A 53,178-nucleotide genomic window follows, 5' to 3' on the forward strand; every position below is an offset into this window, starting at 1 on the left:
GCTGCGGGGGCTTCGTGGTGGTGCTGTTACTTGCTGTCGTCCGACTTCGCGGCGGCGTCGTCCTCGACCTCGGCAGCTGCCTCGGTCTTGGTCTCTGCCTCGACCGGAGCCGACTCCTCGGTGGTCTCGGTCGACTCGACCGGGGCCTCCTCGGTGGTGTCCTCGGCGACGGGCGCAGCAGCGGCCGGAGCAGCGTTGCGCTGCACCGGGGCCGGCGTGCTCGAGAGCGGCTCGAGGACGAGCTCGATCGACGCGAGGGGCGCGTTGTCGCCCTTGCGGAAACCGAGCTTGGTGATGCGGGTGTAGCCGCCCTGGCGGTCGGCCACCTGGGGCGCGATCTCCGTGAACAGCGTGTGCACCACGGTCTTGTCGCGCAGGGCCGCGATGACGCGACGGCGTGCGTGCAGGTCCCCACGCTTCGCGAACGTGATGAGACGCTCGGCGACCGGACGCAGGCGCTTGGCCTTGGTCTCGGTGGTGGTGATGCGGCCGTGCGTGAACAGGGCGTTGGCGAGGTTGCTCAGGAGCAGGCGCTCGTGGGCGGGACCGCCACCGAGGCGGGGGCCCTTGGTGGGCTTCGGCATGTCAGTTCTCCAGTGGTGAAAGAGTGGTGCGCGCCGTGACGACGCGCGTGCGCATCAGCGCGAGGTCAGTTGCTGGACTCGTCCTCGTCGTACCCGCTGTAGAAGTGGGCGCCGTCGAATCCGGGGACGGTGTCCTTGAGGGACAGGCCGAGCTCGGTGAGCTTGTCCTTGACCTCGTCCACCGACTTCTGACCGAAGTTGCGGATGTTCATGAGCTGCGTCTCCGACAGGGCGACGAGCTCGGACACCGTGTTGATGCCCTCCCGCTTCAGGCAGTTGTAGCTGCGGACCGACAGGTCGAGGTCCTCGATCGGGGTCTGCAGCTCGTTCGAGAGCACGGCGTCGACCGGCGCGGGGCCGATCTCGATGCCCTCGGCCGCCGTGTTGAGCTCACGAGCCAGACCGAACAGCTCGACGAGCGTCCGACCGGCCGACGCGATGGCGTCGCGCGGCGTGATGGCCGGCTTCGACTCGACGTCGACGACCAGACGGTCGAAGTCCGTGCGCTCACCGGCACGCGTCGCCTCGACGCGGTAGGTGACCTTGAGCACGGGCGAGTAGATCGAGTCGATCGGGATCTGCCCGGCCTCGCTGAACTCCGAGCGGTTCTGGGTCGCCGAGACGTAGCCGCGGCCACGCTCGATCGTCAGTTCGAGCTCGAAGCGCGCGGTGTCGTTCAGGGTCGCGATGACGAGGTCCGGGTTGTGGATCTCGACGCCGGCCGGCGCGGAGATGTCCGCGGCGGTGACCTGACCGGCACCCTGCTTGCGCAGGTACGCCGTGATGGGCTCGTCGTGCTCGCTGGAGACGACCAGGCTCTTGATGTTGAGGATGATCTCGGTGACGTCTTCCTTGACACCGGGGACGGTGCTGAACTCGTGGAGGACGCCGTCGATGCGGATGCTGGTGACAGCCGCGCCGGGGATCGAGGAGAGGAGCGTGCGGCGCAGCGAGTTCCCGAGGGTGTAGCCGAAGCCCGGCTCGAGCGGCTCGATGACGAAGCGCGAGCGGTGCTCGGAGATCGACTCCTCGGTGAGGGTGGGGCGCTGTGCAATGAGCACTGTGGGATTCCTTTCGGCGGAGTGTCCGCTATATGACACTCGGCGGTACGACGGGGCCGGCCGGGCCCCGACGGGTCTGTTGAGTTGTGATCACGCGTACTTCAGGTACGCGATCGAACGACCAGGAATGGCCGGCCCCGCTCGCTCCCACCGGACGGGAGCACCTCTCAGGAGAGGTGTCCCGTCAGGGAACGAGCGGGGAACGGCCGGCTGCTCCTCGCGTCAGACGCGGCGACGCTTGGGCGGGCGGCACCCGTTGTGCGCCTGCGGCGTGACGTCGTTGATCGAACCGACCTCGAGGCCGGCGGCCTGCAGGGAACGGATCGCGGTCTCGCGACCCGAACCCGGGCCCTTCACGAAGACGTCGACCTTCTTGACGCCGTGCTCCTGCGCCTGACGCGCAGCGGACTCGGCGGCGAGCTGCGCCGCGAACGGCGTGGACTTGCGCGAGCCCTTGAAGCCGACGGCACCCGAGGACGCCCAGCTCAGGACGGCACCCGACGGGTCGGTGATGCTGACGATCGTGTTGTTGAACGTGCTCTTGATGTGGGCCTGGCCCACGGCGACGTTCTTCTTCTCCTTGCGGCGCGGCTTGCGCGCGGCAGTCTTGGGGGTAGCCATGATGATCTCCTATCGGGCCTTCTTCTTGCCTGCCACGGTGCGCTTCGGTCCCTTGCGGGTACGCGCGTTGGTCTTCGTGCGCTGACCGCGCACCGGGAGACCACGACGGTGCCGAAGGCCCTCGTAGCTGCCGATCTCGACCTTGCGGCGGATGTCGGCTGCGACCTCGCGACGGAGATCACCCTCGACCTTGTAGTTGCCCTCGATGTAGTCACGAAGGGCGACCAACTGGTCGTCGGTGAGGTCCTTGACGCGGATGTCACCGGAGATACCGGTGTCCGCGAGCGTCTTGACCGCGCGGGTGCGGCCGACGCCGTAGATGTACGTGAGTGCGATCTCCACGCGCTTCTCGCGCGGGATGTCGACGCCTGCTAGACGTGCCATGTGCTGGCTGCTCCTGTTGTCGATGGAGGTGTGGCGCAGTACCGGTGCTCGGGCCTCCGCCCCGAGGTGTCCCCCGATGGCCGGCGCGGACGCTGGTCACGGGTTCTGGTACTGCGTGTTCGATGTTGAGTTGTGCTCCTGCGCAGGCCGTCCAGGGGACGTTCCCGCCTCAGGCAGCTCCGGGGACTAGCCCTGGCGCTGCTTGTGACGCGGGTTGCTCTTGCAGATCACCATGACGCGGCCCTTGCGGCGGATGACACGGCAGTGCTCGCAGATGGGCTTGACGCTGGGGTTGACCTTCATTGCTGGTTCCTCGTGCTCGCTGGCTTCGTGCTCGGCGGGTTCGCCGAGTCGTTCCTTTCCAGCTCGCGGATCACTTGTAGCGGTAGACGATCCGGCCGCGGGTCAGGTCGTACGGGCTCAGCTCCACGATCACGCGGTCCTCGGGGAGGATGCGGATGTAGTGCTGGCGCATCTTCCCGGAGATGTGCGCGAGGACCTTGTGCCCATTGGTCAGCTCAACGCGGAACATCGCGTTGGGCAGAGCTTCGAGCACCGAGCCTTCGATCTCGATGACGCCGTCTTTCTTGGCCATAGCCTCACTGTCGCTTGGTTGGATTACCGGTGTGATCCCCGAGCCGGTCTGCGGGTCGGGCGCCACGCCCGACAGGCATGGCACACCAAAGATCGATCTTATGTGACAGCCGCCGGTTTGCCAAGTGCGATCGCCGCGCCCCCAGTGCTGGGGCTTCCTGAACGCCCCTCCAGCGTTCCACAGTGGTTTGGCGGCGCGCTCCGGGGGACGAGCAGGGCGACGGCCCTACGGTGACATCGCAGCCTGCTGATCGGAGACCCCTGTGCCAGCCACCCGCCCCGAGCGGCCCTTCGCCCGCCACGGCCGACTCGCGCGCCGACGCGGATGGACCACGCTGGTGTCGGTCGTCGCCTCCGCCCTCGCCGTCGTGCTCGTCAGCGGCACGAGCGTCGCCGCGATCGCCGGCGCGCAGCTCGCCGCCGCCCCGCACACCGTCCAGCTCAGCAAGGACGACCAGGCCACCGCGAAGACTGCGGACATCACCGCGATCAAGGGCGGCGCGAACATCCTGCTCATCGGCAGCGACACCCGCGTCGGGCAGTTCGACTCGGACGAGGACGTCCAGGGAGCCCGGAACGACGTCACGATCCTGATCCACGTCTCGCAGGACCACCAGCAGCTGACCGCGGTGAGCTTCCCCCGCGACCTGATGGTCCCGATCCCGGCGTGCACGAACCCGCAGACGGGCACCGCCTACCCCGCGTCGTCGTCCGCGCAGTTCAACACGGCGCTCGGCAACGGTGGCGTCTCGTGCGTGGTCGACACGGTGGAGAACCTCACCGGGCTCAGCGTGCCCTACGCCGGCCTCATCACGTTCGACGGCGTCATCGAGATGTCCAACGCGCTCGGCGGTGTCGACGTCTGTGTCGCGAAGCCCATCGACGACGACTTCACCGGCCTGCACCTGGCAGCCGGGTCGCACAACCTTGCCGGCTCTGACGCGCTGGCGTTCCTCCGCACGCGTCACGGCGTCGGCGACGGCAGCGACCTCGCGCGCATCAGCTCGCAGCAGGTCTTCCTGTCGGCGCTGCTGCGCAAGGTGACCTCGGGCGACACGCTCTCGAACCCCGTCACGCTCTACAAGCTCGCCGGTGCCGCGCTCAGCAACATGACGCTCTCCGACGGGCTGGCGCAGACCCGCACCCTCGTCGGGCTCGCCAGCGCGCTGCGGGGCATGAGCACCTCGAACATGCTCTTCGTCCAGTACCCGGTGGTCGACGACCCGGCGGACCAGGCCCGGGTCATCGTCGCGCAGGACGCCGCACACGCCCTCAACGTCGCCCTGCAGACAGACGAGAAGACCACGCTCAGCGACTCGAAGACCGGACGCGCCTCGGAAGAGGCAGCCGGCACCGGCGGGACGACGGGCACCAGCGACGGCAGCGCGGCGCCCGGCACGCCGTCCGCCGCGTCGTCGGCCCCGGCCACCGCAGCACCGGCGACGCCGGCGACGGCTCTGCCGTCGACCATCACCGGTCAGAGCGCAGCCGAGCAGACCTGCTCCGTCGGCAACTGACGCCGACGGGGCGGGCCCGCCCCGAGCCTCCTGGCCGGTCCGGAACCACCTGACCGGTCTGGAGGCCCGTCCTACGGGATCGGGACCGGCGTCACACCCAGCGGGGCCAGGCCGGACGCCCCACCGTCTGCGGCCGTCAGCACCCAGACGCCGTCGGCGTGCACCGCGACGCTGTGCTCCCAGTGGGCTGCGTCCGTGCCGTCGAGGGTCCGCACGGTCCAGTCGTCGTCGTCCGTCGAGCTGTCGATCGTGCCGGCGGTGACCATCGGCTCGATGGCGACCACCAGGCCGGGGCGCACCGCCGGACCGGCGCCACGGATGCGGTAGTTGAAGACCGGCGGGTCCTCGTGCATGGACCGGCCGATGCCGTGGCCCGTGAAGTCCTCGACGATCCCCCAGGTGCCGGTCCCGTCGATGGCGTCCTCGACCGCGTCGCCGACCTCGTTGAGGTTCCGGGCGCGCGCGAGGGCCGCGATGCCGTGCCAGAGCGACCGCTCCGTCACGTCGACGAGCCGTTGGCGGGCCGCGGTGATCGTCGCGTCCCCGCCGGGCACGACGGTCGAGAAGGCGCTGTCGCCGTTCCAGCCGTCCACCTCGGCGCCGGCGTCGACCGACACCAGGTCCCCGGGCTGCAGGACCCGGTCCCCCGGGATCCCGTGCACGACCTCGTCGTTCACCGAGACGCAGAGCGTGTGCCGGTAGCCCGGCACGAGCTGGAAGTTCGGGATGCCGCCGCCGTCACGGATGGTCTGCTCGGCGATGGCGTCGAGTTCACCCGTGGTGATGCCGGGGCGGATCGCGGCGCGGACGGCGACGAGTGCGGCCTCGGTCAGCAGACCGGGCCGCACCATCGCCCGGAGTTCGTCCGGCGTCTTGTAGATCGACGGCTTGCGGAGACGGACCACGCGGGTCAGACGCCGGCGGTCAGCCCGCGGGACGCGAGCGCGGACTGGATCCGGTCGCCGACCTCGTCGATGCCACCGAGTCCGTCGACGTCGACGACGAGCCCGCGCTGCTGGTAGGCGTCGACGATCGGCGCGGTCTGCTCGAGGTAGACCTGCTGGCGACGACGGATCGTCTCCTCGTTGTCGTCGCTGCGTCCCTGCTGCTCAGCACGCTTGAGCAGGCGACCGACGAGCGCGTCCTGGTCGGCGACCAGCCGGACGACCGCGTCGATGCCGGCGCCCTGGTCGGACAGCAGCCCGTCGAGGTACTCGACCTGACCGACGGTCCGCGGGTACCCGTCGAGCAGGAAGCCGCGCTCGGCGTCGGGCTCCTGCAGGCGGGACTTGACCAGCTCGTTCGTCAGCGAGTCCGGGACGTAGTCGCCCGCGTCCATGATCGCCTTCGCCTGGAGCCCGAGCGGCGTGCCCTCGGTCACGTTCTTGCGGAAGATGTCCCCTGTCGAGACCGCGGGGATGCCGAAGGACTCGGCGATGCGGCCGGCCTGGGTGCCCTTCCCCGCTCCGGGAGGTCCGACGATGATGAGACGTGCGCTCAACGGAGAAGCCCTTCGTAGTGACGTTGCTGCAGCTGCGAGTCGATCTGCTTCACGGTCTCGAGACCGACACCCACGATGATGAGGATGCTCGCGCCACCGAACGGGAAGTTCTGGTTCGCGCCGAACAGCGCCAGTGCTGCCAGCGGGATGAGCGCGATGAGACCGAGGTAGAGCGAGCCGGGCAACGTCACCCGGGTCAGGACGTAGTCGAGGTACTCGGCCGTCGGACGACCGGCACGGATACCCGGGATGAACCCGCCGTACTTCTTCATGTTGTCGGCGACCTCTTCGGGGTTGAAGGTGATCGCGACGTAGAAGTACGTGAAGCCGACGATGAGCAGGAAGTACAGGACCATGTAGAACCAGTTGTCACCCGAGGTCAGGTTGCTCTGGATCCAGGTCACCCACGCGGCTGGCGCGGAGCCGTCCGAGGGCTGGTTGAACTGCGCGACCAGGGCCGGCAGGTACAGCAGCGACGAGGCGAAGATGACGGGCACGACGCCGGCCATGTTCACCTTGATGGGGATGTACGTGTTGTTGCCGCCGTAGGTCCGACGGCCGACCATGCGCTTGGCGTACTGCACCGGGATCCGCCGCTGCGACTGCTCGACGAAGACGACGGCCATCATGATGACCAGGCCGACCAGGATGACGAACAGGAAGAGCTCGAAGGACTGCGACTGCTCGATGGCCCAGAGCGCCGAGGGGAACTGCGCTGCGATGGACGTGAAGATGAGCAGGGACATGCCGTTGCCGATGCCGCGCTCGGTGACGAGCTCGCCCATCCACATGATGAGACCGGTGCCGGCGGTCAGGGTGACGACCATGAGCATGATCGCGTACCAGCTGTCGTTCGAGATGATCGACGAGCAGGAAGCGCTGGCGTTCGTGCCGAAGAGCTGGCCGGAACGGGCGACGGTGATCAGCGTCGTGGACTGCAGCACACCGAGCGCGATGGTGAGGTAGCGCGTGTACTGGGTCAGCTTGGCCTGACCGGTCTGGCCTTCTTTGTAGAGGGCGTCGAAGTGCGGGATGACCACGCGCAGGAGCTGCACGATGATCGACGACGTGATGTACGGCATGATCCCGAGCGCGAACACGGAGAGCTTCAGCAGCGCTCCACCCGAGAACAGGTTGATCAGGTCGTAGAGACCGCCCGAGGACGAAGCGCTCGCGAGGCAGGTCTGCACCGCGGCGTAGTCGACGTACGGTGCCGGGATGTAGGACCCCAGGCGGAACAGCGCGATGATCGCGAGGGTGAAGCCGATCTTCTTCCGAAGATCGGGGGTGCGCATGATGCGCGCGACCGCTCTGAACACGAGAACTCCGAACTTCTGGGGACCGGTCTTGCCGATCGTGCCGGGCGGAACCGCCCGTGGCCGGAAGCGCCGACCGCGTGGCCCGGGTCCGCTGGAACGGTGATCCGGGCCTCCATCAAGGAAACCGTAACGGCGGCCCGTGCGCAATGCACGGGCCGCCGACGGGACTACTCGGTGACGGTGCCGCCCGCAGCCACGATCTTGTCCTGGGCGGAGCCCGAGACCTTGTCGACCGTGACGGTGAGCTTCACGCTGATGTCACCCTGACCGAGAACCTTGACCTTCTCGTTCTTGCGGACGGCGCCCTTGGCGACCAGGTCCGCAACGGTGACGTCGCCACCGTTCGGGTACAGCTCCGCGAGCTTGTCCAGGTTCACGACCTGGTACTCGACGCGGAACGGGTTCTTGAACCCGCGGAGCTTCGGGGTGCGCATGTGCAGCGGCATCTGCCCACCCTCGAAGCCGACGCGGACCTGGTAACGGGCCTTCGTGCCCTTGGTACCGCGGCCCGCGGTCTTGCCCTTCGAGCCTTCACCGCGACCCACACGGGTGCGGTCCTTCTTCGAGCCAGCGGCCGGACGAAGGTGGTGCACCTTCAGGATCTGGACGCGCTCGTTCTTCTCGTCGCTCATGCGTCGACCTCCTCGACCTTCACGAGGTGCGCCACCGTTGCGACGTACCCGCGGTTCTGGGCGTTGTCCTCACGCAGGACCGTACGGCCGATGCGCTTGAGACCCAGGCTGCGGAGCGTGTCGCGCTGGTACTGCTTCTCGCTGATGACGGACTTCGTCTGCGTGATCTTCAGCATGGCCATCAGGCACCTGCCTTCTCGGTCGCTGCGGCATGTGCTGCCGCCTCGGCCTTCAGGAGGCGAGCCGGCACGACGTGGTCGATGTCGAGGCCACGACGTGCGGCGACGGCGCGGGGCTCCTCGAGCTGCTTGAGGGCCTCGACCGTGGCGTGCACGATGTTGATGGTGTTGGACGACCCGAGGGACTTGCTCAGGACGTCGTGGATGCCGGCGCACTCGAGCACGGCGCGGACCGGACCACCGGCGATGACACCGGTACCGGCAGCGGCCGGGCGCAGCAGGACGACACCGGCGGCGGCTTCACCCTGCACCGGGTGCGGGATGGTGTTGCCGACGCGCGGGACGCGGAAGAAGTTCTTCTTCGCCTCTTCGACGCCCTTGGAGATCGCCGTGGGGACCTCCTTGGCCTTGCCGTAGCCGACACCGACCAGCCCGTTGCCGTCACCGACGACGACGAGTGCGGTGAAGCTGAAGCGACGACCACCCTTGACGACCTTCGAGACGCGGTTGATCGTCACGACGCGCTCGAGGAACTGGCTGTCGCCACCGCGCTTGTCGCGGTCGCGGCCCTGCTGACGGTCACGTCCGCCACCACGACGGCCACGGTTGTCGGCCGAGTCGCGGTTGTTCGACGCGGAGCCCGCAGCGGTCTCGACCGGACGCTCGGCGACGGGGGCAGCAGCCTCCGCCTTGGCGTCGGTGGCCTCGGCCTTGGGGGTCTCCTCGGTGCTGGTCTCCTCGGCGCTGGTGGCCTCGGTGGTCTCAGCGCTGGTGGCCTCGGTCGTCTCCTCGACGGCCGGGGTCTCCTCGGCGTTGCTGTTGTTCGCGATGTCGCTCACAGGTTCAGCCCTCCTTCACGGGCACCATCGGCGATCGCGGCGACGCGACCGGCGTACTTGCTACCACCGCGGTCGAACACGACGGCTTCGACACCGGCGGCCTTGGCACGCTCGGCGAGGAGCTCGCCGACACGACGTGCCTTGGCGGTCTTGTCGCCGTCGAACGAACGGAGGTCGGCCTCCATCGTCGAGGCGCTCGCCAGGGTGTGGCCCTTGGCGTCGTCGATGACCTGCACGAACACGTGACGTGCCGAGCGGGTGACGGCGAGACGGGGACGTGCCTCGGTGCCGGTGATCTTCTTGCGGAGACGGTTGTGGCGGCGGGCCTTGGCGGCCGCCTTGCTCTTGCCTCGGGTACGAGTTCCGATAGCCATGATCACTTACCTGACTTTCCGGCCTTGCGGCGCACGTTCTCGCCCGCGTAACGGACACCCTTGCCCTTGTAGGGCTCGGGCTTCCGCAGCTTGCGGATGTTCGCAGCGACCTCGCCGACGGCCTGCTTGTCGATGCCGTTGACGGTGACCTTGTTGTTGCCCTCGACGGCGAAGCTGATGCCCGCCGGCGGCTCGACCGTGATCGAGTGGGAGTAACCGAGCGCGAACTCGAGGTTCGCGCCCTTCGCCTGCACGCGGTAACCGGTACCGACGACCTCGAGGCCCTTGGAGTAGCCCTGGGTGACGCCGATGATCTGGTTCGCGATGAGCGTGCGGGTCAGGCCGTGCAGCGACCGCGACGAGCGCTCGTCGTCCGGACGGGTGACGAGGACCTGGTTCTCCTCGACGCTGGCCTGGATGGGCTCCGCGATGACGAGCGCGAGCTCGCCCTTCGGGCCCTTGACCGCGACGTTGGGGCCGTCGACCGAGACGGTCACGCCGGCGGGGATGTCAATGGGGAGACGTCCGATTCGAGACATGTTCGATCACCAAACGTAGGCGAGGACTTCCCCACCCACGCCCTTCTGCTCGGCTTCGCGGTCGGTCAGGAGCCCCGAGGAGGTCGAGAGGATCGCCACGCCGAGGCCACCGAGGACCTGGGGGATCTCCGTCGACTTCGCGTAGACCCGGAGGCCGGGCTTCGACACGCGCTTGATGCCGGCGATCGAACGCTCGCGCTCGGGGCCGTACTTCAACTCGATGGTGAGGGTCTTGCCCACGCGGGCGTCCTCGACCTTCCACTCGCTGATGTAGCCCTCGCGCTTGAGGATGTCAGCGATGGTGGTCTTGAGCTTGCTGCTCGGAAGCGACACGGCGTCGTGGTGCGCCGAGTTCGCGTTCCGCAATCTGGTCAGCATGTCTGCGACCGGATCGGTCATCGTCATGATGTGAATCCGTTCTCCGCCTGGTTTCGACACCCGTTCCACGAGTGCCGACCTGAGCGATCGAGTGACTCCGGGGCGATTCCCTGGAGTCGGGGTGTTCGTGCGTGCGGGCCGGAGGACTTGGAAGTCCTCCGGCCCGCACCGCCCGAAGTAGTTTAGACCGTCTGCTCGGCCGAGCGGAACGGGAAGCCCAGCTGCTTGAGCAGCGCGCGTCCCTCTTCGTCCGTCTTCGCGGAGGTCACGACGGTGATGTCGAACCCGCGGACACGGTCGATGCGGTCCTGGTCGATCTCGTGGAACATGCTCTGCTCCGAGAGACCGAACGTGTAGTTGCCGTTGCCGTCGAACTGGCGGTCGCTGAGACCACGGAAGTCGCGGATACGGGGCAGCGCCAGCGACAGCAGCCGGTCCAGGAACTCCCACGCACGGTCGCCACGCAGGGTGACGTGTGCGCCGATGGCCTGGCCCTCACGCAGCTTGAACTGCGCGATGGACTTGCGGGCCATCGTGACCTGGGGCTTCTGACCCGTGATCGCGGTCAGGTCCTTGATGGCCCCGTCCATGATCTTCGAGTCGCGAGCGGCTTCACCGACACCGGTGTTGACGACGACCTTGACCAGGCCGGGGACCTGGTTGACGTTGCCGTAGCCGAACTGCTCGGTCAGCGCCGTCTTGATCTCGTCCTTGTACTTCTGCTTCAGGCGCGGCTGGACGTTCTCCGTCGTCGCGGCAGTCGTGTCAGTCATCAGAGCTTCTCACCAGACTTCTTGGCGTAGCGGACGCGGACGGTCTTCTTGACGCCGTCCTTCTCCACCTCTTCGGTGCGGAAGCCGACGCGGGTCGGCTTCTTCGTCTTGGGGTCGACGATCGCGACGTTCGAGACGTGGATCGAAGCCTCGTGCTTCTCGATGCCACCGGTCTTCGAGCCGCGCTGGGTCTGCCCGACGCGGACGTGCTTCGTGACGAAGTTCACGCCCTCGACGACGACGCGGTTCTTGTCCTTGAGGACCTCGATGACCTTGCCCTGCTTGCCACGGTCGCCGCCACGCTCCTGCGTCGCGCCCGTGATGACCTGGACGAGGTCACCCTTCTTGATGTTCGCCATGGCTTACAGCACCTCCGGCGCGAGCGAGATGATCTTCATGAACTTCTTGTCGCGAAGTTCACGACCGACCGGCCCGAAGATGCGCGTTCCGCGCGGGTCGCCGTCGGCCTTGAGGATCACTGCCGCGTTCTCGTCGAACTTGATGTAGGAGCCGTCGTTGCGACGGGTCTCCTTCTTGGTGCGAACGATGACCGCCTTGACGACGTCACCCTTCTTCACGTTGCCGCCGGGGATGGCGTCCTTCACCGTGGCGACGATGACGTCACCGAGTCCGGCGTAGCGACGACCCGAGCCACCGAGAACGCGGATGGTCAAGATCTCCTTGGCACCCGTGTTGTCGGCGACCTTCAGGCGGGATTCCTGCTGAATCACTGCTGTCTCCTATTTCCGCAAGCGGGCCGTCAGGCCTACTTGGCCTTCTCGAGGATCTCGACCAGGCGCCAGCGCTTGGAGGCGCTGAGGGGACGGGTCTCGCTGATCACGACGAGGTCGCCGATGCCGGCCGAACCAGCCTCGTCGTGCGCCTTCACCTTGGAGGTGCGGCGGATGACCTTGCCGTAGAGGGCGTGCTTCACGCGGTCCTCGACCTCGACGACGATGGTCTTGTCCATCTTGTCGCTGGTCACGTAGCCGCGGCGCGTCTTGCGGTAGCCGCGGGTGAGGGCGGCGGAGTCCTTCTCTTCGTTCGCCATCAGTTCTCCTCGGCGGTCTCGGCCTCGGTCGTCGCAGCGGGCTTGTCAGCCTTCTTCGTCGACTTCTTGGCCTTGGTTGCGGTCTCGACGGGCGCAGGAGTGGCACGGATGCCGAGCTCGCGCTCACGCAGGACGGTGTAGATCCGGGCGATGTCGCGCTTGACGGCACGAAGTCGACCGTGGCTCTCCAGCTGGCCGGTGGCCGACTGGAAACGGAGGTTGAAGAGTTCCTCCTTGGCCTTCTTCAGCTCGTCAGCGAGACGCTCGTTCTCGAACGTGTCGAGCTCAGTCGGACGGAGCTCCTTGGAACCGATCGCCATTATGCGTCGCCCTCCTCGCGCTTGATGATGCGTGCCTTGAGGGGCAGCTTGTGAATTGCACGGGTCAACGCCTCACGGGCGATTTCCTCGCTGACGCCGGAGAGCTCGAAGAGCACGCGACCCGGCTTGACGTTCGCGATCCACCACTCGGGCGAACCCTTACCGGAACCCATGCGGGTCTCGGCGGGCTTCTTGGTGAGCGGGCGGTCCGGGTAGATGTTGATCCACACCTTGCCGCCACGCTTGATGTGACGCGTCATCGCGATACGAGCGGACTCGATCTGACGGTTGGTCACGTAGGCGGGGGTCAGGGCCTGGATGCCGTAGTCACCGAAGGAGACCTTGGTGCCACCGGTGGCCTGACCCGAGCGCTTCGGGTGGTGCTGCTTGCGGTGCTTGACTCGACGGGGGATAAGCATGGTTACGCCTCAACTCCTGCGCCGGCCGGCGCGTCCTGCGGAGCCTGCTGCTCACGGCCGCCGCGGTCGCCACCACGACGGTCACCGCGGTCGCCACGGTCGTTGCGGTCGCCACGCGGGCCACCACGACGCTCGGGGCGGGACGAACGCTGGTTCGCCTGCTCGCGAGCGAGCTCCTTGTTGGTGATGTCGCCCTTGTAGATCCAGACCTTCACGCCGATGCGGCCGAAGGTGGTGCGCGCCTCGTAGAAGCCGTAGTCGATGTTCGCGCGGAGGGTGTGCAGCGGCACACGGCCTTCGCGGTAGAACTCCGAGCGCGACATCTCGGCGCCGCCGAGACGACCAGCGACCTGGATGCGGACACCCTTGGCGCCGGCGCGCTGTGCACCCTGCAGGCCCTTGCGCATGGCGCGACGGAACGCGACACGAGCGGAGAGCTGCTCGGCGATGCCCTGCGCGACGAGCTGGGCCTCGGTCTCGGGGTTCTTGACCTCGAGGATGTTGAGCTGGATCTGCTTCTTGGTGAGCTTCTCGAGCTCACCGCGGATGCGCTCGGCCTCGGCGCCGCGGCGACCGATGACGATGCCCGGACGCGCCGTGTGGATGTCCACGCGGACACGGTCACGGGTGCGCTCGAGCTCGATGCGGGCGACGCCGGCACGGTCGAGGGTCTTCTTCAGGTACTGACGCACCTTGATGTCCTCGGCGACGTAGTCGGCGTAGCGCTGGCCGGCCTTCGTGCTGTCGGTGAACCAGTGCGAGACGTGGTCCGTCGTGATCCCGAGACGGAAGCCGTACGGGTTGACCTTCTGGCCCATTACTTGCTCGCCTTCTTGCTCGTCGCGGCAGCCTCAGCCTCGTCCGGGGTCGCGAGGACCACCGTGATGTGGCTGGTGCGCTTGTTGATCCGGAAGGCACGGCCCTGGGCGCGCGGCTGGAACCGCTTGAGGGTCGTTCCTTCGTCGACGAAGACGCGGCTCACGTAGAGGTCGCGCTCGTCCAGGAAGCTGTTCGTCGAGTCCGCCTTGACACGTGCGTTGGCGATCGCCGAGGCGACCAGCTTGTACACGGGCTCCGAAGCGCCCTGGGGGGCGAACTTCAGGATGGCGAGCGCCTCGTGGGCCTGCTTGCCGCGGATCAGCTCGATGACGCGACGGGCCTTCTGAGGCGTGACGCGGATGTGTCGCACGCGTGCGATCGACTCCACCATTTCGTTCCTCCTCTGCGTCGCCGCCTTAGCGGCGACGGCCCTTCTTGTCGTCCTTCACGTGACCGCGGAAGGTCCGGGTCGGCGCGAACTCGCCGAGCTTGTGACCGACCATCGACTCGGTGACGAACACCGGGATGTGCTTGCGTCCGTCGTGCACCGCGATGGTGTGACCGAGCATGTTCGGCACGATCATCGAGCGGCGCGACCACGTGCGGATCACGTTCTTCGTGCTGGCCTCGTTCTGCGTGACGACCTTGCGAAGCAGGTGCTCGTCGACGAAGGGGCCCTTCTTCAGACTGCGTGGCATCTTCTGAACTCCTACTTGCGCTTCTTGCCGGCGTTACGGCGACGGACGATGAGCTTGTCGCTCGGCTTGTTCGGCTTGCGCGTCCGACCCTCGGCCTGGCCCCAGGGGCTGACCGGGTGACGGCCACCGGACGTCTTGCCCTCACCACCACCGTGCGGGTGGTCGACCGGGTTCATGGCGACACCACGCACGGTCGGGCGGACGCCCTTCCAGCGCATGCGGCCGGCCTTGCCCCAGTTGATGTTCGACTGCTCGGCGTTGCCGACCTCGCCGATCGTGGCGCGGCAGCGTGCGTCGACGTTGCGGACCTCGCCCGACGGCAGACGGAGCTGCGCGTAGGGGCCGTCCTTGGCGACGAGACGCACCGAGGCGCCGGCCGAACGAGCGAGCTTGGCGCCGCCACCGGGGCGGAGCTCGATCGCGTGCACGACCGTACCCACGGGGATGTTGCGCAGCGGCAGGTTGTTGCCGGGCTTGATGTCGGCCCCGGCGCCCTGCTCGACGACGTCGCCCTGCTTGAGCTTGTTCGGCGCGATGATGTAGCGCTTCGTGCCGTCCACGTAGTGCAGCAGCGCGATGCGCGCGGTGCGGTTCGGGTCGTACTCGATGTGCGCGACCTTGGCGTCCACGCCGTCCTTGTCGTGACGACGGAAGTCGATCACGCGGTACTGGCGCTTGTGGCCACCACCGATGTGACGGGTGGTGATGCGGCCCGAGCTGTTGCGGCCACCGGTCTTCGGCAGCGGACGAAGCAGGGACTTCTCCGGGGTCGAGCGGGTGATCTCGGCGAAGTCGGCGACCGAGGAGCCACGACGACCCGGGGTCGTCGGCTTGTAGTTACGAATAGCCATGATTTATCCCTCTGGTCCTCAGCCGACAGCCGTGAAGATGTCGATCGAACCGGACTTGAGCGTCACGATGGCACGCTTGGTGTCCTTGCGCTTGCCCAGACCGAACTTGGTGCGGCGGGTCTTGCCCGGACGGTTCAGCGTGTTGATGCCGGCGACCTTGACGTTGAAGATCTTCTCGATCGCGAGCTTGATCTCGGTCTTGTTCGCGCGGGGGTCCACGATGAACGTGTACTTGCCCTGGTCGATGAGGCCGTAGCTCTTCTCCGACACGACCGGCGAGATGATGATGTCGCGCGGGTCCTTGTTGAAGCCGCTCATGCGGTGATCTCCTTCGCGGTCTTCGACGCGATGAAGGCGTCGAGGGCGCTCTTGCTGAAGACGATGGCGTCCGACACGAGGACGTCGTAGGCGTTCAGCTGGCCGTACGAGAGCGCGTGGACGTTCGGCAGGTTGCGGATCGACTTGAGCGTCAGCTCGTCGTCCGACTCGAGCACGACGAGCACGTTCTTGACGGGCGCGACCTTCTCGATGAGCGTGCGGGCGGTCTTGGTCGACGGCACCTCGGCCGCGACGAAGCCCTCCACAGCGGAGATGCGGCCACCGCGGGCGCGGTCCGAGAGCGAGCCGAGCAGGGCTGCGGCGATCATCTTCTTCGGGGTGCGCTGCGAGTAGTCGCGGGGGGTCGGTCCGTGGACGACGCCACCGCCGGTGTGCTCGGGCGCACGGACGGAACCCTGACGGGCGCGGCCGGTGCCCTTCTGCTTGAACGGCTTGCGACCGGCACCGCGGACCTCGCCGCGGTTCTTGGTCTTGTGCGTGCCCTGGCGCGACGCGGCGCGCTGCGCCGTGACGACCTGGTGGATGAGCGCGACGTTGGTCACGACGTCGAAGAGCTCACCGGGGAGCTCGACGGTGCCGGACACGGCACCTGATGCGTCGAGGACGTCGATCGTGGTTGCTGTCGTGGTGGCCATGATCACTTGCCCTTCACAGCGGTGCGGACGAAGACGGAGCGACCGCGCGCACCGGGGACGGCGCCCTTGACGAGCAGCAGACCCTTCTCGGCGTCGACGGCGTGCACCGTGAGGTTGAGGACGGTGACACGCTCGCCACCCATGCGACCGGCCATGCGCATGCCCTTGAAGACACGCGACGGGGTCGAGGAAGCACCGATCGAGCCGGGCTTGCGGTGGTTGCGGTGCGCACCGTGCGATGCGGAGACGCCGGCGAAGCCGTGGCGCTTCATGACACCCGCGAAGCCCTTGCCCTTGCTCGTGCCGACGACGTCGACCTTCGCGCCGGCCTCGAACGTGGCGTCCACGGTGAGCTCCTGGCCCAGCGTGTACTCGCCTGCGTCCGACGTGCGGATCTCGGTGAGGGTGCGGCGCGGGGTGACCCCGGCGGCCTCGAAGTGGCCAGCGGCCGGCTTGTTCACCTTGCGGGGGTCGATCTGGCCCGCGGCGATCTGGATCGCCTCGTAGCCGTCGCGCTCGACGTTGCGGATCTGGGTGACCACGTTCGGGCCGACCTCGATCACGGTGACGGGGATGAACTTGTTGTTCTCGTCCCACACCTGGGTCATCCCGAGCTTCTTGCCGAGGAGGCCCTTCACGGACTTGGTTGAGTTCGCCATCAGTCCAGCCCCCTTACAGCTTGATCTCGATGTTGACGTCGGCCGGGAGGTCGAGACGCATGAGCGAGTCGACGGCCTTCGGCGTCGGGTCGACGATGTCGATGACCCGCTTGTGCGTGCGCTTCTCGAAGTGCTCGCGCGAGTCCTTGTACTTGTGAGGGGAACGGATCACTGCGATCACGTTCTTCTCGGTGGGGAGCGGCACCGGGCCGACCACGGTCGCACCGGCACGGGTCACCGTGTCGACGATCTTCCGGGCCGACGTGTCGATGACCTCGTGGTCGTACGACTTGAGCCGGATGCGGATCTTCTGTCCCGCCATGTGTTCTCTGTCCTCTCTGCGCCGCGCACCCTCAGGCCGCCTGACACCGCCGGGTTCCGCCCTGTGCGGACCTGGCTGTTTACGTGGATCACCGGACGCATCCGCTGGGGATGACCGCTGTTCTCCTGTCAACCGCGTGGGCGGTCATGCCGTGGTGCACATGACGGCCCGCGTGGACGTGTCGCATCCACACGCCGGCTGGCCGACGTGCTGGTGGAGCGAGCGTGTTCTGCTGCCTGCGGCCCAACCCAGCTCTGCTGGACAGAGGGGTTGTGCACTGCCAGAGCAGTGATCCGTGCGGGCGCGAACGCCCGAGGAATTTCCGAACCGGACAAGTCTCCCATAGCGGCTCGGTCCGTGCAACCCGGGCGTGTCGCGACGGTCCGGGCGTGTCGCGGACCGGCCACTCCCCCGGTCTGATGCGGATCCGCCAGCCTGGAGGCCCGGCTCGGCTCCGTCACGCGCGGTGCCTCCGACGCTCGGTCGGGACACCACGCGGGTCGGTGTGGCTCAGTCCTCGTCGGGGACGACGGGCGGCACGAACCACGGCGGGAACACCGCGACGCGGGGTGCGTGGCCGCCGTGCTCGGACAGGATGTCCTTCACCGCGTGGCGGGTGCGGTCGTTCGGCACGCCGATGACGGCGACCGACGAGAACGGCACGCTGGGTCCGGCGAGCAGCTCGAGTCCGTGCATCTCCGGGTCGGTCATGTCGGTGCGCCGCAGCAGGTTCGCCGCGGCCTCCGGGCCCACGGCGAAGCGCACGTCGTCGTCGTCCGCGTCCGTGTCGGCGAGGATGACCGAGGCGCCGAACGCGGCGGTGGGGACCACCAGCACCACGTAGTCGATGCCCCGCGCCTGACGGGCGGCATCCGACCAGCGGGTCGTGTCCTCGGCGCCTCGGCGGACCTCGTCCCACCGGGCGCCGTCGGGCGAGAGCGAGAACGGCACGTGGTTCGACACCGGAGAGCCGTCCGGCGCGGTCGCCGCTGCCCGACGTGCCCGGAGTTCGGGCGCACTGATGTCGTACGACGGCGTGATCCGGTCGGCCGCGGCGATCGCCTGGTCGGCGACGATGGCGTCGAAGTTGTCGATGTGCGTGACGTGGTGCGCGCGCAGGGTGCCGAACACCCGTGTCGCGGGCAGCTCGGGCTGGGCGACGCGCAGGGCGGTGGCCTTCGCACGGGCGGGAGACCCGCCGGGGGTCGACCGGAGCGACGTGCTGACACGCGTCCGTCGGGGCGCGGGGGCCTTGGGGACCTCTGGCACGTCACGCTGGCGCGGTGCGCAGATGTCGCAGAGTTCGGTGGGGAATCCGTGGATGCACTCGTCGGTCACGACTGGTGTGGGTCCTTCCGTGCCGCGTGGGGGTGGAACGGCACGAGGGTCAACGCTACGTCATCCCGGCGCCCGTGCGGCACCGATCCCCTCATTGGCGGTAGAGCAGCGCCCGGACCTCGGACTCCGCGGCGTGGAGTCGGGCCGGGTCGATCGTCTCGCCGTGGTCGTACGCGTCGAGCAGTCGCGGGTCGATGTAGCTCGCCCGCGCGACGGTCGGGGTGTTGCCGAGGACCCCGCTCGCGGCCTTCACCGCGTGCGACACCGCCTGCTTGCGCTTGGTCGCCGTGGGCTGCACACCGGTCTTGGCCAGGTCGATCGCCGCGGCGACGGTGCCGTGCAGCGTCCGGAAGTCCTTCGCGGTGAAGTCGTCGCCCGCACGCTCCTTGACGTAGGCGTTGATGTCCTCGGCCGACAGCGGCTCCCAGTCCGCACCGCGGCCCTGACGGTACGACAGCAGCCGGGCGTTCGGACCCCGCCGCTTCATCCCGACGATCACCTTCGCCAGGTCCGGGTCGTGGATCGACGAGGACCACTCCTGGTGGCTCTTGCCCGGGAACGCGAGCTCGATGTCGTCGCCGGACACCTTCGCGTGTGCACACAGGAGCGTCGAGAGGCCCCGGCTGCCGTGCTCGGTGGCGTACCGCTCGGACCCGACGCGGAGCGATCCCTGGTCGAGCATCCGGAACGCTGCGGCCAGCGACCGCTGCTGGTCGGGCTCGGGTCGGCGCAGGTCCTGCGTGACCATGCGTCGCGCACCCGGCAACGACTCGGCCAACGCCAGGGCACGGTCGTACTTGATCTTGTCCATCCGCTCGCGCCACGAGGGGTGGTACATGTACTGGCGCCGCCCGGCACCGTCGATCCCCGTCGCCAGGATGTGCCCGTTCTCGTACGGGGAGATCCAGACGTCGTCCCACGCCGGCGGGATGACGAACTCCTCGAGGCGCTGCCGGATCGCGGGGTCGGTGACCGTGGCGCCGTCGGGGTCGCGGAAGGAGAACCCACGACCACTGCGGACGCGGTGGTAGCCGCGGCCGTCGGTCTTGGATCTGCGGAGTCGTGTCACTCGTCGAGCCAACACGACCCGGGCTGGGCGTGACCACGGGCGGCGACCTCAGCCGGCGGTCACTCCTTGCCGATGTGCTTGTCGACGTTGGCGGCAGCGTCGTCGATCTGCTCGTCGTAGCGGCCGCCCGTGACCTTCTTGATGCCGTCGGCCAGGCCGTGGATGATCTTGTCCGACACGTCCTCGACCTTGTCGCTCTTCAGTGCCTCTTCGATCTTGTCCTTGTTCGCGTCGACGAACGCCTTCGCCTTCTCGGTGACGTCCTCTGCCTTCGCGGACACGTTCTTCTGGATGTCGTCGAACCCGGCCATGATGCCTCCTCGTCGACGGCCGGACGTTCCGACCCTCTGCAGCACATGCTGCTCGCCCGCCGCGGCCCTGTCCGCCGAGCGCAGGCGAACACTCGGGGAACGGAGGCGCCCAGGGCGACTCGGGCCGTCCGGAACGGTGCGGGGGCCGTCCGGGGAGGCTGCGGGCGCCGCCCGGGAACGCGACAGCGGGGCCGGACCCGAAGGTCCGACCCCGCTGCGACTGGTGGTGCGAGTTACTTGATGATCGACTCGACCGTACCGGCGCCGACCGTACGTCCACCCTCACGGATGGCGAAACGGAGGCCCTCTTCCATGGCGATGGGCTGGATCAGCTCAACGGTCATGGAGACGGTGTCGCCGGGCATGACCATCTCGGTGCCCTCAGGCAGCGTGATGACGCCGGTGACGTCCGTGGTGCGGAAGTAGAACTGCGGGCGGTAGTTCGCGTAGAACGGGTTGTGACGGCCGCCCTCTTCCTTGTTCAGGATGTACGCGTTCGCCTTGAACTCGGTGTGCGGCGTGACCGAACCCGGCTTCACGACGACCTGGCCGCGCTCGACGTCCTCGCGCTTGAGGCCACGGATGAGCAGACCGGTGTTGTCACCGGCGACTGCCTTGTCCAGCAGCTTGCGGAACATCTCGATACCCGTGACCGTGGTCTTCTGGGTCGCCTTGATGCCGACGATCTCGACCTCGGAGTTGAGGTCCAGCTCGCCGCGCTCGACACGGCCGGTGACGACGGTTCCACGACCGGTGATCGTGAAGACGTCCTCGATCGGCATGAGGAAGGGCTGGTCCGTGGCACGCACGGGGTCCGGCACGAACTCGTCGACCTGGGCCATGAGGTCCTGGACCGACTTGACCCACTTCTCGTCGCCCTCGAGCGCCTTGAGCGCCGAGACCTGCACGACGGGGGCGTCCTCGTCGAACTCCTGCGAGCCGAGGAGCTCGCGGACCTCGAGCTCGACGAGCTCCAGGATCTCCTCGTCGTCCACCATGTCGGACTTGTTCAGCGCGACGACGATGTAGGGCACGCCGACCTGGCGAGCGAGCAGCACGTGCTCACGCGTCTGGGGCATGGGACCGTCGGTGGCGGCGACCACGAGGATCGCGCCGTCCATCTGGGCCGCACCGGTGATCATGTTCTTCACGTAGTCGGCGTGACCAGGAGCGTCGACGTGCGCGTAGTGGCGCTTCTCGGTCTGGTACTCGACGTGGGAGATGTTGATCGTGATGCCGCGCTGGCGCTCTTCGGGAGCGTTGTCGATCTGAGCGAAGTCACGGGCCTCGTTGAGGTCCGGGTACTGGTCGTGCAGAACCTTGGTGATCGCCGCCGTGAGCGTGGTCTTGCCGTGGTCGACGTGACCGATGGTTCCGATGTTGACGTGCGGCTTGGTGCGCTCGAACTTGGCCTTGGCCACTGTGGGTCCTCCTCAGGACTCGGATGCGGCACCCCCGGGGGCATCCCGGTCGGGATGCGAGCGAGTGGTCCGCGGTGTGTGTGTCTTTACTGTACTTGGTGGCGAGGGGCCCGTCGCCGGGCACCCTCGCCTGTGGAGAACACGCTCGAGAGCGTTATTCTCCCTTGGCCTTCGCGACGATCTCCTCGGCGACGTTCGACGGGACCTGGTTGTAGGTCTCGAAGGTCATCGAGTAGACGGCACGACCGGAGGTCTTCGAACGAAGGTCCCCGACGTAGCCGAACATCTCGGACAGCGGCACGCTCGCGCGGACCACCTTGACGCCCGAGGCGTCCTCCATCGCAGCGATGTTGCCACGACGGGAGCTGAGGTCACCGATCACGTCGCCCATGTACTCCTCGGGCGTGCGCACCTCGACGGCCATGATCGGCTCGAGGATGACCGGACCGGCCTTGCGGGCCGCTTCCTTGTACGCGATCGAGCCGGCGATCTTGAACGCCATCTCGGACGAGTCGACGTCGTGCGCCGCGCCGTCCTTGAGGGTGGCCTTCACGCCGACCGTCGGGTACCCGGCCAGGATGCCGACCTGCATGGCGTCCTGGATGCCGGCGTCGACCGACGGGATGTACTCGCGCGGGACGCGACCACCGGTGACGGCGTTGACGAACTCGTAGACCTTCTCGGAGGTGACCTCCATCGGCTCGAGCGCGATCTGCACCTTCGCGAACTGACCGGAACCACCGGTCTGCTTCTTGTGGGTGTAGTCGTAGCGCTCGACGACCTTGGTCAACGTCTCGCGGTAGGCCACCTGGGGCTTGCCGACGTTCGCCTCGACGTGGAACTCACGCTTCATGCGGTCGACCAGGATGTCGAGGTGGAGCTCGCCCATGCCCTTGATCGTGGTCTGACCGGTCTCGGCGTTGAGCTCGACGCGGAACGTCGGGTCCTCTTCGGCGAGCTTCTGGATGGCCGTGGAGAGCTTCTCCTGGTCAGCCTTGGTCTTCGGCTCGATCGCGACCTCGATGACCGGCTCCGGGAACGTCATCGACTCGAGGACGACCTGGTCCTGCGGGTCGCAGAGCGTGTCGCCGGTGGTCGTGTCCTTGAGGCCGATGACCGCGTAGATGTGACCGGCGGTGACGGCGTCGACCGGGTTCTCCTTGTTGGAGTGCATCTGGAAGATCTTGCCGATGCGCTCCTTCTTGCCCTTGGTCGAGTTGATGACCTGGGCGCCGGACTCGATGTGGCCGGAGTACACGCGGACGTAGGTCAGACGGCCGAAGAACGGGTGCACGGCGACCTTGAAGGCCAGCGCGGAGAAGGGCTCGGAGGCCTCCGGCTTGCGGATGATCTCCTTCTCTTCGTCCTTGACGTCGTGACCGATCATCGGCGGGACGTCGAGCGGCGACGGCAGGTAGTCGATGACCGCGTCGAGCATCGGCTGCACGCCACGGTTCTTGAACGCCGAACCACACAGGACCGGGTAGATCTCGCTGTTCACCGTGAGGGCACGGATCGCGGCCTTGATCTCGGCGACCGAGAAGTCGGTGTCACCCTCGAGGAAGCGCTCCATGAGCTCGTCGTTCGCCTCGGCCACGCGCTCGATGAGCTTCTCGCGGTACTCGGCGGCACGGTCTGCCAGGTCAGCCGGGATCTCTTCGATCTCGTACTTGGCGCCCATCTGGACGTCACCCTTGGCGTCGCCGCGCCACGTGAGTGCACGCATCTCGACCAGGTCGACGACACCCTCGAACGAGGACTCCGCGCCGATCGGGAGCTGCAGCACGAGGGGCTCGGCGCCCAGGCGGTTCACAATGGTGTCGACGGTGAAGTAGAAGTCCGCACCGAGCTTGTCCATCTTGTTGACGAAGCAGATGCGCGGGACGTTGTACTTGTCCGCCTGACGCCACACGGTCTCGGACTGCGGCTCGACACCTTCCTTGCCGTCGAACACGGCAACGGCACCGTCGAGGACGCGGAGCGAGCGCTCCACCTCGACCGTGAAGTCGACGTGACCCGGGGTGTCGATGATGTTGATCTGGTTGTTGTCCCAGAAGCAGGTCGTCGCGGCCGACGTGATGGTGATGCCGCGTTCCTGCTCCTGCGCCATCCAGTCCATCGTGGCTGCGCCGTCGTGGACTTCACCGATCTTGTGCGTGATGCCCGTGTAGAACAGGATGCGCTCGGTGGTCGTGGTCTTGCCGGCATCGATGTGCGCCATGATGCCGATGTTGCGGACCTTGTTCAGGTCGGTGAGCACGTCCTGTGCCACAGGGTTCCTCCGGAAGAGTTGTAGGAGAGGTTGGCGTCCGTCCGGGCGCCGGGGGTTCTTGACCGCCGGCGCCCGAACGGTGCCTGGACTACCAGCGGTAGTGCGCGAAGGCCTTGTTCGACTCGGCCATCTTGTGGGTGTCTTCACGACGCTTGACAGCGGCGCCGAGACCGTTCGACGCGTCGAGGATCTCGTTCATGAGACGCTCGGTCATCGTCTTCTCGCGGCGGGCCTTGGCGTACGAGGTCAGCCAGCGCAGGGCCAGCGTGTTCGCACGGTGCGGCTTGACCTCGACCGGGACCTGGTAGGTCGAGCCACCGACGCGGCGGCTGCGGACCTCGAGGGTCGGACGGACGTTGTCGAGCGCCTTCTTGAGGGTGACGACGGCATCCTGCTGGTTCTTGGCGGAAACGCCTTCGAGTGCGTCGTAGACGATGCGCTCGGCGAGGCCCTTCTTGCCGTCCAGGAGGATCTTGTTGACGAGCTGGCTGACGATCGGTGCGCCGTAGACGGGGTCTGCGACGACGGGGCGCTTGGGGGCCGGTCCCTTACGAGGCATCTGACTAACCCTTCTTCGCGCCGTAGCGGCTACGCGCCTGCTTGCGGTTCTTGACGGCCTGCGTGTCGAGGGCGCCACGGATGATCTTGTAGCGCACGCCGGGGAGGTCCTTCACACGACCGCCGCGGACGAGCACCATCGAGTGCTCCTGCAGGTTGTGGCCCTCACCGGGGATGTAGGCCGTGACCTCGGTGCCGTTGGAGAGCTTGACACGAGCGACCTTGCGCAGTGCCGAGTTCGGCTTCTTCGGGGTGGTGGTGTAGACGCGGGTGCACACACCACGCTGCTGGGGGTTCGCCTTCAGTGCCGGGGCCTTGGTCTTGACGACCTTGGGGCTCCGACCCTTGCGAACCAGCTGCTGAATAGTAGGCAACTGTTCTCCTGGTTCTCGCTCGTGTTCTCTGGCCGACGCGGTCCGCCGGCATCCTCGCCCACACAGACGGCCGCCGGTTCGGCGGACGGTGATCTGGGGGCGGACTGTCCGGATCCAGGTCGTCGACCTGCCGGACTTCGGGGCGCGCCCGAGGGCGCACACCCGGAAGAGCCTACCGGTGGCACCCCGCGAAATCAATCCCGGGCACCCGCGCACGGCGCGTGTCCGCTGGGAGCTGACACGGGCCTCCCGTCCGGTGTGGGACGGACCCGAGGCGGACCGGACCCGGACTCAGGAACCCGAGTCGGAGGAGCCGTTGCCGACCGCGGAGACGAACGTGGCGCCGCTGTCGCTGAAGCCGGTGACGTACCCGCTCGCGTTCACGTTGATCGGACCGGCCGTCGCGGTCCCCGAGCCCGCGGGGCCGGTGAAGTCGGCGGTGTACGTCGCCGAGCCGTACGAGGACGTCGTCACCAGCCACCCCTTCGTCTCCCACCCGGCAACCGACACGGTGGGCCGCGCATCGAGCGTCCACTTCTGGTTGGTGTAGGTGTTCGCCGGGTTCTCGCCGTAGGCGTAGAAGCTGCAGCCGTCCGGAGTGGTCGAGGTGGAGGCGATGCAGCCGTCCACCCACGCCTCGACCGCCTGCGTCGCTGCCTGCTGGCCCGCCTCCGTCAGCGCCGTCGTCAGCGTGACCGGGCTGGAAGCGGTGTCCCCGAAGCCGCGGACCGTGGCGGTCTGGGCATCGGCGGTGAACCACGTGCCGCCGTCGACCCCGACCTCGTACGAACCGGGGAGGGCCTTGAGCGTCGCGGTCCCGGACGCGCTGGTCGTCGTGCGCTGCCCCGACACCGTGACGGTCGCCTTCGGAGGGCCCTGGACCGCGACCTCCACCGCACCGAGCCGGGGCGCCTGCAGGGTCCAGACCGGGAACACGCCCCAGTCGGTGCCGGTCTGGTCGAGCGTGAAGGTCGCCGGGACCTGTCGGCCGGCCTGGGTGAGGTACGCGCCCACGGTCGCTGTGTCACCGTCGCGCTGCACCCCGGTGATCCGGTACCCCGTGACACGGTCCTTCACCTTCGCGTACGCGGCGTCGGTCAGGAGGACGTCCGAGCGGCCGTGCTGGATGCCCGCGTCCCGCAGGGCACTGTCGACGCGACCACCCGACAGGTCGTCGAGGAACGCGCGGACCGGTCGGTCGGCCGAGTGCGCGTCGGTGCCGACCGACCAGCCGACGACCCCCGCGACCAGCAGCAGCACGACGGCCGCGCCACCCGCGACCAGGCCGACGACCGCACGGCGGCCGAGGCGGCGGCGCGGTCGTTGCGCCTGGCCGGCGACCGGCTGCGGTGCTGCGCGCGTGCCGCTGATGTCGGCGACACGCGGGACCGCAGCCCAGCGGTCCTGCCCCTGGGTGTCGGCCGTGTCTGCGGGTCCGTGCGCGTCCGGCTCGTCGGTCATGGCTCCCCCGTCACGTCGGCGCCGGGGTGGTGGTCCGGCTCGGCAGCAGCCTAGCGGCGACCGGGGTCAGTGAGCGCAGGGGTCGGACCCAGTGGGACTGCTCTGGCTGGTGTCGGGGTCAGTGGGACTGCTTCGGCTGGTGTCGGGCCATCGTGATGCCGCCCACCACCGCGAGGATCGCGACGACCACCGAGCCGACGACGAACGGGCCGAGCGCGTAGCCGGCCGGGAACACGAGGAGCTCGGTCGCGTCACCGCGGATGAGCGCGTAGCCGACTGCTCCCACCCCGAGCATGACGAGGTAGGTGGTGGCCGCTGCGACCAGACCGGTGACGCCGGGGTTGCCCTCGCGGATGCCGAGGGCCGTCGCGATGAAGACGACCACCGCGCCGCCGACCACCATCGCCGGGCCGAGGTACGGCGTCGCGTCGGTCTGCGCGATGACCTCGACGTTCGCCAGGAGTGCCTCGAAGCCGGTCACCGCGATCACCAGAGCGATGAAGAGGACGGACGTCATCGTCGCCACGAGCCATCGGGACATGCTGGGATCGTATCGCCGGGCGGGCGCCAGGAGGTCAGTGGACGCGGTCGGCGGCGGTCGTCGCGTCGATCGTTCGGTCCGCGGGGGTCGTCGCGTCGTCCGTGCGGTCCGCCCGCTCGGCTGCGCGGTGGGCTCGGTGCTGTTCCTGCGCGGCGCTCACGAGGGCGAGCGCGATGGTCGCGGTGATGACGGGGACGCTGGCGGTCATCGGTGCGGCGGGCTCCGGTGCGGCGGGTTCTGTCCGGGCGGGTAGCGTCCGGGCGAGTTCCGTCTGGGCGGGTTCCGCGTCGGTCTGGAGGCGCGGGGTGGCGTCCGCCAAGTCGGTCGCGGGCTCGGCTGCTGCCTCGTGCTGGTGGACCGCCGGGCCGATCACCGGCAGGACAGCGGTGGTCGCCAGGGGCTCGGCGTGGAGTTCCGGTGTCGCGCGGAGTCCGGTCCGACGCGCGGCACGTCGGGCCCGCGCCATCCGGACCAGCACGACCACCGCGACGATCGCCCAGATGCCGTTCACGATGGTCGACGGGACGGCATGATGCGCTGCGACGTTGATCGCCACGGACACCCCGCCGACGAGGTTGAACAGTTGGTACACGGGACCGTTCGGGAGCTTGCCCGTCGAGAACAAAATGTAACCTGCAAGGACGGTTACGGCTCCGAACCAGCCGAGGAACTCCACGATTCCAGACAACACGCGCGACTCCGGGCACGACGAGGAGCAACCGGTTCGAGCCGGTCGTCCGAGGGGTGAGGTGAGCCACGGGATGCGGCATCAGGAGCATCGTAGGCACACCGACAGGCGTTGCGGAAGTGTCCACGGCGTGGTGTGGACGGCCCCAGTTGGTGGGGGCCCTGTGGAGGAGTGTGGTCAGCCTGCGGCGGGGGTTGCGGAAGGCGTGGCAGTGGTCTGCGACTGATGTGCTGTCTTCGCGTCTGCGAGCACGTAGACGTAGCCGCTCAGCGACCACGACATCGACGAGGTCGTCGCTCCCTCGACTGCGTCGTTCTGCTGCGCCTTGAGGTCGTTCACCAGGAACAACCGCGGACCGTTCTGCATCCCTCGGGCGAAGGCGAGCGCCTCCGAGAAGTCACCCACCACGTCGATGCTCACCGCGATGGTGGAGAAGTTTGCCGACGTGATCTTCGAGTCGGTCTTCGGGGTCGGAGCGACAGGGGTCGTGGGGGACGGCGCCGCGGTCGGTGCAGGGGTGGCTCCCGCAGCAGGGGTTGCCGCAACAGCGGGCTCGGACACCTCCGGCGGTGCATAGGCGACCGCATCGGCGACGGTCACGCCACTGACCGTGACACGACTCGTCGTCCCGACCTGGTCGATCTCCTTGTAGAACGACGCGATGTCCGCGGTCGAGGGCACCGATGCCTGGAGCGCCGACAGCTGCTGCTTCATGGGCTCGAGCTTCTGCGCCTGGGCCCGGAGGCGAGCGAGCTCTGCCTGGTACGTGCGGTTCGTCGCGTCGATCTGGCTCCGCTGCTCCCGGTTGGCCGACGCCTGAGCGAGCTGTGGTTGTACGCCGAGCAGGGCACCCCCGAGAACGACGAGGAGTCCCACCGCGAGAGCGATGACCAGCTGGAGACGGTTCTTGCTCATCGTGCGTCCTCCGCGTACCTGCCGTCGAACGCCCGCGCGTCGATGTGCACGGTCATGTTCACCGTGTAGTGCCCGGAGGTCTCGTCCAACGTCACCGCGGTGACGTTTGCGTCGACGAAGCCGGGGAGTTCCCGTGCGCTCTCGAGCCATTCGGGGACCGAAGGCAGCGTCGGGCTGTCCGCCTCGAACGCCAGGGTCGCGGATCGAGCCCCTTCGAGGGCGCCTGTGCTCTGTGGGAAGGAGGTCAGCGGCGATGCCGAGTCGACGTCGATACCAGAGATGATCACACCCGCGGGGAGTGATGCCTGCACCGCCTGGAGGTAGTCGCTCCAGTCGATCTCCGTCGATCCGCCCACCCGTTGAGCGGCCTCCACCAGGTCGGAGCGGCTCTCGACGTCCCGCACCTCCGAGAACTGCCCCTGCTGCTGCAGGAGCGCCGTGCTCTGTGCCTGCGCGACGCGCAGCTGTTGCTCGGAGGTCATGCTCGTGAGGGTCGCAGCGGTCACGCCGAGGACCGTCACCGCGCCGATCACGATGACGCCGAGCCAAGCGCGACGCGTGACGGTCCGCTGACGACGGTCGACCAGTACCTCGGTCGGCAGCAGGTCGACGCGCGGGACACCGCCGACGACGAGAGGTCGAGCAGCGCCGCGGCCCTGCTGCTTCATCCGCTTGTCGTGCTCCTCCGCGACACGAGCGGCGGGGGTGCGCTCGGACCCCTGACGCGGACGGCGTCCCTTGGGGACGCGACCAGGCTTCTCGAGGATCTCGGTCATGCTGCTCGACCTCCTGCGGCGAGACTCCATGCGACGGCCATGTCTGGCACGCGGTCCGCGAGGCTGGCCGCGTCGAGCGACCGCGCGAACTGTGCCTCGGCGAACGCGTCCCCGTTCGTCACCACCGTGCCGCTCGAACTGCCGAGCGCCTCACGGAAGCCGGGGAGGCTCCGTGCCCCGCCGGCGAGCAGGACCTGCGTGACCGGTTGTCCGGATCCCTTCGTGTTGACGAAGTAGTTCAACGTGTTCCGCACGCTCGAGATCAGTTCGTGCCCCACTTCGCGGATCACGGCTGCGGCACGCATGTCGTCCGGCGTCCGCGCCCGGTCCCCCATGCCGATGTACCGCTTGACGAGCTCTGCCTGTTCGAGCGGTACTTCGAGTCGGTTCGCGATCTGCATCGTCAGGTCGTCGCCACCGGTCGGGATGATGCGGACGAAGTGCGGCACACCGTCGACGGTGACGACGACGGTGGTCGTGTTCGCACCGAGCTCGATCAAGGCGATGCATCCGCGCGATCGAGTCGATGGGACGAAGACCCGGCTCAGGGCGAACGGGATGAGGTCGACGCCGACGGGGTTCAGGCCGGCGAGCTGGACCGCGCGCACGTTGGCGAGGACTGCGTCCTTGATGGCAGCCACCAGGAGTCCGTGGACAACGGGACCGCCGTCGCCGTCGCCCTCGGCGATCGGGTAGAAGTCCAGGATCGCGTCGCCGACCGGGACCGGGAGCAGGTCCTGCACCTGGAACGGCAACGACTCGCGGATCTGCGCGATGGGGGCCTTGGGGACGGTGAGGTCCCGCGAGAGGACCCGCTGGTTGCCGACCCCGAGCGCCACGTTCTTCGACCGGAACCGTCCGAGCGCCCACAGCTGCTTGAGTGCGCCCGCGACCGTGTTCGGCTCGAGGACCTCGCCGCGGCTCGTCGCCCCCGCTGGCACCGCGACCTCGGCGAGTCGGACGATGGAGGTGACGCCCCGCGGGCCGTGGGCGACCTCGACCGCGCGGATCGAGGCGCTGCCGATGTCGATGCCGACGACGTTGCGCGTCATGTGCTCGCCTTTCTCGCGGAGTGGTCAGGAGAGGCCGAGGAGGCCCAGGTAGGCGGACCAGATCTGGTCGCCAGCGCAGATGCCGAGCCACGCTCCTGCGAGCATCCACGGCCCGAAGGGGATGCCCCCGCCGCGCTTCACGCGCCTCGTCACGAGGAGCACGATCGAGAACGTAGCGCCGAGGGCGAACCCGCCGAAAGCTCCCACTGCGAGGGGTCCCCATCCGAGGTACGCCAGGACCAGTCCGAGCACACCTGCGAGTTTCACGTCGCCCATGCCCATGCCTCCTGGCACGGCGAGGGCGAGAGTCAGGTACCCGACCGCGAGGATCGCCATGCCGGCGATTCCACGGACGAGCGCGCCCCAGTCCCCACTCGCGGCTGAGGCGCCGGTGAGCAGTGCACCGAGGACCAGGTACGCGGGCAGGACGATCCGGTCCGGCAGCCGATGCGTGTCGATGTCGATGAGCGCGAGCGCGACGGTGACTGCCAACAGGTAGAGCATCGCCACGAGCGTGATGGACGCGGTCACGCTCGAGGTTCCCGCGCTCCGACCGATGACGAGTCCGGCGGCAACCGCGAAGAGCACGGCCGTCGCGGCTTCCACCAAGGGGTACCGCGCGGAGATGCGGCTGCCGCAGTCCCGGCACGCTGCCCGGAGCACCAGCCAGGACACCACCGGGATGTTGTCCCGCCCTCGGATTCCGTGCCCGCACGCCGGGCATGCGCTCGGGGGGCTGACGACGGACAGCCCAGCAGGGACACGGTGGACGACCACGTTGAGGAACGAGCCGATGAGGAGTCCGAGGGTGCCCGCGATCGCGACGAGCGGGACGGCGAGCTGCTGGAGGACGTTCACACGCAGACTCCTGCCTTCTTGGCGCAATCGCCCGAGACCGAGTACGCCGGCGACACCTCGCCGATGGTCGTCACGCCGTAGGTGGTGGTCACGGGGTTGAGGAAGCTGGGCGGGGCAGTGTGCTTGAGCCGGGCGTCGTAGCTGTACGCCTTCCGGTACCCGTTCACGCCGGACCGGACCACCCCACGGAACTTCTGCGCGATTGCACCGTAGATGGTCAACGTCCCTCGGTCGCCGCCGTAGGCGTTGTTCTGGACCTGGAAGGTGTGCGCCGCGGAGATGATCGCGGCGTCGATCTCCCGGTCCCGGTCGCCCAGCATCGACGACGTCGAGCACGAGGTCCGTGAACACGTCTGCGCGATGGGGTTCCACACCATGACGGCGTTGGTCGCGGTGAGCCCGAGCATGTCCGACCCGCGATCGAGGTAGGTGAGATCGCCGGTGACGTAGAGGTAGTTCTCGGCAGCGACGGTGACCTGCCCGTCGAGGACACCGTGCACGAACGCGTCGCCGGACCGTGACCCGTAGCTGCACGGACTCGAACTCAGCTGCGTCTCCCCAGAGCGCGGGTACCCGACACCGTTGTCCACGTTGCAGGTGTCGCGGAGCGTCGTGGTGAAGGTGGCGTTCGCATCACCGGAGAGCGGGACGTTCTGGACGTAGACGAGGTTGTTGGCAGGCACCGCGACGGTGGCCCCCGAAGCGGATCCGAGCTGCCCCGGACCCGTCCCCACCGCGCCGCATGCGGCTGGCGTCCGTCCCTGGGTCGGATCGGTCGCGTCGGTCTGGGTCTTGATGGTGCGCGGCGAGCGCACCGTCATGGTCCCGTCGGCGTTGAAGGTGATGTCGGTCGGTCCGGTGTACAAGCAGCCCGGTTGCCGGGTCGTCGCCGTGCCGGTGTTGTACTGCGTCGCCGCCTTCTGCTGCGCGTTCGTGGAGGGCATGCCGATCGTCGAGGTGAAGGCGGGCTGCGAGACACCGGCCGGGAAGACCTGACCGCCGCACGATGCTCCGGTCGAGTTCACCTTGCTGTACCGGAGGCCGGTCGTCGTCGGGTTCGAGGTCGTGATCGGCTTCGTGAAGGTCGCCTGGCAGATGCGCATGGTGTCGTTCGAGTGCGCTGGTCCATCGATCGTGTCGCCGCCGTCGAACGCGATCTCGCCACAGAGGTTGCTCCTCGTCGACGTCGGGCGTCCCTCCCATGCGTGCTTGACGCAGGTCGTGGTGTCGACGTTCGTGAGCACCGGGTCTTGGATCTCGTAGTCCGTGAAGTACAGGAAGTCGATGAACCCCTGCTGGCGGATGCTCGCGACGACTGAACGGACGGCGGACCCGACCTTCCCGGTGGCGCGGACACGGACGACGCCGGTGTCGTAGTACTTGGAGGAGTCGACCTCGTAGCGGTACCGCGATCGCCCGTCCCCTCCCGGGACCGAAGCCCATGAGCCTGATGCACCGGTTCCGAACGCGTCGTTCGCGGATCCACCGCTCGGGAGGGTCAGCCCAGGGCTGGTGGAGGAGAACGGTGCTGCGGGGTTGCCGTACTGGGTGTAGCCGGTGTCGTTCGACAGCCGCGCCTCGTAGTCCTCGACGCCTGCGTACGCCGCGCTCAGAGCCGCGTTCCAGTCGGCGTCCGATGAGGACTTCTTGATCCCACCCACTGCGATCGTGGTCGCCGTCGCGATCATGAACACCACGACGGTGCCGAAGATGATGGCGATCGCGAGCGCCATGCCCCGGTCGTCGCGGAGTGCATCGAGATGGAGGAGACGTCGCAGTCGGATCATGTCGGGTCTCCGGTGGGTTCGAGCAGGTTCGGCAGGCCCACCGTGTTCTGCAGGGTGATGCCGTTCTTCAGGGCGCTCGACGTTGACGAGACGCGGATCGAGAGCTGCACGAACGCGACCTGCCCGGCCTGGTCACTCGTCAGGACCCCGGTGGCCGGGTCGGGCGTGACGGGGTTGCTGAGCTTGTCCAGGTACTGGAAGACCGGAGTGCCCGTCGAGGAGGGGACCTCGATCCCGCTCGCGATGGCCTGCGTCGTGCCGGCACCGGTGAAGGAGTAGTAGGTGTTGTCGGTGGTGCTGCCGATGACGATGTTCTCCGTGAGCACGCCGGCCGCCGACAGCGAGAAGCCGACGCGTTGCGGGACCGCGGACCGGCCCGACGACACGAGGGTGGTCAGCGTCAGACTGTTCCGACCGGCGGACAAGAACGCAGGGTCGTCGTTCGCGCCGACCTTCGGGTTGTCCGCTGCGCCTCGGATCATCTTGACCATCTCGTTCATGGCCGTCGACGCCACGCGGCTGTTCGAGTCGCGCGCAGCAGCGAAGGTCGTCGCTCTGGTGATGGAGTAGAACGTTCCGCCGACGATCGCGAGCAGCACGGCGAACAGGGAGACCGCGACAAGGAGCTCGACCAGCGTCATGCCGTCGTCGCGACGGACGCGAGCGAGCAGTCGGTCCCGCAGCGCGGTCACGGTGCGACCCTCGGGTCGAGGGTGACCGAACCGGAGTTCAGGATGACTCCGAGGATCCCCTTCGGCGTGCGGTTGACCGGGATGGACAGGGAAGACGCCTGGCTGGTGACCGACCAGGTCCCGTAGGGCAGCGCGAGCGTGACGTCGACCGTTCCGCTCGAACCGGTGGACGAACGTGAGAACGCCAGCGTCTGACCCAGACGGCATCCGGGGTCACCGGCGGCCGCAGCGGCGGTCCTGGCCGTGATGATCGTGTCGGACTTGTTGATCGTGATCGTCACGAGTCCCATGGCGACGGTTCCGTTGAGCTGGTCCTTCGACACGGCAGGAGTCGGCGTCTTGCCGACCCGACCGTCTGCTGCGGTCGGCCACATCGCCGGGTCCGTGGACAGGCAGCTGTTCGTGTTCGTCGTCCCGTCCGCGTTGTTCGCGTTCGAGTCGTAAGGGCCCGGGTAGACCACGTACCCGGACGGGATCGGGCTGAGGTACTGCGTCGTCGGCGTGCCGACTGCCCTGTAGGTCCCGTAGGTGCTGACGAACGACGTGGTCAGGTTCGTCGGCAACATGGGCGCATTGCCGTTACTGCCGTAGCTCATCGCCACCGGGATCGCCGGGTCGTAGTTGAAGGCGGCGCCGCTCGACTGGCCGGCTCGGACGACCACGGTCTTGGTCGGGGCCGCTGACTGGTCCTGGTCGCGGAACTGTGCCCCACCAGGGGCCGCGAGCGTCACGACGTAGGTACCGGGGACCACCTTGATCGCCACGGTGCATCCGTCGCTGTTCGTGAGGGCCGGTGCCGTGGAGAGGGGGGTCGCCGTGTTGTTGGCGACGGATGAGCTCGAGGCGGGTGCGATGGAAGCGGTGATGCCAGCCACGCCACCAGAGCCGGTGATCGACTGCACCTGCACGAGGATGGTCCCGCGGGTCGGGTCGTTGATCTTGGTCGACGGCGAGAAGACGGTCTCCTGGACGACAGGCGCTGCAGACCCCATGCCTGGCCAGGTGACCTTCACGTGCACGTTGAGGAAGAGGAGCTGCGCGGTGCCCCCGGTTGCGGACGCGGAGCACCGGTTCGTCGTGCCGTCCGTGTACTGCCAGTCCAGCGTCCGCCGGACCGTGTACGTCCGGCCGTCCACCGTCGGGGTCGCCGTTGTGCCACCCATCCCGGTGATGTTGTTCTGCGCTTCGACGCGGGCCGTGTCGATCGCCCCGGCCGCGAGGTTCGTCGCCTCGGACCGCGCCGAGTTGTCCGAAGTGACTCGCATCACCGAAGCGATGCCCACGAGGGCCCCACCGATGATCATGCCGAACACCGTGATGGCCACGATCACCTCGACGAGGGTGAACCCGGACTCCTCGGAGACGAGGTGACGCCGAACGGCGCGTGCTGCGCGGATCATGCGTCACCTCGTCTCAGGGGATGTGCCGAGCCAGACCGTGTGAACGGCGTGGCACGACGGTGGTTCGAAGGGTCAGCTTGCGACGAAGGCGCCTGCAGTCGAGCAGGTGCCGGACTTCGCGCCAGCCGTCTGCGTCGCGGCGAAGGTCTTGCCCGTCGAGCTCTTGCCCTGGACGCAGAAGGTGGTGTCGCCGCCCTTGACGTACTTGAGTTCGGACTCGGAGTCCGACCAGGTGACGCCGGCGTCCGACCAGGTCTGGCCGCCGGTCACGGCCGCGGCGGAGATGCCGGCGGAGGAAGAGATGGTGGCCGTCGCGGGCAGGGTGTTGCTGTTCTGCGTCGAGATGCTGACGACTGCGGTCTTGAAGTTCGCGACGTCGTTCTGCACGCCCGAGTCCTTGGCGTTGTTCTGGACGCCGAGGTACACCGGGATCGCGATCGCGGCGAGGATGCCGATGATGATGACCACCACGAGGAGTTCGATCAGGGTGAAGCCTTTGTCGTCGTTTGCGACGAGGCCGTTGCGGCGAGCGTTCAGCTTGCCCATGAGAGCCGAGTACATGTGCTCTTCCATTCTTTCGGGAATGTGACAGGAAATGGTTGGGGGCTGTGCTCTGCCGCCGTGGATCAGCGTATTGAAGGGCTTTTGACGGCATAATCCCGAGAACGGGGGTCAATGCGCAGCAAAATGCCCCCAGTACCGGGGGCACCCTGCGAACGGCTTCCCCTCGTCCGAGGGGTGAAGCACTCAGTGGATGAGCGAGGTGATCTTGAAGATGGGCAGGTAGAGCGCGACGATCATGCCACCCACAACCACGCCGAGGAATGCGATCAAGAGCGGCTCGATCAGCGACGTGAGCGCTTCGGTCGTCGATTCGACCTCGTTGTCGTAGAAGACCGCGATCTTTTCGAGCATCACTTCGAGTGAACCGGCATCTTCTCCCACCGCGACCATCTGCGAGACCATTTGCGGGAACACTTTCTCCTGCGCAAGCGGTTCAGCGATCGACTGCCCTTTCCGAACCGATTCAGCAACGCGTTCGAGAGCGCGTTGGACGACGAAGTTGTTCGACACTTCGCCGACGATCTGCAGTGCCTGAAGAATAGGAACTCCAGCGCCGATCATGTTCGAGAAGTTCCGGGCGAACCGCGCCAGGACGATCTTCTGGTTCAGCTGGCCGAACACCGGGAGTTTCAATCGCAGGGGATCAACGAATGCTCGGACCCGATCGGTGTTCTTGTTCACCCGCCACCAGAAGAAGAACGTAACGAGAGCGACTGCGAGGATCGGGCCGACCCAGATCATCGCGTGCGACATCACGACCAGGATCTGCGTCGGCAGGGGGAGCTGCCCACCGAGGCCCTCGAACATCTTCTGGAAGATCGGCACGATGAAGACGAGCATCACGACCACCGCTACGAGCGACATCACGAGCACGACCACCGGGTAGGTCATCGCCGACTTGATCGTCGAACGGAGCTTGTGCTCCTTCTCGAAGTTGGTGGCGATGGAGTCCATGGCCTGGTCGAGGAAGCCGCCGGTCTCTCCGGCTCGGATCATGTTGATCATGATCGGCGGGAAGTCGACCGGGTACTTCGCCACGGCGTCAGAGAAGGCCACGCCACGCTCGACGTCGTCGCGGACCTTGCCGAGGATGTCCTTCAGCTTCTTGTTCTCGGTCTGGTCGGCGAGGATGGACAACGCCCTGAGCAGGGAGAGGCCCGAGGTCAACATCGTCGACGCCTGGCGCGACATGATCGCGAGGTCCTTGAGCCCGACGCCCTTCTCGAACCCGGGGATCTTGATCTCGGTCTGCAGCCCCGTGCCGGCCTTGGCCTCGGTGATGGCGATCGGCGAGACCCCCATCGTCCGCAGCCGCTGCACGACGGCCCCCTCGGAAGCGGCATCGAGCCGCCCCTTGACGAGCTTGCCGCCCCCGTCGCGGCCTCGGTAGTCGAACGCGAGCGACATCAGTGGCCTCCGGAGAACTTGTCGCCGAAGTCGATCTCGCTCGCGGCGATGGCCGCGGCGGACGAGTCGGACGGGGACTCGACGCGCTGCACCAGCCGGTCGAACCCTTCGTGGTCGTGGACCTTCTCCATCGCCGCGGCACGCGTGACCGTGCCGACGTTGACGAGCTCCGCGAGGTCCTGGTCCATGGTGTGCATGCCGGTGTCACGCCCGGCCTGCATGGCCGACGTGATCTGGTAGGTCTTGCCCTCACGGATGAGGTTGCCGATGGCGGGGGTGGTCGTCATGATCTCGGTCGCGACGACACGGCCCGACCCGGAGGCCTTCGGCACGAGCGTCTGGCAGACCACCCCTTCGAGCGTGGCGGCGAGCTGTGTGCGGATCTGCCCCTGCTGGTGCGGGGGGAACACGTCGATGACGCGGTCGATCGTGCCGGGTGCGCTCTGAGTGTGCAGGGTCGCGAAGACCAGGTGGCCGGTCTCGGCGGCGGTCAGCGCGACGGAGATGGTCTCGAGGTCACGGAGCTCGCCGATCAGGATGACGTCGGGGTCCTGTCGCAGCACGTGCTTGAGCGCCCGCGCGAACGACTGGGTGTCGGCCCCGACCTCGCGCTGGTTGATGATCGCCTTCTTGTGGTCGTGCATGAACTCGATCGGGTCCTCGACCGTCACGATGTGGTCGGCACGGGTCTCGTTGACCAGGTCGATGAGCGCGGCGAGGGTCGTCGACTTGCCGGACCCGGTGGGGCCGGTGACCAGGACCAGCCCGCGCGGGAGCTTGGCGAAGTCACCGACGTGCTCCGGGATCCCGAGCTGCTTGAGCGTCTTGATCTTGGTCGGGATGATGCGGAAGGCGGCGCCCCAGTTGCCACGCTGCTGGTAGTAGTTCACGCGGAAGCGGTACTCCGCGGAGAGCGAGTACGCGAAGTCGAGCTCCTGCTCGTGGTCGAAGGCACCCGCCTGCTCGACGGTCATCAGGGTCTTGAGCGCGGCGATGACCTTGTTGCGCGCCCAGGGACCGCCCGGCACGGCGGGCCGCAGGGAGCCATCGACCCGCACGGTCGGCGGGGCATCGGCCGTGACGTGCAGGTCCGAGGCGCCCTGGTAGACGACCTGTGCGAGCGCGGTGATCAGGTCGGGGTCCGCGACCTCGCGTGCGTGTCGACTGAACTCGATCTCCTGCACGCCGACGGCGCCCGCGACAGGCGCCATCATCGCCGGCAGCTGGCGGGTCGGTGCGTCGGTGTAGCCGTAGCTCGCGGTCGACGCCGGCACCGCGGCAGGCGGAGTGGCCGGCGCCGCGAACGGCTGCGCCACCGGCACGGCGACCGGTGCGCCAGCCGGAGCCGGCCAGCCGGCCAGGTCGTCGGACAGGTCGTAGACGGGCACGGACGCGGTCGGCACCGTTCCGGCAGGCGGAGCGGTCGGCGCATCACCGGCAGCGGGCGCCGAGGGCGCCGCGCCGGAGAACGGCTGCGGGGACGCGGCGGCAGCCTGCGCCAGCCGAGCTGCGCGACGGCCGCCGACCTCGGTGCCGGGTCGACCAGGGTGCCAGCCGGCGATCGGGTCGTCCGCGTCGGTGATGTCGTAGACGGAGTCGGTCATCGTGTCTTCTCCCTGGCCTACGCGACCACGCGCAGGATCTCGTCGACGCTCGTCAGCCCGAGCAGCACCTTCTGCCACCCGTCCTGACGCAGGGTGAGCATGCCCTGCTCCTGCGCCACCCGGCTGATCTCGGCGCTCGAGGCCCGGGCGACGGCGAGCCGCTCGATCTCCTCGGTCACGGTCATCACCTCGTGCAGGGCGATCCGGCCGCGGTACCCGGTGTTCGAGCAGACGGCGCACCCGATCGGGGCGAAGAACTCCGGCACGGGCGCGTCGGCGCTCCGGATGAACCCGAGCGCGGCGAGCTGCGACGGTTCGTACACGGCAGGAGCCTTGCAGCGGTCGCAGAGCTTGCGGGCGAGCCGCTGGGCGACCACGCAGTCGAGCGCGGACCCGACCAGGAACGGCTCGATGTCCATCTCGGTCAGGCGGGTGATCGCCGAGGGGGCGTCGTTCGTGTGCAGGGTCGACAGCACCAGGTGCCCGGTCAACGAGGCCTCGATCGCGATCTGCGCCGTCTCGTGGTCGCGGATCTCGCCGAGCAGCACGACGTCGGGGTCGGACCGCAGGATCGACCGGAGCGCCGAGGCGAAGGTCAGCCCGGCCTTCGGGTTCACCTGCACCTGGTTGATGCCGGCCATCCGGTACTCGACCGGGTCCTCGACCGTGATGACGTTGATCTCGGGCCGCGCGACGGCGTTGAGGGTCGTGTAGAGCGTCGTCGACTTGCCGGAACCGGTCGGCCCGGTGACGAGGATCATGCCGTACGGCTTGGAGTACGACCGCTGGTACGCGACGGCGTTCTGCTCGAGCAGGTTGAGGTCCGACAGGGTCAGCGACGTGTTCGTGTTGTCGAGGATGCGCATGACGACCTTCTCGCCCCACACCGTCGGCAGCGTCGCCACGCGCAGGTCGATCTGGCGCCCGCCGTGCCGGACGGACATGCGGCCGTCCTGCGGCTTGCGTCGTTCGGCGATGTCGATGTCGCTCATGATCTTGAGCCGGCTGATCACGCCGTTCTGGATGTTCTTGGGCGCGGGCGACATCTCGTGCAGGACACCGTCGATGCGGTAGCGCACCCGGACCTCGTGCTCGCCGGGTTCGATGTGGATGTCCGAGGCGTGGTCCTGGATGGCCTGCGAGACGAGCAGGTTCACGAAGCGCACGATCGGGACGTCGTCGAGCGAGCCCTCGGAGATGTCGGCCTGCTTGGCGGTGGCGGACGCTTCTTCCTCGAGCGACGAGGTCAGGTCGTTGAGCTCGTCGTCGGCCCGCAGGTAGCGGTCCAGGGCCGAGGCCAGGTCGCGCTCGTCGACCTGCAGCGGCTTGATCGCTCGACCGCACGCGGCGCGGGCGTCGTCGATCGCCAGGACGTTCGACGGGTTCACCATCGCGAGCACCAGCACGTCGCCCTCGAACCCGACGCCCAGCACCCCGTGGCGACGGCACAGCGCGGCGGGCAGGATCGACACGGCGGTGCCGTCGACGGGGTAGTCCGTCAGGGGCACGGTCTTGGAGTTGTTCGACGCCGCACGCGCGGTGATGAACTGCGCTTCGCTGACGACGCCGCGGTCGACCAACGTCCGGATGGACCGTTCGTCGATCTCCTCGTCGCCGGTGAGCGAGTCGAGGTGTTCGATCGGGAGGGCTCCGTTGAGGATCAGGATCTCGGAGAGCGTCGCCATGTGCCTCGGAGCCTCCTTTACTGGGTCGCGTCAGGGCGTGTACCGCGTCGGCGTTCGGGTCCGGCGCTCGTCCACGCTACGGCCGGGACCACGCGGCCCCGCAGTCCCAGAATGAGGGGGCGGAGGGGTCAGAACGCACCCAGAACAGGGGTCGGTGGACAACTCCCGACGATCCGCGAACTGTGGAGGAACGGCACGCAGAACCCTCGACGCGGAGCGGGCGCGCGGGCCATGATGAGCCATGGACATCACGAGCGTGACCGTGGGCCTGCCCGTCACCGACATCGAAGCGTCCTGCCTGTGGTACGGCGCGGTCTTCGAACGGCTCGACCCTGACCTCGAACCCGCGGCGGGCGTCGCCGAGTACGAGATCGGCGGCATCTGGATCCAGCTCGTCGAGGACCCCGACGCCGAGGAGAACCCCGTCGTCGTCCGGTTCGGCGTGGACGACGTCGCCGCGCAGCACACCCGGATCGCTGCGCTCGGGATCGACGTGGGCCCGATCGAACGCGTCGACGGTGCCGTCGACTGGTTCGACGTCCGCGACCCGGACGGGAACGTCCTCAGCCTGTACTCCCTGGCCGACGAGACGGGCCGTGGGTCGGGCGGTCGCGACAGCGACGCCGGCCGCGCGATCTAGACGGAGCGAGCACCGCAGCGTCCGCACCACCGCAACGTCCCCACCAACGCACAGGAGGCGCGGTGCCAGCTGGCACCGCGCCTCCTGTCTGAGGTCAGTTCAGACTCAGTTGTACGTCCCCGGCGTGAAGTCGTCCGACGAGAAGCTGTCGAAGTCGACGAAGCTCAGGTCGGCGTCCGAGAACGACGAGTCGTCAGCGAAGATGCGGTTGGGGTACCGCTCCGCCTTCGCCTCTTCGGTCGCGTTCACGTCCACGTCGCGGTACCGGCTGAGGCCCGTCCCCGCGGGGATGAGCTTGCCGATGATGACGTTCTCCTTGAGGCCGACGAGGTGGTCCTGCTTGCCCTCCATGGCCGCCTGCGTGAGGACGCGGGTGGTCTCCTGGAAGGACGCGGCGGACAACCACGACTCGGTCGCGAGGGACGCCTTGGTGATGCCCATGACCTCTTGGCGAGCCGAGGCGGTCTTGCGACCCTCCTGCAGCGCGGCACGGTTGATCGCGTTGTAGCGCGACCGGTCGACGAGCTCACCGGGCAGCAGGTCCGTGTCGGCGTGGTCGACGACCGTCACCTTGCGGAGCATCTGGCGGACGATGACCTCGATGTGCTTGTCGTGGATCGGCACGCCCTGCGAGCCGTACACGTCCTGCACACCGTTGACCAGGTGCTTCTGGACCTCGCGCACACCCTTGACCCGCAGGACTTCCTTCGGGTCGACGGTGCCGGCGATGAACTGCTCGCCGAGCTCGACGTGCTGGTTGTCCTCGATCAGGAGGGTCGCACGCTTGAGCACCGGGTAGATGAACGGCTCGTCGCCGTTGTCCGGCGTCAGGATGATGCGACGGCCCTTGTCCGTGTCCTCGATGACGACGCGGCCGGGGGCCTCGGCGATCGGGGACGCGCCCTTGGGGGTACGAGCCTCGAAGAGCTCGGTGACACGGGGCAGACCCTGGGTGATGTCGTCGGCCGAGGCCGAACCACCCGTGTGGAAGGTACGCATCGTCAGCTGGGTACCGGGCTCACCGATGGACTGGGCGGCGATGATGCCGACCGCCTCGCCGATGTCGACGAGGTTGCCCGTGGCGAGCGAACGGCCGTAGCACTTCGCGCAGACACCGACGGCGGACTCGCAGGTCAGGACCGAGCGCACCTTGATGCTCTCGACACCGGCTGCCAGCAGCTTGTCGATGAGGACGTCGCCGACGTCTTCGCCGGCCTCGGCCACGACCGTGCCCTTCGCGTCCGACGCCGCGGTGGCGAGGGTGCGCGAGTACACGGTGTTCTCGACGCGCGGGTCACGGACGAGCTTGCCGTCGGCGTCCACGGTCGCGATCGGCAGCTCGAGGCCGCGCGTGGTGCCGCAGTCGTCCTCACGGATGATGACGTCCTGCGAGACGTCCACGAGACGACGGGTGAGGTACCCGGAGTCCGCGGTGCGGAGCGCGGTGTCGGCCAGACCCTTACGAGCACCGTGCGTGGCGATGAAGTACTCCGCCACGGTCAGGCCCTCGCGGTACGAGTTGATGATCGGGCGGGCGATGATCTCGCCCTTCGGGTTGTTCACCAGACCACGCATACCGGCGATGTTGCGGACCTGCAGCCAGTTGCCTCGGGCGCCGGAGGACACCATGCGGTTGATCGTGTTGTCGACCGGGAAGTTGTCCCGCATCTCCTGCGCGATCTCGTTGGTGGCTTCCGTCCAGATCTTGATCAGGTCGGCGCGACGCTCGGAGTCGGTGATCAGACCCTTGTCGAACTCGCCCTGGACCTTGGCGGCCTGGATCTCGTAGCCCGCGATGATCTCCTTCTTGCGAGGAGGCGTCACGACGTCGGAGAGCGCCACGGTCACACCGGAGCGCGTGCCCCAGTAGAAGCCCGCGTCCTTGATCCGGTCCAGCGCGGCGGCCGTCTCGGTCTTGGAGTAGCGCTCGGCGAGGTCGTTGACGATCGCGGAGAGGGTGCCCTTGTCGGTGACGCGCTGCACGAACGGGTAGTCCGCCGGCAGGGTCTCGTTGAAGAGCGCACGACCGAGGGTGGTCTCGAGGAGGATCGACTGACCCACCTCGTAGCCCTCGGGCGCTTCACCCTCGGCGAAGTGGACACCCGACATGCGGATCTTCACCTGCGCGTTGAGGTGCAGCGTGTTCTGGTCCTTCGCCATGATCGCCTCGGCGACCGAGGAGAACGAACGGCCCTCACCGACGGCGCCCTCGCGGACGGTCGTCAGGTGGTGCAGACCGATGATCATGTCCTGCGCGGGCAGGGTCACCGGACGGCCGTCGGACGGCTTGAGGATGTTGTTCGAGGCGAGCATCAGGATGCGGGCCTCGGCCTGGGCCTCGACCGACAGCGGCAGGTGCACGGCCATCTGGTCACCGTCGAAGTCCGCGTTGAACGCAGCACACACGAGCGGGTGGAGCTGGATGGCCTTGCCCTCGACGAGCTGCGGCTCGAACGCCTGGATGCCCAGACGGTGCAGCGTCGGCGCACGGTTCAGCAGCACGGGGCGCTCGCGGATGATCTCCTCGAGCACGTCCCACACCTGCGGACGCGAACGCTCGACCATGCGCTTGGCCGACTTGATGTTCTGCGCGTGCGACAGGTCGATCAGGCGCTTGATGACGAACGGCTTGAACAGCTCGAGCGCCATCTGCTTGGGCAGACCGCACTGGTGGAGCTTGAGCTGCGGGCCGACGATGATGACCGAACGACCCGAGTAGTCGACGCGCTTGCCGAGCAGGTTCTGGCGGAAACGACCCTGCTTGCCCTTGAGCATGTCGCTCAGGGACTTCAGGGCGCGGTTGCCGGTACCCGTGACGGGACGACCACGACGACCGTTGTCGAACAGCGCGTCGACCGCTTCCTGCAGCATGCGCTTCTCGTTGTTCACGATGATCTCGGGGGCACCGAGGTCGAGCAGGCGGCGGAGACGGTTGTTGCGGTTGATCACACGACGGTAGAGGTCGTTGAGGTCCGAGGTGGCGAAGCGGCCACCGTCGAGCTGCACCATCGGGCGGAGCTCCGGCGGGATGACCGGGACGACGTCGAGGACCATCGCGGCCGGCGAGTTACCGGTCGCCAGGAACGAGGAGACGACGCGCAGACGCTTGATCGCGCGGATCTTCTTCTGGCCCTTGCCCTCGGCGATCTGCAGGCGCAGCGACTCGGCCTCGGCGGCCAGGTCGAAGGCCTCGAGCCGCAGCTTGATCGCCTCGGCGCCCATGTAGGCGTCGAAGTAGATCCCGAAGCGGTCCTGCAGCTCGTGGAAGACGGCGTCCTCGGGCTTGAGGTCGCCCACCTTGAGGTTGCGGAAGTCCTCCCACACGCGCTCGAGGCGGGTGATGTCCTCGTCGAAGGACTTGCGGACCTGGGACATCTCCTTCTCGGCGGTGTCCTTGGTGCGGCGCTTGATGTCGGCCTTCGCGCCTTCCTCCTCGAGCGCTGCGAGGTCGTCCTCGAGCTTCTTGAGGCGGTCGGCGATGATCGAGTCGCGCTGGTTCTCGAGGTTCTTGATCTCGAGGCGCATCTCGTTCTCGAGACCCGGCATGTCAGCGTGCCGGCCCTCTTCGTCGATCGAGATGATCATGTACGCGGCGAAGTAGATGACCTTCTCGAGGTCCTTCGGTGCCATGTCGAGCAGGTAGCCCAGGCGCGACGGGACGCCCTTGAAGTACCAGATGTGCGTGACGGGCGCGGCGAGCTCGATGTGGCCCATGCGCTCACGGCGGACCGAGGACTTGGTGACCTCGACGCCGCAGCGCTCGCAGACGATGCCCTTGAACCGGACACGCTTGTACTTGCCGCAGGCGCACTCCCAGTCGCGGGAAGGACCGAAGATCTGCTCGCCGAACAGACCGTCCTTCTCGGGCTTCAGGGTGCGGTAGTTGATGGTCTCCGGCTTCTTGACCTCGCCGTACGACCACTGGCGGATGTCCTCGGCCGTGGCGAGGCCGATCCGCAGTGCGTCAAAGGAAGTTGCTTCGAGCAATGTTCTTCTCTCTTGCTGAATTCGAGACGTTGTCGGGCAGGGCGGGATCAGATGTCGTCGACGGAGGACGACTCGAACCGCGAGGAGATGTTGATGCCGAGCTCTTCAGCGGCACGGAAGACCTCGTCGTCCGTGTCGCGGAGGCTGACCGCCTGGCCGTCGGCCGAGAGGACCTCGACGTTCAGGCAGAGCGACTGCATCTCCTTCATGAGGACCTTGAAGCTCTCGGGGATGCCCGGCTCCTGGATGTTCTCGCCCTTGACGATCGCCTCGTAGACCTTCACGCGGCCGAGGATGTCGTCGGACTTGATCGTCAGGAGCTCCTGGAGGGCGTACGCGGCACCGTATGCCTCGAGTGCCCACACCTCCATCTCGCCGAAACGCTGTCCACCGAACTGCGCCTTACCACCCAGCGGCTGCTGCGTGATCATCGAGTACGGACCGGTCGAACGGGCGTGGATCTTGTCGTCGACCAGGTGGTGGAGCTTCAGGATGTACATGTACCCGACCGAGACCGGCTCCGGGAACGGTTCGCCGGAGCGACCGTCGAAGAGCTGGGCCTTGCCGGAGGAACCGATCAGGCGCTCGCCGTCACGGTTCGGGAGCGTCGAGTCGAGGAGGCCCTCGATCTCACGCTCGTAGGCGCCGTCGAACACCGGGGTGGCGACCTTGGTGCCGGGCTCGGCGCTGCGCGCTGCCTCCGGCAGGGCCGAGGCCCACTCCTGGATGCCCTCGACGTTCCAGCCCTGCTTGGCGAGCCACCCGAGGTGGATCTCGAGCACCTGGCCGAAGTTCATGCGGCCGGGGACGCCGAGCGGGTTCAGCACGATGTCGACCGGGGTGCCGTCCGCCAGGAACGGCATGTCCTCGACCGGCAGGATCGTCGAGATGACGCCCTTGTTGCCGTGACGACCGGCGAGCTTGTCGCCAGCGGTGATCTTGCGCTTCTGGGCGATGTAGACGACCACGCGCTGGTTGACGCCCGAGCCGAGCTCGTCGTCGCCGTCCTGCGCGTCGAACACCTTGACGCCGATGATCGTGCCCTCTTCACCGTGGGGCACCTTGAGCGAGGTGTCGCGGACTTCGCGCGACTTCTCGTTGAAGATGGCACGGAGCAGGCGCTCCTCGGCGGAGAGCTCGGTCTCGCCCTTCGGCGTGACCTTGCCGACCAGGATGTCGCCGGGGCGGACCTCGGCGCCGATGCGGATGATGCCGCGCTCGTCGAGGTCGGCCAGCAGGTCCGGGCTGACGTTCGGCAGGTCGCGGGTGATCTCTTCCTTGCCGAGCTTGGTGTCGCGGGCGTCGACCTCGTACTCCTCGATGTGGATCGAGGAGAGCGTGTCGTCCTTCACGAGGTTCTGCGACAGGATCATCGCGTCCTCGTAGTTGTAGCCCTCCCACGGCATGAACGCGACGAGGAGGTTCTTGCCGAGCGCGAGCTCGCCGTTCTCCGTCGCGGGGCCGTCGGCGATGACCTCGCCCTGCTCGATCCGCTCACCGGCGCTGACCACCACACGGTGGTTGTAGCTGGTGCCCTGGTTCGAGCGGTCGAACTTGCGCAGGTAGTAGGACTGCGTCCCACCCTCGTCGAGCTGGACCGTCACGGCGTCGGCCGAGACCTCGGAGACGACACCCGCCTTGTCGGCGGTGACGACGTCGCCGGCGTCGATGGCGGTGTAGCCCTCCATGCCGGTGCCGACGAGCGGCGACTCGGAGCGGAGGAGCGGCACGGCCTGGCGCTGCATGTTCGCACCCATGAGGGCGCGGTTCGCGTCGTCGTGCTCGAGGAACGGGATGAGCGACGTCGCGACCGACACCATCTGGCGCGGGGAGACGTCCATGTAGTCGACCTCGCCGCGGGCGACGAGTTCGACCTCGCCACCCTTTTTGCGGACGAGCACCTTGTCGTCGGCGAAGTGGAAGTCGTCGGTCAGCGGGGCGTTGGCCTGCGCGACGACGAACTCGTCCTCTTCCGAAGCGGTCAGGTAGTCGATGGTCTTCGTGACCTCGCCGTCGACGACGCGACGGTACGGGGTCTCGATGAAGCCGAACGAGTTGATCCGACCGAAGGACGCGAGCGAGCCGATCAGGCCGATGTTCGGGCCTTCCGGGGTCTCGATCGGGCACATGCGGCCGTAGTGCGACGGGTGGACGTCGCGGACCTCGACGCCGGCACGCTCACGGGACAGACCACCCGGGCCGAGGGCCGACAGACGCCGCTTGTGCGTCAGGCCCGCGAGCGGGTTGTTCTGGTCCATGAACTGCGACAGCTGCGAGGTGCCGAAGAACTCCTTGATCGCGGCGACGACGGGGCGCACGTTGATCAGGGTCTGCGGGGTGATCGCCTCGATGTCCTGCGTGGTCATGCGCTCGCGGACGACGCGCTCCATGCGGGACAGACCGGTGCGGACCTGGTTCTGGATGAGCTCGCCCACCGCGCGGATGCGACGGTTGCCGAAGTGGTCGATGTCGTCCACGTCGAGGCGCAGCTGCACGGGCTCGCCGTCGCGGACGCCGTCCAGGTTGGTCTTCTCGGCGTGCAGCGAGACCAGGTACTTGATCGTGCGGACGATGTCCTGCACGGTCAGGACCGAGTCGCTCAGCTGCGCGTCGATGCCGAGCTTGCGGTTGAGCTTGTAGCGGCCCACCTTCGCCAGGTCGTAGCGCTTCGGGTTGAAGTAGAAGTTGTCGAGGAGCGCACGCGCTGCCTCGGCCGCGACCTGCTCGCCCGGACGGAGCTTGCGGTAGATGTCCTTGAGCGCCTCTTCCTTGGTGAGGATGGCGTCCTTCTCGAGGGTCGACTCGATCGAGGCGAAGCCCTGGAACTCCTCCATGATCTCTTCGGAGGTCAGGCCGAGGGCCTTGAGGAAGACCGTGACCGACTGCTTGCGCTTGCGGTCGATGCGCACGCCCACCTGGTCGCGCTTGTCGATCTCGAACTCGAGCCAGGCACCACGCGAGGGGATGACGCGAGCGGAGTAGATGTCCTTGTCGGACGTCTTCTCCTGCTGGCGCTCGAAGTACACGCCCGGCGAGCGGACGAGCTGCGAGACGACGACGCGCTCGGTGCCGTTGATGATGAACGTGCCGCGCTCGGTCATGAGCGGGAAGTCGCCCATGAAGACCGTCTGCGTCTTGATCTCACCGGTCATGTGGTTCATGAACTCGGCGTTGACGTACAGCGGGGCGGCGTAGGTCTTGCCGCGTTCCTTGCAGTCGTCGATCGAGTACTTGGGGTCCTCGAGCTCCGGGGACGTGAACGAGAGCTGCATCGTCTCGCCGAGGTCCTCGATCGGGGAGATCTCCTCGAAGATCTCCTCGAGGCCGGAGTGCAGCGCGAGGTCGGTGCGACCCTGCTCCTGCCCCTCGGCCAGTCGGGCCTTCCAGACGTCGTTGCCGACGAGCCAGTCGAAGCTCTCCGTCTGGAGAGCGAGCAGATCAGGAACCGTGAGGGTGTCCGTGATCTTGGCGAACGAGAGTCGCGAGTGGTTGCGACCGTTCTTGGGGTTGGTGGATGCGTTGGGCGCAGCAGCCAAGGGTGTGACCTCCGGTTGGCCCCGTCGGGCCGGTACTGACGGGCAGCATGTAGGTGAGTGGATTGACGCTCGTCGCGACCCTTCGAGACACGCACACACGCTCGAACCACTGGGTTGGATGACCACTGGGACAGAGGGCGTGTGCGATGATCTGGGTGAGCGGCCCCCGCCGTCATGTGCGGGAGCGGCAGCACCTGGGCCAGTCCGAGTTCGGAGCGATCCGAGGTGGATCAGTCCGAGAGGGACGTCGAGTCGACCGCAATATGACGACACGCAGCCAGGGAGCGCGAACTGTCATCATAGGCAGCGTCCGCGCACCGTGTCCAGTCCTGGCTTGACCAAATTCGCTGGCGACGTGTATAAGCACCGCCGAGCGGCCCGCATTCCCGGCCGCACGACCGCGGATCCGCTCAACCGAGCCGTTCGCGCTCGACCGTCACCGGGCCTCCCACCCGACCGGCCTGCCCGGCCTGCCCGGCCAGGACACGGAACGCGTCCTCGGGGCGCCGGGTGCGGACGAACGTGACCGCACCGCGGTCGTCGGTGAGCTCGATGCCGAGCCCCGGTGACAGCAGCAGGGCCCGGACGCCGTGGTGTCGACGCAGGCCGATGCCGCCGTACGTGCCGGCGTCGGCCTCGACGAGGCGCGCGTGCGCGATCCGACGTCGGGCGATCCGGCGGGGCGGCAGCGGGCGGAAGTGCAGGACGACGGCGTCCTCGGTGATCGTGAAGCCCGCGCGGGCGACCAGCAGGAGCAGTCCGACCACCGTGCCGACCAGCCCGGGGACGAGCAGCGCGATCTCTGGAGCGTCGCCCGGCCAGCCGAGCACCGCGGCGCTCAGACCGACCCCGGCGACCAGGAGCGCCGCGCCGGTGGCGCGCATCCACGTCGGCGCACCCTCGCGGTCGGCGAGCAGCGGGAGAGCCGGTCGGGAGGGCCGGCCCGTCCGGGCGGCGCGGCTCGCGGGAGCGAGGCGGTGCGTCTGGATGGTCATGGTGTCGGCGGACATCGGCTCTCCTGCCGTGGTGCGGTGCGCTGCGCGCGGCTCGGGCGGGCGCAGGTGGAGGGCACGCCGATGGGCCGGAGTCGTGGTCGCGAGGGACCACGGGTGACGGCGGTGGACGCACGTCACGGTCGGCCGGACTGCGGACCAGCGGGAGTGGGGATCCCGGAGGTCGACGCGTCCGGCGCGGGGACGAACGACAACGGTACGCGGCGACGCTTGGCGTTCACTGTCCGTTCACGATGCGGCAGCGCAGGCGGTCAGCGCAGGACGCGGGCGACCGCCTCGGCACGGCTGCGGACGCCGAGCTTCTGGAACACCTGGTTGACGTACGACTTCACGGTCGGCACCGTCAGGAACAGCTCGGCGGCGATCTCCGGGTTCGTCCGGCCGTCCGCGATGCGCTCGAGCACGTCGGCCTCGCGCGGGGTCAGCTCGGGGAAGCGCCTGCGCAGGCTGGCGTCCTCCGTCGAGTCGGGCACGACGGGTACGGGGCCGCCGGCGAGCTGCGCCACGAGTCGCGCCCCGACCGCCGCGTCGAACGTGCTCTGGCCCGAGGCCACGGCGCGCACCGCGGTCGCGATCTCCGCCCGGCCGGCGTCCTTGGTCAGGTACCCGCGGGCTCCGGCTCGGAGCGCGGTCGTGATCGACTCGTCGTCGGCGAAGGTGGTCAGCACGAGCACCGCGACCCCGGGGTGCTGCTCCGTGATCCGTGCGGTCGCCGTGGGCCCGTCGACCCCGGGCATCCGCAGGTCCATCAGCACGACGTCGGGGGCGAGCTCGGCCACGGCGGCGATCGCCTGGGCACCGTCCGCGGCCTGTCCCACGACCTGCAGGTCGGGCACCAGGGACAGCACCGTCACCAGGCCGTCGCGCACGATCGCCTGGTCGTCGACCACCAGCACGCGGATGCTCATGCGCCGTCCACGTCCACTCGGACGTCGGTGACGGGCACGTGCATCGCGACGACGAACTCGTCATCGCACCGCCCGGCCTCGATCCCCGCGCCGGCGTCCAGCTCGGCGAAGCGCTCACGCATGCCCACCAGGCCGTGGCCGCCGGCGGCCAGCGGGTTCGCGACGACCACGTCGACGGCGTCACCGTCGCGGATGACGGACAGCGACACGGGGCGGCCCGGCGCGTGCCTGCGGGCGTTGCTGAGGGCCTCCCGGGTGGCGGCGAGGACCGCGTCCCGGTGGGCCGCGTCCAGGTCGGCGAGCGACAGGTCGCCGCGGGTGTCGACCTGGCCACCGAAGGAGCGGTGCGCCGCGACCAGGGCGGGCAGGTCCGGACGGGAGGCCCGGGTCGGTCCCGGCGCGCTCGGGGCGGTGGGTGCTGCGGACCGGTCCGGCGTGACGCCGGTCGCGCCGCTGTCCTCGCGGAGGGCGTGGACCGCGCGGCGGGCCTCGGCCAGGCCGTCCGCGGCCAGGGTGCGGGCGTCGGCGGCACGGCGCGTGGCCTCGTCGACCCGTCCGGCCTCGAGCAGGGCCTCGACCGCGTCGAGCTGCAGCACCAGGCCGCCGAGCGAATGCGCCAGGACGTCGTGGATGTCGCGGGCCGCTCGGGACCGGTCGGCCAACAGTGCCGCGCGCTGCTGGTCCCGGGCGGACCGTCGTGCCTGGTCGGCGGCGAGCCGGACCTGCCGACGGCTGAAGCCGATGAGGACGCCGAGCACGAGTCCGGCGGCCGTGCCGAGGACGAAGGTGGGCGCCACGTGCACGACCGTCGCACCGACGGCGATCTCGACCAGCGCGACGAGGGCCGCGACGACACCGGACCACACCGGCACCGTCGTCGAGGCCTGCAGCCCGACGATCCCGACGATGACCGGCACGAGCAGGAGCGCGTCCGTCGGCACCACGCCCACCGAGCCGACGACGACCATCACACACGCCGTCACCAGCGCTCCGCGGCGGTCACGCAGGCCCTGGCGCACCGCCCACGCGGCGAGCGCGACGGCCCCGACGACCCAGACCCAGGCGGGGTGGTCGAGCGCGATCCCGTTCCGGACGAACCAGAAGGCGACGGCGACGACCCCGACGACGCTGAGCACCCACCCGAGACGCGAACGCGGCCGGCCTCCGGGGAGGTCGGTCGCGTCGTCGCCGGAGGACAGGGTCACCGGACCATCATGCCGCTGGTCCGTCCCGGGATGCGCTGGTCGATCACCAGGGCACGGGCGGCACGGTTGATCGCGAGCATGAGCAGGATCGCGCCGGTGGAGGTCAGCAGGTGGGCACCCATCTGCCCGCCGAGGGCGTCGAGTCCGACACGCAGGGCGATGAGGACGAGCCAGAGTGCCGCGCCGATGCCGCCGGTCCGGGACTGCAGCGTGCGGCCCTTGTCGTCCGGGGTCGCGGCGGTGCGGAACGTGGTGATGCGGCCCATCGTCATGCCGACGCCGATCGAGACGAGCGCCTCGATCCCCAGGAACACGATGTCGGTCGTGGTGATGGTGGCCTTGGTCTGTGCCAGGACGACGACCCCGATGACCGCCATCACGAGCGGGGTGCGCCAGATGCGTGCCGGGTCGAGGTACTGCCAGGTCGCCTGGCGGTACGCGAGGAAGCCGACGAGGGCGAGCCCGATGACGATGTTCGCGAGGAGCTGGACGGACATGGTGTGTGCCTTTCGCGTGTGGTCGGAGCGGTTCCGACCGGGTGTTCCCATGCTCGATCGGCAGCGCCCGCGGCCCCACCACCCAGGGGTGGTGACCCGGGTGGTGATGCCGGTGGTGTTCCATTGACCGCATGGCAGACGCGTTCGACGGCTTCAAGCTCGGTGCGGGGTTCTCGGTCATCGAGCCCGACCGGCACCGCCCGGGGTCCTTCACGCTCGTGGTGGACGGCACCCCGCAGTCGCACGTCGACCTCGAGGACCCGACCCACCTGGCCTTCGAGTACATCCGCCGCATCGGGCACGCGATCGACCTGCTGCCCGCCGGCCCCGTGACGGCGCTGCATCTGGGCGCTGGGGCCCTGACGCTCCCCCGCTACGTCGCAGTGACCCGGCCGGGCTCGCGGCAGCAGGTCATCGAGCTCGAGCGGGACCTGGTCGACCAGGTGCGTGAGGTGCTCCCCTTCCCCCGCGGCGCGTCGATCCGCGTGCGGTACGGCGACGCCCGCGAGGTCCTGACGAAGCTGCCCGCCGGGCTGCGCGGCACGGTGGACCTGGCCGTGGTCGACGTGTTCGGCGGTGCCCGGATCCCGGCGCACGTGACGAGCGTCGAGTTCTACCGGTCGGTGGCCGAGTTCCTCTCCCCCACCGGCATGATCGCGGTGAACGTGGCCGACGGCGCCGGTCTGGCGTTCGCCCGGGGTCAGGCGTCGACGCTGCAGTCGGTGCTGCCGTCGGTGGCGGCCGTCGCGGACACCGGGATGCTCAAGGGCCGGCGCTTCGGCAACATCGTGCTGCTCGGGTCGCCGACCGACCTGCCGGTGGCGGACATGCCGCGGCGGTACTCGTCCGACCCGATGCCGGCGAAGGTCGTGCACGGCGCCGAGCTCAAGGCCTTCATCGCCGGGGCGCCGATCGTGACCGATGCCACCGCGATCGCCTCGCCGGAGCCGAACCGGTCGGTGTTCGGCGCCTGAGGCGCGGTTCCGTCGTCGTGGCGCTCCCGGGCGTCCCGCGGGTCGCACTGCCAGGATGGACGGCACGAGCGCGCACTCGCGCGAGCGACCGCGAGACGGGGATGTCATGACGAACGACGACCGGAGCAACGACGACCGGACGGCCGACGGCCGGACCCCGAGCTGGGGGCAGCCGCAGGGCGACACCCCGCGGTACGGCGAGCGCATCACGCCGGCGTCGGCACCGCAGTACGGCGA

The 53,178-nt window shown here is 68.2% G+C and carries 59 protein-coding genes; 3 read left to right on the forward strand and 56 right to left on the reverse strand.

What is annotated here, in order from left to right:
- Positions 1–26: 26 nt before the first annotated feature.
- From rplQ to infA, 6 genes are all read right to left on the reverse strand, one after another.
- On the reverse strand, positions 27–584 hold the full coding sequence (gene rplQ, locus BIU90_RS06820) for a 50S ribosomal protein L17 (RefSeq protein ID WP_071299483.1): 558 nt from the start codon (positions 582–584) through the stop codon (positions 27–29).
- 65 nt (positions 585–649) lie between these two features.
- Positions 650–1,645 carry a DNA-directed RNA polymerase subunit alpha gene (locus tag BIU90_RS06825; RefSeq protein WP_056121453.1) on the reverse strand — a complete coding sequence of 332 codons (996 nt, stop codon included), beginning with the start codon at positions 1,643–1,645 and terminating at the stop codon, positions 650–652.
- 222 nt (positions 1,646–1,867) lie between these two features.
- Positions 1,868–2,266: a 30S ribosomal protein S11 gene (gene rpsK / locus BIU90_RS06830; protein WP_017885507.1), complete on the reverse strand. Its 399-nt coding sequence runs from the start codon at positions 2,264–2,266 to the stop codon at positions 1,868–1,870.
- A 9-nt stretch (positions 2,267–2,275) separates the two neighbouring features.
- Positions 2,276–2,650, reverse strand: a complete 375-nt coding sequence (rpsM, locus tag BIU90_RS06835; RefSeq protein ID WP_071299484.1) for a 30S ribosomal protein S13 — start codon at positions 2,648–2,650, stop codon at positions 2,276–2,278.
- 186 nt (positions 2,651–2,836) lie between these two features.
- The gene (gene rpmJ / locus BIU90_RS06840) at positions 2,837–2,953 is read right to left on the reverse strand and encodes a 50S ribosomal protein L36 (protein WP_022903266.1); all 117 of its coding nucleotides are present in this window, start codon (positions 2,951–2,953) and stop codon (positions 2,837–2,839) included.
- Between the two features lie 70 nt (positions 2,954–3,023).
- A complete protein-coding gene (gene infA / locus BIU90_RS06845) occupies positions 3,024–3,245 on the reverse strand; it encodes a translation initiation factor IF-1 (RefSeq protein WP_017885509.1) in 222 nt (73 codons plus the stop codon).
- 262 nt (positions 3,246–3,507) lie between these two features.
- Between infA and BIU90_RS06850 the strand changes: the two genes are divergently transcribed.
- Entirely contained in the window at positions 3,508–4,761 is a 1,254-nt protein-coding gene (locus tag BIU90_RS06850) for an LCP family protein (protein ID WP_071299485.1), read from the forward strand.
- Between the two features lie 71 nt (positions 4,762–4,832).
- Here BIU90_RS06850 and map read toward each other — a convergent pair whose 3' ends face one another.
- The 44 genes from map to BIU90_RS07070 form a co-directional block, all read right to left on the reverse strand.
- Complete coding sequence (gene map, locus BIU90_RS06855) at positions 4,833–5,666, reverse strand: type I methionyl aminopeptidase (protein WP_083403769.1); 834 nt, start codon at positions 5,664–5,666, stop codon at positions 4,833–4,835.
- Between the two features lie 5 nt (positions 5,667–5,671).
- Positions 5,672–6,262, reverse strand: coding sequence for an adenylate kinase (locus BIU90_RS06860; RefSeq protein ID WP_071299486.1), 591 nt, complete (start codon positions 6,260–6,262; stop codon positions 5,672–5,674).
- A complete protein-coding gene (gene secY / locus BIU90_RS06865) occupies positions 6,259–7,581 on the reverse strand; it encodes a preprotein translocase subunit SecY (RefSeq protein ID WP_071299487.1) in 1,323 nt (440 codons plus the stop codon). Before secY ends, BIU90_RS06860 begins: the two co-directional genes overlap by 4 nt.
- 167 nt (positions 7,582–7,748) lie before the next feature.
- Positions 7,749–8,213, reverse strand: a complete 465-nt coding sequence (gene rplO, locus BIU90_RS06870; RefSeq protein ID WP_071299488.1) for a 50S ribosomal protein L15 — start codon at positions 8,211–8,213, stop codon at positions 7,749–7,751.
- Entirely contained in the window at positions 8,210–8,395 is a 186-nt protein-coding gene (gene rpmD / locus BIU90_RS06875; RefSeq protein ID WP_022906355.1) for a 50S ribosomal protein L30, read from the reverse strand. The genes rplO and rpmD overlap by 4 nt, the downstream gene beginning before the upstream one ends.
- A complete protein-coding gene (gene rpsE, locus BIU90_RS06880) occupies positions 8,395–9,231 on the reverse strand; it encodes a 30S ribosomal protein S5 (RefSeq protein WP_071299489.1) in 837 nt (278 codons plus the stop codon). Before rpsE ends, rpmD begins: the two co-directional genes overlap by 1 nt.
- Positions 9,228–9,605 (reverse strand): 50S ribosomal protein L18, encoded by a 378-nt coding sequence (gene rplR / locus BIU90_RS06885; RefSeq protein WP_071299490.1) that lies wholly within the window; start codon positions 9,603–9,605, stop codon positions 9,228–9,230. The genes rpsE and rplR overlap by 4 nt, the downstream gene beginning before the upstream one ends.
- 2 nt (positions 9,606–9,607) lie before the next feature.
- Complete coding sequence (gene rplF / locus BIU90_RS06890; RefSeq protein ID WP_071299491.1) at positions 9,608–10,144, reverse strand: 50S ribosomal protein L6; 537 nt, start codon at positions 10,142–10,144, stop codon at positions 9,608–9,610.
- 6 nt (positions 10,145–10,150) lie between these two features.
- Positions 10,151–10,549 carry a 30S ribosomal protein S8 gene (gene rpsH / locus BIU90_RS06895; RefSeq protein ID WP_071276748.1) on the reverse strand — a complete coding sequence of 133 codons (399 nt, stop codon included), beginning with the start codon at positions 10,547–10,549 and terminating at the stop codon, positions 10,151–10,153.
- Positions 10,550–10,704: 155 nt separating this feature from the next.
- Positions 10,705–11,295, reverse strand: coding sequence for a 50S ribosomal protein L5 (gene rplE / locus BIU90_RS06900; protein ID WP_071299492.1), 591 nt, complete (start codon positions 11,293–11,295; stop codon positions 10,705–10,707).
- Positions 11,295–11,654: a 50S ribosomal protein L24 gene (rplX, locus tag BIU90_RS06905; protein WP_071299493.1), complete on the reverse strand. Its 360-nt coding sequence runs from the start codon at positions 11,652–11,654 to the stop codon at positions 11,295–11,297. Before rplX ends, rplE begins: the two co-directional genes overlap by 1 nt.
- Before the next feature lie 3 nt (positions 11,655–11,657).
- A complete protein-coding gene (gene rplN, locus BIU90_RS06910; protein ID WP_071299494.1) occupies positions 11,658–12,026 on the reverse strand; it encodes a 50S ribosomal protein L14 in 369 nt (122 codons plus the stop codon).
- Positions 12,027–12,061: 35 nt separating this feature from the next.
- Entirely contained in the window at positions 12,062–12,346 is a 285-nt protein-coding gene (gene rpsQ, locus BIU90_RS06915; protein ID WP_056121429.1) for a 30S ribosomal protein S17, read from the reverse strand.
- Positions 12,346–12,666 (reverse strand): 50S ribosomal protein L29, encoded by a 321-nt coding sequence (rpmC, locus tag BIU90_RS19160; RefSeq protein WP_071299495.1) that lies wholly within the window; start codon positions 12,664–12,666, stop codon positions 12,346–12,348. Before rpmC ends, rpsQ begins: the two co-directional genes overlap by 1 nt.
- Positions 12,666–13,085 carry a 50S ribosomal protein L16 gene (gene rplP / locus BIU90_RS06925; protein ID WP_071299496.1) on the reverse strand — a complete coding sequence of 140 codons (420 nt, stop codon included), beginning with the start codon at positions 13,083–13,085 and terminating at the stop codon, positions 12,666–12,668. The genes rpmC and rplP overlap by 1 nt, the downstream gene beginning before the upstream one ends.
- Before the next feature lie 2 nt (positions 13,086–13,087).
- Positions 13,088–13,903, reverse strand: a complete 816-nt coding sequence (gene rpsC, locus BIU90_RS06930) for a 30S ribosomal protein S3 (RefSeq protein ID WP_071299497.1) — start codon at positions 13,901–13,903, stop codon at positions 13,088–13,090.
- The gene (rplV, locus tag BIU90_RS06935) at positions 13,903–14,295 is read right to left on the reverse strand and encodes a 50S ribosomal protein L22 (RefSeq protein ID WP_056121420.1); all 393 of its coding nucleotides are present in this window, start codon (positions 14,293–14,295) and stop codon (positions 13,903–13,905) included. The genes rpsC and rplV overlap by 1 nt, the downstream gene beginning before the upstream one ends.
- A 25-nt stretch (positions 14,296–14,320) precedes the next feature.
- Complete coding sequence (gene rpsS, locus BIU90_RS06940; protein WP_071276761.1) at positions 14,321–14,602, reverse strand: 30S ribosomal protein S19; 282 nt, start codon at positions 14,600–14,602, stop codon at positions 14,321–14,323.
- Between the two features lie 11 nt (positions 14,603–14,613).
- Positions 14,614–15,453, reverse strand: coding sequence for a 50S ribosomal protein L2 (rplB, locus tag BIU90_RS06945; RefSeq protein ID WP_071299498.1), 840 nt, complete (start codon positions 15,451–15,453; stop codon positions 14,614–14,616).
- 18 nt (positions 15,454–15,471) lie between these two features.
- Positions 15,472–15,771 carry a 50S ribosomal protein L23 gene (gene rplW / locus BIU90_RS06950; RefSeq protein WP_056121415.1) on the reverse strand — a complete coding sequence of 100 codons (300 nt, stop codon included), beginning with the start codon at positions 15,769–15,771 and terminating at the stop codon, positions 15,472–15,474.
- Complete coding sequence (gene rplD / locus BIU90_RS06955; RefSeq protein ID WP_071299499.1) at positions 15,768–16,427, reverse strand: 50S ribosomal protein L4; 660 nt, start codon at positions 16,425–16,427, stop codon at positions 15,768–15,770. The genes rplW and rplD overlap by 4 nt, the downstream gene beginning before the upstream one ends.
- 2 nt (positions 16,428–16,429) lie before the next feature.
- On the reverse strand, positions 16,430–17,086 hold the full coding sequence (gene rplC, locus BIU90_RS06960) for a 50S ribosomal protein L3 (RefSeq protein WP_071299500.1): 657 nt from the start codon (positions 17,084–17,086) through the stop codon (positions 16,430–16,432).
- Positions 17,087–17,099: 13 nt separating this feature from the next.
- Complete coding sequence (gene rpsJ, locus BIU90_RS06965; protein ID WP_017885534.1) at positions 17,100–17,408, reverse strand: 30S ribosomal protein S10; 309 nt, start codon at positions 17,406–17,408, stop codon at positions 17,100–17,102.
- A gap of 510 nt (positions 17,409–17,918) precedes the next feature.
- Positions 17,919–18,746, reverse strand: a complete 828-nt coding sequence (locus BIU90_RS06970; RefSeq protein WP_083403770.1) for a DarT ssDNA thymidine ADP-ribosyltransferase family protein — start codon at positions 18,744–18,746, stop codon at positions 17,919–17,921.
- A 91-nt stretch (positions 18,747–18,837) separates the two neighbouring features.
- Positions 18,838–19,815, reverse strand: coding sequence for a DNA topoisomerase IB (locus BIU90_RS06975; protein WP_071299501.1), 978 nt, complete (start codon positions 19,813–19,815; stop codon positions 18,838–18,840).
- A gap of 59 nt (positions 19,816–19,874) precedes the next feature.
- On the reverse strand, positions 19,875–20,126 hold the full coding sequence (locus BIU90_RS06980) for an antitoxin (RefSeq protein WP_071299502.1): 252 nt from the start codon (positions 20,124–20,126) through the stop codon (positions 19,875–19,877).
- A 233-nt stretch (positions 20,127–20,359) separates the two neighbouring features.
- Positions 20,360–21,547, reverse strand: coding sequence for an elongation factor Tu (gene tuf / locus BIU90_RS06985; RefSeq protein ID WP_071299503.1), 1,188 nt, complete (start codon positions 21,545–21,547; stop codon positions 20,360–20,362).
- A 154-nt stretch (positions 21,548–21,701) separates the two neighbouring features.
- Entirely contained in the window at positions 21,702–23,819 is a 2,118-nt protein-coding gene (gene fusA, locus BIU90_RS06990) for an elongation factor G (protein ID WP_071299504.1), read from the reverse strand.
- 88 nt (positions 23,820–23,907) lie between these two features.
- A complete protein-coding gene (rpsG, locus tag BIU90_RS06995; protein ID WP_071299505.1) occupies positions 23,908–24,378 on the reverse strand; it encodes a 30S ribosomal protein S7 in 471 nt (156 codons plus the stop codon).
- Between the two features lie 4 nt (positions 24,379–24,382).
- Entirely contained in the window at positions 24,383–24,751 is a 369-nt protein-coding gene (rpsL, locus tag BIU90_RS07000) for a 30S ribosomal protein S12 (RefSeq protein WP_056121393.1), read from the reverse strand.
- 291 nt (positions 24,752–25,042) lie between these two features.
- On the reverse strand, positions 25,043–26,212 hold the full coding sequence (locus BIU90_RS07005) for a hypothetical protein (RefSeq protein ID WP_071299506.1): 1,170 nt from the start codon (positions 26,210–26,212) through the stop codon (positions 25,043–25,045).
- A 118-nt stretch (positions 26,213–26,330) separates the two neighbouring features.
- Positions 26,331–26,753 carry a DUF6121 family protein gene (locus BIU90_RS07010; RefSeq protein ID WP_071299507.1) on the reverse strand — a complete coding sequence of 141 codons (423 nt, stop codon included), beginning with the start codon at positions 26,751–26,753 and terminating at the stop codon, positions 26,331–26,333.
- A gap of 34 nt (positions 26,754–26,787) precedes the next feature.
- Complete coding sequence (locus tag BIU90_RS07015) at positions 26,788–27,345, reverse strand: hypothetical protein (protein ID WP_139195147.1); 558 nt, start codon at positions 27,343–27,345, stop codon at positions 26,788–26,790.
- 273 nt (positions 27,346–27,618) lie between these two features.
- On the reverse strand, positions 27,619–28,356 hold the full coding sequence (gene pilO / locus BIU90_RS07020; protein ID WP_071299509.1) for a type 4a pilus biogenesis protein PilO: 738 nt from the start codon (positions 28,354–28,356) through the stop codon (positions 27,619–27,621).
- Entirely contained in the window at positions 28,353–29,132 is a 780-nt protein-coding gene (locus BIU90_RS18630) for a hypothetical protein (RefSeq protein WP_083403771.1), read from the reverse strand. Before BIU90_RS18630 ends, pilO begins: the two co-directional genes overlap by 4 nt.
- Positions 29,129–30,184 (reverse strand): type IV pilus assembly protein PilM, encoded by a 1,056-nt coding sequence (pilM, locus tag BIU90_RS07030; RefSeq protein WP_071299510.1) that lies wholly within the window; start codon positions 30,182–30,184, stop codon positions 29,129–29,131. Before pilM ends, BIU90_RS18630 begins: the two co-directional genes overlap by 4 nt.
- 24 nt (positions 30,185–30,208) lie before the next feature.
- Positions 30,209–31,042, reverse strand: a complete 834-nt coding sequence (locus BIU90_RS07035) for an A24 family peptidase (RefSeq protein WP_139195149.1) — start codon at positions 31,040–31,042, stop codon at positions 30,209–30,211.
- Positions 31,039–32,775: a hypothetical protein gene (locus tag BIU90_RS07040; RefSeq protein WP_254786968.1), complete on the reverse strand. Its 1,737-nt coding sequence runs from the start codon at positions 32,773–32,775 to the stop codon at positions 31,039–31,041. The genes BIU90_RS07035 and BIU90_RS07040 overlap by 4 nt, the downstream gene beginning before the upstream one ends.
- Before the next feature lie 50 nt (positions 32,776–32,825).
- Positions 32,826–33,521: a type II secretion system protein J gene (locus BIU90_RS07045; RefSeq protein ID WP_071299512.1), complete on the reverse strand. Its 696-nt coding sequence runs from the start codon at positions 33,519–33,521 to the stop codon at positions 32,826–32,828.
- Positions 33,518–34,921: a type II secretion system protein gene (locus tag BIU90_RS07050; protein WP_071299513.1), complete on the reverse strand. Its 1,404-nt coding sequence runs from the start codon at positions 34,919–34,921 to the stop codon at positions 33,518–33,520. The genes BIU90_RS07045 and BIU90_RS07050 overlap by 4 nt, the downstream gene beginning before the upstream one ends.
- Positions 34,922–34,993: 72 nt before the next feature.
- Entirely contained in the window at positions 34,994–35,467 is a 474-nt protein-coding gene (locus tag BIU90_RS19230) for a type II secretion system protein (RefSeq protein ID WP_368086272.1), read from the reverse strand.
- Positions 35,468–35,668: 201 nt separating this feature from the next.
- Entirely contained in the window at positions 35,669–36,892 is a 1,224-nt protein-coding gene (locus BIU90_RS07060; RefSeq protein ID WP_071299515.1) for a type II secretion system F family protein, read from the reverse strand.
- Positions 36,892–38,496: a type IV pilus twitching motility protein PilT gene (locus tag BIU90_RS07065; protein ID WP_175470153.1), complete on the reverse strand. Its 1,605-nt coding sequence runs from the start codon at positions 38,494–38,496 to the stop codon at positions 36,892–36,894. Before BIU90_RS07065 ends, BIU90_RS07060 begins: the two co-directional genes overlap by 1 nt.
- 17 nt (positions 38,497–38,513) lie before the next feature.
- Positions 38,514–40,181 carry a GspE/PulE family protein gene (locus tag BIU90_RS07070; RefSeq protein ID WP_071299516.1) on the reverse strand — a complete coding sequence of 556 codons (1,668 nt, stop codon included), beginning with the start codon at positions 40,179–40,181 and terminating at the stop codon, positions 38,514–38,516.
- 241 nt (positions 40,182–40,422) lie between these two features.
- Between BIU90_RS07070 and BIU90_RS07075 the strand changes: the two genes are divergently transcribed.
- On the forward strand, positions 40,423–40,821 hold the full coding sequence (locus tag BIU90_RS07075; protein ID WP_071299517.1) for a VOC family protein: 399 nt from the start codon (positions 40,423–40,425) through the stop codon (positions 40,819–40,821).
- 105 nt (positions 40,822–40,926) lie between these two features.
- Here the strand turns inward: BIU90_RS07075 and BIU90_RS07080 are convergent, their stop codons facing one another.
- The 6 genes from BIU90_RS07080 to BIU90_RS18240 form a co-directional block, all read right to left on the reverse strand.
- Positions 40,927–44,808 carry a DNA-directed RNA polymerase subunit beta' gene (locus BIU90_RS07080; protein ID WP_071299518.1) on the reverse strand — a complete coding sequence of 1,294 codons (3,882 nt, stop codon included), beginning with the start codon at positions 44,806–44,808 and terminating at the stop codon, positions 40,927–40,929.
- Between the two features lie 47 nt (positions 44,809–44,855).
- Complete coding sequence (gene rpoB / locus BIU90_RS07085) at positions 44,856–48,344, reverse strand: DNA-directed RNA polymerase subunit beta (protein ID WP_071299519.1); 3,489 nt, start codon at positions 48,342–48,344, stop codon at positions 44,856–44,858.
- 410 nt (positions 48,345–48,754) lie between these two features.
- Positions 48,755–49,354 carry a hypothetical protein gene (locus tag BIU90_RS07090; protein ID WP_071299520.1) on the reverse strand — a complete coding sequence of 200 codons (600 nt, stop codon included), beginning with the start codon at positions 49,352–49,354 and terminating at the stop codon, positions 48,755–48,757.
- Positions 49,355–49,608: 254 nt separating this feature from the next.
- Positions 49,609–50,265, reverse strand: coding sequence for a response regulator transcription factor (locus tag BIU90_RS07095; protein ID WP_071299521.1), 657 nt, complete (start codon positions 50,263–50,265; stop codon positions 49,609–49,611).
- Positions 50,262–51,470 carry a sensor histidine kinase gene (locus BIU90_RS19165; protein ID WP_139195151.1) on the reverse strand — a complete coding sequence of 403 codons (1,209 nt, stop codon included), beginning with the start codon at positions 51,468–51,470 and terminating at the stop codon, positions 50,262–50,264. The genes BIU90_RS07095 and BIU90_RS19165 overlap by 4 nt, the downstream gene beginning before the upstream one ends.
- Positions 51,467–51,967, reverse strand: a complete 501-nt coding sequence (locus tag BIU90_RS18240) for a hypothetical protein (protein ID WP_071299522.1) — start codon at positions 51,965–51,967, stop codon at positions 51,467–51,469. Before BIU90_RS18240 ends, BIU90_RS19165 begins: the two co-directional genes overlap by 4 nt.
- A 131-nt stretch (positions 51,968–52,098) precedes the next feature.
- Between BIU90_RS18240 and BIU90_RS07110 the strand changes: the two genes are divergently transcribed.
- Complete coding sequence (locus BIU90_RS07110; protein ID WP_071299523.1) at positions 52,099–52,941, forward strand: spermidine synthase; 843 nt, start codon at positions 52,099–52,101, stop codon at positions 52,939–52,941.
- Positions 52,942–53,178: the final 237 nt, after the last annotated feature.

The organism is Curtobacterium sp. MCBA15_001, from assembly GCF_001864835.1.
In the GTDB taxonomy this organism is placed as follows: Bacteria; Actinomycetota; Actinomycetes; order Actinomycetales; family Microbacteriaceae; genus Curtobacterium.

Coding starts and splice junctions, on each gene's coding strand:
- rplB (WP_071299498.1), bottom strand. CDS start 15,453: ATGGCTATTCGTAACTACAAGCCGACGACCCCGGGTCGTCGTGGCTCC.
- BIU90_RS18240 (WP_071299522.1), bottom strand. CDS start 51,967: ATGTCCGTCCAGCTCCTCGCGAACATCGTCATCGGGCTCGCCCTCGTC.
- BIU90_RS07040 (WP_254786968.1), bottom strand. CDS start 32,775: ATGGCGCTCGCGATCGCCATCATCTTCGGCACCGTCGTGGTGTTCATG.
- rpmC (WP_071299495.1), bottom strand. CDS start 12,666: ATGGCGATCGGTTCCAAGGAGCTCCGTCCGACTGAGCTCGACACGTTC.
- rplR (WP_071299490.1), bottom strand. CDS start 9,605: ATGGCTATCGGAACTCGTACCCGAGGCAAGAGCAAGGCGGCCGCCAAG.
- BIU90_RS07075 (WP_071299517.1), top strand. CDS start 40,423: ATGGACATCACGAGCGTGACCGTGGGCCTGCCCGTCACCGACATCGAA.
- BIU90_RS07060 (WP_071299515.1), bottom strand. CDS start 36,892: ATGTCGCTCGCGTTCGACTACCGAGGCCGCGACGGGGGCGGCAAGCTC.
- BIU90_RS07095 (WP_071299521.1), bottom strand. CDS start 50,265: ATGAGCATCCGCGTGCTGGTGGTCGACGACCAGGCGATCGTGCGCGAC.
- BIU90_RS07065 (WP_175470153.1), bottom strand. CDS start 38,496: ATGACCGACTCCGTCTACGACATCACCGACGCGGACGACCCGATCGCC.
- pilO (WP_071299509.1), bottom strand. CDS start 28,356: ATGAGCAAGAACCGTCTCCAGCTGGTCATCGCTCTCGCGGTGGGACTC.
- BIU90_RS07090 (WP_071299520.1), bottom strand. CDS start 49,354: ATGTCCGCCGACACCATGACCATCCAGACGCACCGCCTCGCTCCCGCG.
- rplP (WP_071299496.1), bottom strand. CDS start 13,085: ATGCTTATCCCCCGTCGAGTCAAGCACCGCAAGCAGCACCACCCGAAG.
- BIU90_RS07070 (WP_071299516.1), bottom strand. CDS start 40,181: ATGGCGACGCTCTCCGAGATCCTGATCCTCAACGGAGCCCTCCCGATC.
- rpmJ (WP_022903266.1), bottom strand. CDS start 2,953: ATGAAGGTCAACCCCAGCGTCAAGCCCATCTGCGAGCACTGCCGTGTC.
- rpmD (WP_022906355.1), bottom strand. CDS start 8,395: ATGGCCATGCTGAAGATCACGCAGACGAAGTCCGTCATCAGCGAGAAG.
- rpsK (WP_017885507.1), bottom strand. CDS start 2,266: ATGGCTACCCCCAAGACTGCCGCGCGCAAGCCGCGCCGCAAGGAGAAG.
- rpsM (WP_071299484.1), bottom strand. CDS start 2,650: ATGGCACGTCTAGCAGGCGTCGACATCCCGCGCGAGAAGCGCGTGGAG.
- rpsC (WP_071299497.1), bottom strand. CDS start 13,903: ATGGGCCAGAAGGTCAACCCGTACGGCTTCCGTCTCGGGATCACGACG.
- rplD (WP_071299499.1), bottom strand. CDS start 16,427: ATGGCCACCACGACAGCAACCACGATCGACGTCCTCGACGCATCAGGT.
- BIU90_RS07050 (WP_071299513.1), bottom strand. CDS start 34,921: ATGATCCGCGCAGCACGCGCCGTTCGGCGTCACCTCGTCTCCGAGGAG.
- BIU90_RS07110 (WP_071299523.1), top strand. CDS start 52,099: ATGGCAGACGCGTTCGACGGCTTCAAGCTCGGTGCGGGGTTCTCGGTC.
- rplO (WP_071299488.1), bottom strand. CDS start 8,213: ATGAGCGACGAGAAGAACGAGCGCGTCCAGATCCTGAAGGTGCACCAC.
- rplX (WP_071299493.1), bottom strand. CDS start 11,654: ATGGCGAACATCAAGAAGGGTGACCTCGTCCAGGTCATCACGGGCGCG.
- rpsH (WP_071276748.1), bottom strand. CDS start 10,549: ATGACGATGACCGATCCGGTCGCAGACATGCTGACCAGATTGCGGAAC.
- rpsJ (WP_017885534.1), bottom strand. CDS start 17,408: ATGGCGGGACAGAAGATCCGCATCCGGCTCAAGTCGTACGACCACGAG.
- pilM (WP_071299510.1), bottom strand. CDS start 30,184: ATGACGCGCAACGTCGTCGGCATCGACATCGGCAGCGCCTCGATCCGC.
- rpsG (WP_071299505.1), bottom strand. CDS start 24,378: ATGCCTCGTAAGGGACCGGCCCCCAAGCGCCCCGTCGTCGCAGACCCC.
- rplW (WP_056121415.1), bottom strand. CDS start 15,771: ATGAGCGGCTTCAACAAGGACCCGCGCGACATCATCATCTCGCCGGTC.
- rplV (WP_056121420.1), bottom strand. CDS start 14,295: ATGGTGGAGTCGATCGCACGCGTGCGACACATCCGCGTCACGCCTCAG.
- rplE (WP_071299492.1), bottom strand. CDS start 11,295: ATGACTGACACGACTGCCGCGACGACGGAGAACGTCCAGCCGCGCCTG.
- BIU90_RS07005 (WP_071299506.1), bottom strand. CDS start 26,212: ATGACCGACGAGCCGGACGCGCACGGACCCGCAGACACGGCCGACACC.
- BIU90_RS07010 (WP_071299507.1), bottom strand. CDS start 26,753: ATGTCCCGATGGCTCGTGGCGACGATGACGTCCGTCCTCTTCATCGCT.
- BIU90_RS19230 (WP_368086272.1), bottom strand. CDS start 35,467: ATGGGCAAGCTGAACGCTCGCCGCAACGGCCTCGTCGCAAACGACGAC.
- rpsS (WP_071276761.1), bottom strand. CDS start 14,602: ATGCCACGCAGTCTGAAGAAGGGCCCCTTCGTCGACGAGCACCTGCTT.
- BIU90_RS06980 (WP_071299502.1), bottom strand. CDS start 20,126: ATGGCCGGGTTCGACGACATCCAGAAGAACGTGTCCGCGAAGGCAGAG.
- rplQ (WP_071299483.1), bottom strand. CDS start 584: ATGCCGAAGCCCACCAAGGGCCCCCGCCTCGGTGGCGGTCCCGCCCAC.
- rplF (WP_071299491.1), bottom strand. CDS start 10,144: ATGTCTCGAATCGGACGTCTCCCCATTGACATCCCCGCCGGCGTGACC.
- infA (WP_017885509.1), bottom strand. CDS start 3,245: ATGGCCAAGAAAGACGGCGTCATCGAGATCGAAGGCTCGGTGCTCGAA.
- rplC (WP_071299500.1), bottom strand. CDS start 17,086: ATGGCGAACTCAACCAAGTCCGTGAAGGGCCTCCTCGGCAAGAAGCTC.
- BIU90_RS18630 (WP_083403771.1), bottom strand. CDS start 29,132: ATGACCGAGATCCTCGAGAAGCCTGGTCGCGTCCCCAAGGGACGCCGT.
- rpsQ (WP_056121429.1), bottom strand. CDS start 12,346: ATGGCGAACGAAGAGAAGGACTCCGCCGCCCTCACCCGCGGCTACCGC.